This is a genomic window from Micromonospora sp. C97 (assembly GCF_018070385.1).
In the GTDB taxonomy this organism is placed as follows: Bacteria; Actinomycetota; Actinomycetes; order Mycobacteriales; family Micromonosporaceae; genus Micromonospora; species Micromonospora parva.
Genome location: NZ_JAGPXU010000009.1, coordinates 113,303 through 168,099, shown reverse-complemented (window position 1 = coordinate 168,099; position 54,797 = coordinate 113,303). Strand labels below are relative to the sequence as shown.

The following is a 54,797-nucleotide window of genomic DNA, read 5'->3' as shown; positions in this document are numbered from 1 at the left end:
ACCGCCCCCTTCTACGCCATCGTCGGCCCGCACGAGGTCGAGCGGCACTTCCGGTCGCTCGCCGCGTCGGTCGAGCTGCCGCTGCTGGCGTACGACATTCCGGTCTGCGTGCACACCAAGCTGTCGCCGGGTCTGCTGAGCCGGCTCGCCGTGGAGGGCGTCCTCGCGGGCGTCAAGGATTCCAGCGGCGACGACGTCTCCTTCCGCCAGCTGGTGCTGTCCATCGCGGAACACGCGCCGGACGCCGGCTTCAGCCTGTTGACCGGCCACGAGGTGGTGGTCGACGCGATGATGCTCGCCGGTGCCTCCGGTTCCGTCCCCGGCCTGGGCAACGTGGACCCGGAGGGTTACGTGCGACTGCACCGGGCCTGCGTGGCCGCCGACTGGGACACCGCCCGCGCGGAGCAGGACCGACTGACCCGGTTGTTCCGGATCGTCGACGCTGCCGACCCGGCGACGGCGGCGGGGGCGACCCGGGGCGTGGGCGCGTTCAAGACCGCCCTGGCCCTGCTCGGCGTCATCGACAGCAACGCCGTGTCGCTTCCGCTCCGACCGCTCGACGCGGACGAGACGGCGCGGGTGCGGGGCCACCTGGAACTGGCGGGACTGCTCTAACCATGTCCGAGGTACGCACGCCCCCGGTTGTCGCCGCGCTCGACATCGGGGGCACCAAGACGGCCGCCGCCCTGGTGACCCGCCAGGGTGAGGTCGTCGACCGGATCACCGTCCCCACCCCCGGCCGGGCCGGGGCGACCGCCATCATCGACACCGCGGCCGACCTCGTCGCTCGGCTGCGGGCGAGGGCGACGGGAACCCGCGTCAGTGCGCTCGGCGTCGGCAGCGCCGGGGTGATCGACCACCGGACGGGTCGGGTGCTGTCGGCCACCGACGCCCTGGCCGGGTGGGCCGGCACCGACCTGAGCGGCCGGCTGCGGGCCCTGCTCGACCTGCCCGTCACCGCCATCAACGACGTGCACGCGCACGCCCTCGGCGAGGCGCGGCACGGCGCGGCGGCCGGCCACCAGACGCTGCTCCTCATCGCGGTCGGCACCGGTATCGGTGCCTCCTTCGTCGTCGAGGGCAGCGCGCTGACCGGTGCCCACTCCGCCGCCGGCCACGCCGGCCACCAACCCTCGCCGTACGCCGGGCGGTTGCGGTGCACCTGCGGCGGGCAGGGGCACCTGGAGGCGATCGCCTCCGGGCCCGGCCTGGCCGAGGAGTACGCGCGGCGGACCGGCCAGCCGGTCGGTGACCTGCGCGCGGTGGCCGTACGCGCGGCAGACGGCGACCCGATCGCCCGGGAGGTGGTCCTGCTGGGCGGGGCCGCCGTCGGCTCGGCGGTCGGCGGGCTGGTCAACATGCTCGACCCCGCTGTCGTCGTCATCGGCGGCGGTGTCGCCGGCCTCGGCGACGCCTGGTGGCAGGCGCTGCGCGACGCCGTACGGCGGGAGACGTTGCCCGTCCTGGACGACGTGCCCGTCCTGGCCTCGACCCTCGGATCGGACGCCCCACTTCTCGGCGCCGCCGCACTCGCCTGGGAGGGCACCGCATGAACACGCTGATCGCGCAGCTCCGGCACCGCCTCGTCGTCTCCTGCCAGGCGTACCCGGGCGAGCCGATGCGCAGCCCGGACACGATGCGCCGGGTGGCCCTCGCCGCCGCCCACGGGGGCGCCGCCGGCATCCGCGCCCAGGGCCTGGCGGACATCTCGGCCATCCGGGGGGCGGTCGACCTGCCACTGATCGGGCTGTGGAAGGACGGGGACGACGACGTCTTCATCACCCCCACGCTGGAGCACGCGCTGTCGGTGGCGCGGGCCGGCGCGCACATCGTCGCCCTCGACGGCACCGCGCGACCCCGGCCGGACGGCCGCACCCTCGCCGACACCATCGCCGCCGTCCACCAGCTGACCGGGGCTCTGGTGATGGCCGACTGTTCCACCCTCGCCGAGGGGATCGACGCCGCGGCGGCGGGTGCCGACCTGGTCGGCACCACCCTGTCCGGCTACACCGCGTACACCAGCAAGCAGCCCGGCCCGGACCTGGACCTGGTGGCCCGGCTCGCCAGCTCGGTCGACGTGCCGGTGGTCGCGGAGGGCCGGATCCACACACCGGCCCACGCGGCCCAGGCGCTGCGGGCCGGGGCGTGGACGGTGGTGGTGGGTACGGCGATCACCCATCCCAGCACCATCACCGGGTGGTTCGCGGCGGCGATGGCGAGCGTCGCACCCACCCCCACGAACATCTGACAATCCTGCTGCCGTGGAGGCCGAGCTGTGGCTTTGAGCGATCTCACCGTCGCCGACTGCTGGGCGTACCGACCCGACCTGACCGTCCCGGAGGACCTGCACGCGTTCTGGGAGCGGACGCTCGGTGCCGCCCCGGCCGCCGCGGCGACGTACGAGCCGGTCGACACCGGGCTCACCCAGATCCGCACCTTCTCCGTCACCGTTCCCGGCTTCGGCGGCGAGCCGGTGCACGGCTGGCTGCACCTGCCGGCGACCGCCACCGGGCCGCTGGCGTGCGTGGTCGAGTACCTCGGGTACGGCCGGGGCCGGGGCCTGCCGCACGAGAAGCTCTTCTGGGCCTCGGCGGGCTTCGCGCACCTCATCATGGACACCCGGGGGCAGGGCTGGAGTGCCGCGCCCGGCAGCACCGCCGATGCGCACCGGTACCCGGCGGGTACCGTTCCGGGGTTCCTCACCCGTGGGGTCACCAGCCCGGAGGACTTCTACTACCGCAGGCTGATCACCGACGCGGTCCGGTTCGCCCAGGCCGCCCAGGAGCATCCCGCCGTCGACCCCGACCGGGTCGTCGTCACCGGCATCAGCCAGGGAGGGGGCCTGTCGCTGGCGGTGGCCGCGTTGTTCCCGGGCGTGGCGGCGGTCATGCCCGACGTGCCGTTCCTGTGTGACTTCCCGCGCGCCGTGCGGGTCGCCACCGAGGGCCCCTACGGTGAGGTCGCCGAGTATCTCGCGCTGCACCGCGACCAGAGCGGCGAGGTGTTCCGCACGTTGTCGTACGTCGACGCCGCGGTGCTCGCACCCGGCGCGACAGCGCCCGCGCTGTTCTCCGTCGCGATGATGGACCGGATCTGCCCACCCTCGACCTGCTTCGCCGCCTACCACCGCTACGGGGGCGACAAGGACGTGCGCGTGTACGAGTTCAACGACCACGAGGGTGGCGAGGCGCACCAGCAGCTCGAACAGCTCGCCTGGCTGCACAAGCTCTTCGGCCGCTGAGGCGGTGGCCGGCGGCTGGTGTCAGCGCGGCTCCCACGCGTCGGGCAGCGCGGTGAGCTTGCGGACGTGCGCGGGCAGCCGACCGCTGACGATCTCGGCGAGGCTCACCTCGTCGACGACCCGCCGCACCGCCGCCCGGACGGCCACCCACAGGCCGGGCAGGTTCTCCGCCGAGCCTTCGTAGCGGGTCTCCTCCGGGCGCAGCCCGCGTACCCCGGCCAGGGGGCCCTCAACTGCGCGCAGCACCGCGCCGACCGTCACCTCACGGGGCGGGCGGGCGAGGGTGTAGCCGCCCTCGGCGCCGCGTTGGGCGCGGACGATGCCGGCCCGGCGCAGATCAGCCAGGACCGCCTCCAGGAACTTGCGGGGCATGTCCTGCTCCGCGGCGATGGCCTGGGTGGACAGCAGCGAGGGGTACGCGGTGGCGAGGCTCAACGCCGCCCGTACCGCGTAGTCGCCGCGCGCGGAGATCTGCACCCTGTCATCATGCCCGGCCGGTGACGCCCGGCCCTCCGGCGGGCGGCAGTGGTCTCATCGGGTGCTCACCGTTGGCGGAGTCACCGGCGCTGCCGAGGCGGAATCTGCCCCCGTTGGCGGCCGTCGACTCGGCCGGCGGTCGCTGTCGGATCACCCGATTGGCCGCCGGTTGGTCCCGTGCGGCCCGGAACGCGCCGGGGCTGACGCCGATTTCGCGGGTGAAGAAGCGGCCGAAGTTGGTGGGTTCGGAGAAGCCGAGCCGCCGGCCGATCTCGGCGATCGGCAGATCCGTGGTGGCGAGTAACCGGCCGGCCTGCAACGCGACCCGCTCGTCGATGACCTGCTTGGCGCTGCGCCCGGTGACGGCCAGGCAGGCCCGGGTCAGGGTCCGCACGGAGCAGCCCAGCTCGGCCGCGTAGTCCTCGACCCGCCGGGTGTGCGCATAGCCGTGCTCCACCTCGCGGCGGAACCGGTGAAACGTCTCGTCCTCGGGCCGCGACGACGGCCGGTCGGCGTGCGGCAGGGCCAGCCGCAGCAGCAGCACGGCCAGCTGGTGCCGGAGCAGCACGCGGGCGGTGGGACCGTCGGGGTGCCGCCGACAGTCCACCGCCAACTGGCTCACCTCGCTGATCACCGCGTCCTCGTCCTCACCGGCCAACTGCCGCCAGGTCGCGGTGGCGCTCAGGTCGACGTCGAAGTCGCGCAGCGCCTCGGGATCCCAGGCGACCACCGTGGCGTCGAACTGGGGGCCGGCGCAACGCAGCACCTGGCCGGGGCGGACCCGCAGCAGCGTGCCGGGCCGGCACAGCAGCAGGTGAAAGTCGAGCTCGGCGTCGCCGTGCCCGCGGGTGGTGAGAATCAACAGCTCCCGCTCGACGATCACCGGCCGACGCCAGCCCGGGTCGCCGGCAAGGTCGGCCAGCGCGAACGTGGCTATCTCGTCGGGCACGCGAGACGCCGCTCCGATCGATGGCGCGGGAGAGGGATCGGTGGAGACCATCGCCTGCGACGGTAGCCCGAACCGCAGGTCACCGCATCCCGGTCACCGTTCGGAGCGGAATCCGCGGTGTGTCCCGGGCTTGTCCCGGTCCTGGCGGCCGGGCTACGTTACCCGACGGTAGCGCCGCCGGTCCGCGGTCCACCCGGCACTCGCCGGTCACCCCGACCGGCCGGCGGCCCCCGCCGACTCGCGATGGGATGGGCATGACGCAGCTGTTCTCGGTCGAAGGTAAGACGGTCCTGGTCACCGGCGGGTCGCGGGGGATCGGGCTGATGATCGCCCAGGGTTTCGTCCGGGCCGGCGCGCACGTGATCATCTCGTCGCGTAAGGCGGACGTCTGCGAGGCGGTCGCCACCACCCTCTCCGCCGAGGGACGCTGCGAGGCCATCCCCGCCGACCTCAGCGACGACGCCGGCGCCGAGACGCTCGCCGCCGCCGTGCGCGAGCGCTTCGGTCGGCTCGACGTGCTGGTCAACAACGCGGGCGCGACCTGGGGCGCACCGCTGGAGGACTACCCCGAGGCCGCGTTCGACAAGCTCTGGGCGGTCAACGTCAAGGCCGTCTTCCGGCTCACCACCGCGCTGCTGCCGGCGCTGCGCGCCGCCGCCAGCGCCGACGACCCGGCCCGCGTGATCAACATCGGGTCGATCGACGGCATCCGGGTGCCGATGATGGAGGTGTACGCGTACTCGGCCACCAAGGCGGCCGTGCACATGCTCACCCGCAGCCTCGCCCACCAGCTCGCCGGCGAGCAGATCACCGTCAACGCGATAGCGCCCGGCCCGTTCGAGAGCAAGATGATGGCGTTCGCGCTCGACGACCCGGCGAGCCGGGCCGCCATCGAGCAGCAGGTGCCACTGGGCCGCATCGGACGCCCCGACGACATGGCCGGCACGGCCATCTACCTCTCGTCACGCGCCGGCGCGTACCTCACCGGCGCGGTCATCCCCGTCGACGGCGGCATCACCACGCACGGCTGAGCACCGGCCGACCCGGGGCGCGCTGTCCGCGTACCCGATGGGCGTGTGCCGGGGCCGCGCGGACTCGGCAGATCCGCGCGGCCCCGGTGTGGCCGGTGTTGCAGTTTTCGGTTGGTCAGCGACCGGCGAGCAGCCGGTTCACCGCCGTGTCGACGTCCAGGTGCTCGGCCTCACGGCCGCGCGGGACGACGACGTAGGTCCGTCGAAGGAAACGCACCAGGACGCTGCGCGGCACCTCGAAGAGGGCGTTGCCGTCCGGTGACGAGAGGGCCAGCGCGACGAAATCGCCGCGCGGTGTGGCCCAGGGCCAGACCCGCACATCCCCGATGCCGGCCGGCTCGTCCAGGCCGGTGACCAGAAGTTCGCGAGCGAACGACCAACTCACCGCCTCGCCCCCGGCCGATTCGGCATGGAACAGGACATGGACCGCATACGGGTCAGCAGGGTCGTAACGCAGACTGGCACGCACCGGCAAGGCGGTGGCGTCAGGTGCGACGAGCCTTAGCGACGTCTCGACCTCTACGGTCGTCGGTCGGATGACACTCATGGACGTTCTCCCCCCGGCACCGCTGCGGAACGCGCGTGTCCCGCTTTTCCCATACTCAGGTGCTACTCCTGGCTACGCTCCGCCATACGCTGACTTCACCCAGTGGTGGGAAGGGGGACGGAAAGGCCGCGTGAATGTGAGCATTCATGTAGGATTTCCGGTTCTGCCCAGTGCGTGATCCCGCCCGGCATCGGGTGGCTCAGTCGTCGACTTACTCCGGTAACGTCCAGTCGGCCGTTGCAGTGACGGGCCCGAGCGACACTGGGGGGTGAAATGGTGACGAAGCAATCCTCATTGGATGCGGCGGCGGCGCCCGGCCCGCCGAAAGTCGCGGTCCGAGCAGCCGAAAAGCGGGGGTACGGAGTGCCGATGAAGCAGCCCGAACGGGCCGGTCGGCCGGCGTCCGACGCCGGTCGTTCCGGTGGCGATGACGCCGGCGCCGGTCGTCGTGGTGGCGCCGGTGCGGATCGCGGCAGCGATGCCGGTGGCGGCGTCGTCGCCGTGCAGGACCCACCGCGCCGCCCCCGCTGGCGCGAGCGGATCTCACTGACCCTCGACCTCATCCGCGCCAACCCCACCGGCCGGATCGCCCTCAAGATCTTCATCGCGATCGCCGGGGCGCTGGTGGTGACCATCGGCATCGCCCTCATCCCGCTCCCCGGGCCGGGCTGGCTGCTGGTCATCGCCGGCCTGGGCATCTGGGCCGTCGAATACCACTGGGCCCGCCGGCTGCTCGGCTTCACCCGCCGCCACGTCCACGGCTGGACGCGCTGGGTGACGAGACAGTCGCTGGCGGTGCGACTCGTGCTCGGCTCCGTCGGCCTGGTCTTCGTGGCCACGGTGGTCTGGCTGTCCCTCAAGTACAGCCTCGGCATCGACGTGGTCGCCGAAGCGATGCGGTACCTCGCGACGCACTGACCCCGGATTTCCGGTCCGGTTCCACGATCGGGTAGAGTCACAGGCGCTGAGGGCGATTAGCTCAGTGGGAGAGCGCTTCGTTCACACCGAAGAGGTCGCTGGTTCGATACCAGCATCGCCCACTCTCAGTTCTCGCAAGTCAGAGGCCGCTTCCCGGGTTCGGGAGGTGGCCTTTCTGCTGTCGTACAGCAGCTAAGTACAGCAACCGGGGTGTGTGGCGCTGCCGGGAGGGCGGTGAACGTGACGGACGTGCTGAGGGTCCAAGACCTTCGCCGGGTGTGCGGCGTGCTGCTGGACATGGTGGAGGAGCGGTTCGGCGCGGAGATCGATCTTTCGGGGGTCGGTGTCGACCTCTACTGGAACGTCGACCTGGAGACCGCGTTCGAGCTGAGAGGCGATCCGGAATCGGGGATCGATGTCGGACAGAGTAGTGACGACGTGGCAGAGCTACAGGCACTGCTGCGCCGTCCGGCAGACGACGTGCCGGTGCTCTGGCACGACCTGCAACACCTCGCCGGAGTTCTGCGGCTGCTGGCCTACCTCGACCTGCCAGGCGTCAACGCGAGCGAAAGCTGAAGGAGCATCAGGTCACCGCTGCCCGGCCTGGCCGGCTGGTGTGTCAGCAGCCGAGAGAATCGCCGAGCCGCTTGAGTGCGTCGCGGGTCGCCTTCGACGAGACCTGGGTGTAGATCTCCATCGTCACCGAGAAGCGGGCATGCCGAAGCACCTGCATGGCGACTCGGGGGTGGACGTCCAGGTCGGCCAGCAGCGTGGCGCAGGTGCGGCGTGCGTCGTGGACGGTGATCGGGCGGACCTTTGCTCTGTCGCACCGGGCTTGCCAGGAGCGCTGGAAGTTGCGCGGTTCGATGGGTGTGCCATAGCGCGTGGTGAATACCAGGTCGTTCTCGTGCCATGCGTTGCCGGCGGCTGCTTCTGTATCGTTGCGTTGATCGCTCCGCAGCTTGAGGGCGGTCAGGCAGATGTCGGGAAGGGGGAGTGTGGCGTCGGATGCCTGGGTCTTGGTGTCGCGGTGCAGGAGCTGCCCGCGTACGCGTTGCAGTTGACGGCCGATGGTCAGCTCCCCAGCGTCGAGGTCGACGTCCTTCCACGTCAGTCCCAGGGCCTCGCCCTTGCGCAGGCCGGTGACGAGGACCAGGGCGTAGGCGGCGTAGAGGGGGTCCTCGTCTGCGCGGGCCGATTCGAGGAACTTGCGCGCCTCGTCGCTTGACCACGACTTGCCCCGTCGACGGCGGACGGTGGCGAGGGTGACCGGCACGGCGGGGTTCTTGGTGATGAGGTCTTCGGCCTGGGCGTGGGTGAGGGCGGCCCGCAGCGCGGCCCGGATGTCGCTCACCGTGCGCGTCGAGGGAACCGCCTGGCAGCAGCGGCCGACGGCGCAGCAGCGGCGTTTCTCCTTGGGCCGTGCGGCGTCCTTGCCCTGCGCGCAGCACTGGCAGGTGCGGGCCACCTGGTTGATCCAGGTCTGCACGTCTCGCGACTGGAGCCGGCCCAGTCGCTTGCCGCCGAGGCCGGGGGAGATGTAGCGCCGGACGAACGTCTCGTAGGTCGCGTAGGTCAACGGTGCACGGTTCGGCTGGATGATCTCGTTCAGCCAGTAGTTGAGGAAGCTGCCGACCGTCGGGACGCTGGTTGCTACCGGTCCTTGCTTCGCCTGCTGGTGCAACTTGATCCACTTGTCGTGCACTGCTTCGCGGGTCTTGCCGTAGACGTACTTCCGAATGCGCCTGCCGTCCGGCTTGGTGACGTAGGCGGCGAAGCCGTTGCGGTAGGGGAAAATGGAGCCTTCGCCGTTGGCGCGTGTGCGGGCGGGCATCAGGCAGCCTCCTGGCGCTCGACCTGCTCGCGGATGTAGTCATCGACCCACTCCGGAAGGATGCGGCGGTACTTGCCGTCCTTGAGAGAGCGCAGCTCGCCGGTAGCGATCTTCATCTTGACTTTGGAGATGCCGAAGCCGAGCAGGACAGCGACCTCGGCGGGGGAGTACCAGCGGGGGCGGAGGTCGTGGTTCATGCGGCGGCCCCGGTGAGCCAGGCTTCGTGGGCGAGTTCTTCCCGGCCGATGCGTCTGGCCTGGCGGCGCTGCGCGGCGGCGGTGTTGGCCAGGAGTGCGTCGCCTTCGGTGAGCCATCCGGAGCCGGCGTAGGTGAGGGTGCCGATGGTGACGGTGCCGGGGGTGTCGTCGTTCTCTTCACGGCGGTAGGTGGCGCGGGTGTCGCGGAGCAGGCCGAAGGTGACGGAGTAGCGGCGGGCCTTGGTGAGGAAGTGGCCGCCGAAGCCGAGCATGTGCGCCCAGCGGCGAAGTCCGGCGTAGGCGTTCGGTTCCGTGTCAAGGCTGTCTTGACGGCCGTCGGCCGTTGTGGCGCCGCTGGCCGTGTCGGTGTCGGTGGGCCTGCCGAGGTGCCAGCACGCGTCGATGAGGCGGGCGAGGTGATCGCCTTCCGGATCGGCGTAGTCGTCAATGGTGGCCGGGGTGAGCCGGGTAAAGGAGCGCCCGGTGGATTCGGTGGCCTTGGTGGCGTACTTGGCCAGGTAGGCGGCCACCTTGCCGTCGGTCAACTCGCCGTCGGCAATGTTGATCCGTCGCACGTCGAGCTGTTCGCCCCAGGCCACCACCCAGCCCTGCGGCCGGTCGGGATGCGGAGGTGTGATGACGACGATCTGCCGGGTGGCGGCATGGACGGCGGCGTCCAGGTCGTCGAGGGTGATGCCGGCCGGCGGCGGCACGAGTGCATCCGGGTCAGGGCCGACACCGTCGAGGCGCAGCAGGGCGTGGAAGTGCACGGCCGCCCTTCTCTGCATCTCGGCGACCTTGCCGTGCGACACCCGCACCGGCGGCAACCGGCGCACCTTGCCGGAACCGGTGACGACCTGGACGTGGGGGATGCCGCGTCGGCGGCAGAGCGCGGCGAGGTGACGTTCGATGGCCTGTTTGGTGCGCCGCCACAGCTCGCCGGAAAAGTAGTTCCAGACGGCCTGGTGCTCGTGGTCATAGCAGTCCAGGCACAACGGCTGCCCGAGCTGCGGATCGTCGCCGTCGTGGCGGGCGAAGCACGCCGCGGGCTGCGCGTGCTGGCAGGTGCCGGCGGCACTTCGGGCGCGGCAGGGAGCGGGCCGGCAGTCGCAGCGCTGCCGGGTGGCGCAGGTGTGGCGGGCGACGTGCCGGTGATGAACCGCGCCGAAGGACGGGGCAGTGAAGGTGGCGAAGACGGCCGGGTGTCGACCGACCGAGTCAGGTACACCCTTGCCGCCGGTCAGGCCGCAGCGGACGACCTGGTAAGCGTCACCGGCGTAGACCCAGGCGCAGTCCGGGCATTGCGATTCGCGGCGGTTGCCGCACGCCTTGTAGAGCGCTTGGTCGGGCAACTCATCGGTCCGGAGTTGGCCGCTGATGCGACCGGTGGTTGCCTCGACGGCCGCGATGGTGCCAGTGAGTCGGATTGGCCGGGCACAGCCGCCGGCAGCGGCGGTGTGCTCAAGCCAGCCGGAGAACTCCGGGGTGGCGGCGCGGTGCAGGGCTTGGGCGTTCCGGCCAACGGCGGGGCCGGGCTTGTAAAGGGTGAGCGGGGTGGACACGGTCTTCTCCTCAGGGGGGTGGCAGGGACGGGAGACGAAGCACCACCAGCCGTGGACGTTGGTCCGCTGGTGGTGTTCGTCGTGTCTCCTGGCACCGCCGGGAGGGCGGCTGCCGCCGGAGGGCGGGTTCGTGGTGGTGCCACGTCCCGCCGATTGTCGTGTCCTCTCGCGCTCGTCGAGCTGGTGACGAAGGCCGGCACAGGTGGGAAGCCCGGGATGTCGGCACCAGAGCGGTCGCCGCAGGCTGTCCCCACCCGTGGAGGTGTGCGAATCCGGGCAATCGTGGACGGCAGTGAAGCCGTGCTGGGCCGCTCAGTGGATTCGGAGAACCGGCACAGCGGCCGGTGCGATCGAGAGCCGGCGGGACGTGACCCGCATCAGCGGCAGGAAGGCCGCTCGGCATCTCCGAAGTCGAGTCCAGCGATCCGGCAGGAAAGCCGCGCTGGCGTGCTCGACGAGCGCCAGAGTAGCACCGCGTGCCGACACGTCAACCCGCCGTGATGTCGCCAGATGGAGGTGGGACGGCCGGCTGCCGGCGCTCTGGGAGGACTTTCTGTACGTCTATCAAGGCGGCCCTGAACGGGCCGCACGCGCCGCCGCCTGGGCGCGCGTCCGTCGCTCCGCTGGCGCTCCGACTCCGGCCCCGCAACACGCCCGGCGGCTGGCGCGGAAGCGGGAAGCCCAAGGGGCCGCCGCAGAACGACAGGGGGCGTTGACCGGGTGGTGATGGGCCGGCAGCCGGCCGGGCCGCGCGGCCACGAGCCCGCGCGGCGTAGGGGAGCGCACGCCGGCCGCGTCGGCGAGCTGGCGGGGTCGCGGGGTTGCGGTTACTGCGCCTCCGGCGGGGGCGCTCGGGCTCCGAGATGGTTGCAACCCCGTCGGCGGGGTTGCGGTCCGTGGGTGGTTGCGCGAGCCATCCCGCCAGCCGACGACCCGGGCGAGCCGAGCAGTCCACCGCCCGGCCCGCCAGCGTCCGAACGTGCGTCAAGGTCGTCTTGACGTGGCGGACCGGGCGGCGGCCCGCTCCCCAGGAGGGCGGGTCGACGGCAGACGGGATGGCAACACCGCCGAGGGCTGCTGCCGCCGGTTAAAGCAGAGTGGCTGCGCCGTCGTACATGGGGCTGTTCTGGTGGGCGGCGCAGCGACCGCCGCCGGTGGCGTTACCGCAGCGCTGGCCGTTCTTCTTCCGGGCACCGCACTGGACTGCTGGGTCGTGGACGTGGCAGAGGCCCGACGGGCGTGGGTTGATGGGGCAGGGAGCGCCCTTGCGCGTGGTGGCATGGCAGCGGGAAGCCGCGGGTGGTTCGGGTTCTGCCGCAGCAACGGCCACGTCTGTCTCGGCGCGGGAGTAGAGGAGGCGGCCGGCGACGCGGCGTTGGGTGGTGGGGATGTCGACCAGGGCGACTGGATGCGGCACGATCCAGGTTCGAGGGCTACCCCAGCGGACCCAGACTGCGACAGCTCCCGCGTCGGCTTCGCAGAGCAGTTTGCGCGACGACCACTGCTTGTCGGTCCTATCGATCTCGACGGCGATCGGCGGTGCTCCTAGGCGCTCACAAACCACGTCGAGGTAGCCGGGCCGATCCGGATGCGCACCGGGCAGGCCTGCGATGCTCGGGACTTCCCGTCGAACGCGCCAACCATGCGCGACGCCCCAATCCACAACGCCTTGCGTCAGTGCCGTGGTGACCCGTGGTGCTGACCAGTCAGTGAAGGAGAGGGGCGCGAGCCACTTGGTCAGGGACTCAGCTGCCCGCGACGAGCGAAGCGCCAGATCCATAGAAAAAGACTAGCGTCTCTGTGTGACGGATTGACTACCGCCTGATCTACCCTGTGGCGGGTGTATGAGTCTGCGGCAGCGCGAAGGGAGTCTAGGGGTGGGATGGGTGCAGTGGTTGATCGTGGTAGGACTGATCGTCTTCGTGGGGTGGGGCATCGTTTTCTGGTTCATGCAGCGTCGTGCAGGGAGTCACAAGTCGCATTATTCGGATGGCTGTGCGAAGCCCCTGGTTGAGAAGGCGTTCCGCGCTGACGGTTCTCCCAAGAACATCCTTCCGCGACCCGGCGACGGCGAAGTCGACGACTTGGAGCACCTTCTTGAGCACCGGAGGGAGCGTGATTGACGATCAGGTCGGACACCGACGCACGGCCATGGACGCAGCCGCACAGGATCACCAGGTTGCGGCACGATGGCCGGCGGGTCGAAATGCCCTGTTGGTTGCATTGCGAGCAAGGGGTTTCAGATTCTTCAAGCCAGCCCACGACCCCGGATGTCGCGGGTGCTGGTGTCGATTGGATCCGAGCGGGAGCATTGCGTGATGACCTCGCCTCCGAAGCTCCGTTCGGGCAACTCCGCGATGCTTCAACTGGTTCAACTTGTTTCCCTGGCCGGCATCGGCTGGTACGCGATCATCCCGTCGTTCTATGAAACCAACGGCTAAAAGACGCCGTCAGTGATGCCGTCCGAGCCACGCTGGGGCCTCGCTCTCATCCTGCTCGCGGTCGTCGTGACGACCGTCGCTGCTGGCCGTCCCCGGCGTATCGCCCGTGCCAGCGATCCCGCAGTCTCCATGACCGAGGAGTCCGACGTGTCCGACGACAACGAACTAAGAGATGGGCAGTTCCAGAGCGCCGCGCAGCAGCTCGGCGACGCGTTCACACGCCTGGACCAAGAGTTTCTAGCGATGCTCACCCCAGAGGAGCGCGCCGCCCAGGCGAAGGTGCGATTCGACCTATACATGCACGTCGACAACGTCTGGGAGGCACCCAAGCGGCAGGGCGAGAATTCGGTCGAGGTACCGGGCTACGGTGCAGTCGCCGGCATGCGGGACCTGCTAATGACTCTGTTCGTCAACGCCCAGGACGCCCAGCACGCCGCCGACGACGTTCCCGAGCTCTACAGCGTGAAGGTGGTTGTAACAAAGGATGAGGAGGCGTAACCGCCGCAACTGCCTGTCGGCGGGACGCGGCCCAGCCGATGCCCCCCGGCAGGAGCGAGCGGCGAGAGCGATGCGTGAATGACCAACCGGATGGCGATCTTGTTCGACGCGTGGGAAGGATGCAGGCCGTTACCTGACGCGGCTCTGACTCGTTGAGGATGTGTGGTTCTTGAACAGGGCGAGCGATCTCGACCCACTCGGCCGCGACGAAAGGTGGTTGTACCACTTAGGCCAGTCCACGTTAGGCTGCGCAGAGGCATCGGCGACGCTTTAGCCACGCCGTCCCGTGAGGGCGGACCAATAGGGCCAGACGCGTGACGGAGAGGTGTGCGAGTTTGAGGACGTTGGGCGTGAACGTCGCAAGTGACAACGCATACCTGGCCTTCGTGGATGACGGTCGAGTACTGGACGCTCAGCCCTACTATCTGGGCATTCCACAGGGATTGGCGGGCGGCTCAGCCTTGGTGGCGCTGCGCGATGATCTGCGCAAGATTTTAACAACATACGAGATTCAGCGACTGCGCGTATTGGATCCCGAATCCAACTATTCGGGGCCGTACGTCTCGCTTGCGGCACGATACACATTGGAAACGATCATCATTATTGCAGGTGCCGAGCAGGGTATCGATGCAGCACGGATCTCGCGGGCCTCCGTCAGGAGCATTCTAGGCATGCCTAGGCAGGGTTCGTTGCAGTCGCACGTTTCGGGCCTAATCGAGGCGGTAGGTCCACATTGGTCGCGGAAGCGCGACTGTGCGGCACTCGCCGCCCTGGCTGGGTGGCGCAGCTGATATGGTCATTAGAGGTGATCGTCTTGACAAGCCTACCTACAGAATCATCCAGACCATCCTCGAAGGAAACACCGCCGTCTGCTACAAGTGTTGGCACGAGATCTTCGAGTGCCATTGCGTTCAGAAAACGATCAGTCTTCTTGGTGTAACGGATGCCCTGGCGTATCAAGAACCGCAACTGTTGAAGGCGCTCAACCATCCACACTTGACAGAAATTTGGGAGGCCCAGTGGGACCCAGACTTTGGAGATAAAGCGGTAACCTTCACAATGCCATACTATGAAGGTGGCAGTCTTCATTCTGTCTTGATGACGGAGCGACGATTCAGCCTCGGCGAGGCCATCACATTGGCGTGCCACGTTCTTGACGCACTGCACTTCCTCCATGTCGAGCGTAAAATCGTTCATCGCGATATCAAGCCGGGCAACATCTTCCTCTCGGATGGCGCTACCGCCGCCTACTTGGGAGACCTTGGCTGCGCCGCCCCGATTGACGAGGTGGGTGCAACCTTCTCCGGAGGCACTCCGCTTTACAGGGCGCCTGAGGCAAAGTCAGGCAGGTACACGCCGCAGAGTGACTTATACAGCCTTGGGCTGGTTCTACTTGAGATGGTGGGCGGTAGATTCAGATACGAGGATATTAGCCAGGACGACGTTCAGAGAAGGCTTAACGAGAACAGTCGGACGCTTGCGAGCCGGCACCTGAGACCTCCGGTTCACGTTCCTGACGCCCTGGCCCGAATCATCAACAAGCTGCTAGAGCCGAATCCTGAATCGCGGCCGCGGAGTGCTCTAGACGTCCAACGCGACCTGCAGAACGTCGTACATGCTAACTGGCGACGGGCATCGCTTGATGAACCCTGGACCTGGGTTGGCGAGGTTCCTCCAGCGAGACCTAACCAATTGCCCAGAGACGTGGAGGTGGAAGCAAAGCAGATTTCGCGAGGAGCTGACGCGGGTAGAATCAAATTGTCTGCTCGCTGGCGCCACCGTGACGCATATCAGTGGCGACGCCTTGCTTCGCTAGATAAGCGGGTTGACCCCGACGATCAGACGGCCTGGCGTTCGTACTTTAGATCTGTTTCGACTGCTTTGTTCCAAGCTGCAGCGCGCCGATGAATTGCGCTCCATGCGTTTGTCGAAAGGACTTTCTCCGGAGGTGTGCAGGCTTGAAGCGCCAAATGGTCGACCAAGTACTCTGCGCGGCCCTGTGACTGCTCGGCAACAAGGGCTCCCCGCGAGTGGAGTTGCCATATCGCCCGCGTAACCCCGCCAACCCGAAGCTGCACCTCGGGATCTGGAACCGGTTTCGAGATTGGAAGACAAGCTCTATCGGCTGAGCCCAGCTCGCGATCCATCCATAGGGCGATCAGCGCTTCATGCAGCCGACGGTGGTCGCGGGCGTCTAGGCGTGACGGGCCACCAGCTGCCAGCAGGGCAGCCAGTAGCTCCGGCATTGCTAGGCGCGGCACGCCGCCACGGTACAGCCGAGCGGAACCACCGCGCGAACGTCTGTTCGGTTTTTCTCTCTATTTGGTAATGATCGCCGGAGGCCGCGACCGTATGGCGGGCTGGCTCGACGCAGGACGGCACCTCGACGGGGGGGGGGGGGGGGGGGCTTGGGCCGCTGGCGGTATGGCTGTCGACAGCACCCGCGCCGAACGGCGACACACGGACGAGGGTCGGCATGGACGAAACTCCGAGCGCGTGGCCGTTCCCGGGCAAGTGCGGACGCTGTGCGCAGAGCTTGCAGGCGAGGCGGCAGCAGTCGAGCCGAATGCCCGCCCTTCGTTTGACATGCATCGTTACGTTCGTAGCCGAGCGAAGAACGAAGGGCTGGGTGGCGATGAGTCCAGCAGTAACCGCACTAACCACTGTCCTCGCGGTGCTTGCAGGATCAGCGGCTACGTACCTCGTCGGCAAGCTAACAGATCGAGACAGGTTTGCCAGGGAGCTTAAGGTTCGCTGGGATCAGCGCCGGTTAGATGCCTGCCTGTCCTACGTTTCAGCGGCGAAGCTCACCGGCACCGTAGCCATCCAGATTCAGCAAGGCCGCATCGACGGTGCGTCCGAGGCTGATGTAGCCGCATCGCTTCAGCAGCTAGGAGAGGCTGAGGGGCGCCGGGCCGAGGCGTTCGAGGCGTTACCCCTGCTCGCAGACGGCGACACCATCGAGGCCGCCCACGACCTAAACCGCGCTACGTGGCAGCTCACGGAAGCCGCTCGACGAGGCATGGAGCTGGATGAACAGGCTTGGCACGGTAAGGCTGACAATTGGGTAACCGCCCTGAACAACTTCCACTCTGCAGCGCGGGCCGGGCTGAACGTCCCGGGACGCTTTTCCAGACGAGACGTCGCTGCGTTGGTGATATCGCGCCCGGAGCGAGCAGCCGCCTAGGAGGCGACAGACACGATGGTTCGATCCGATTACGAAGTTCTCGTGCGGGAGGACGGTGACCAGGCCGGGTTTGGCACCGCCGATGGCAAGGCAGCGTTGGACGTCTTCAAGACGCCTCAGGGTGGTCGGCTTTCCCGCTTCGTCATTCGAAGCGGCTACGAACGGCAGGGCCGCGGCACTGCCGTCCTAGCAAAGGCTTGTGACTGGGCGGACGAGCGGGGGGAAGTCCTGTACTCGCCGGATGCCATGCCAGAGGCGATCCCGCGTTTGCTTGCGGTCGGGTTCGTGCTAGACGGTGACGTGTACCGACGACATCCCCGCCGACCGTCGGCAACGTGACCCAACAGTTCGGCCATGGGGCACCTGCGGCTGGATCTTGAACAACAGAAGGACCGGACCCGTTTCCGGACCCGGTCCTCGCGGGCTGAACGGGAATCGAACCCGCAACCTCCCCCTTGCGAAAGGGGCGCTCTGTCCGTTGAGCTACCAGCGGGGTAAGAGTACGCGTCGGTAGACCACGATGGCTAGGACCAACAAGATCCGGAACACGCGCGGAATGACAATGGTCGCCGCTGGGAGGATCTTAGGTGTATTTCCTGGTAGGAGGCCCGCGCGGGCTGCAAGCGCAACTGCCTTCCTAAACCGTGTGTCGTAGGCGATCAGCCAACGGAGCAGCCAAGTTGACGACCAGCGGAACCCAGCGCGGGTAGACGAGGACTAGGACCACGCTGGCGGGCAGGCCGCGAGACTCGTAATGCGTAGGTTGGCGGTTGCACGCCGCGAGGTCCGCTTGGCGGCAGCTTCGCCCTCCAGAGTCCTCGAAGTAAGGTGCGTTGTGCGCCAGTTCACCCCTGGATACCCGGATGACCTTCGGTCTGAGCGGAAGCGCCTTCGAGACTGGTCGAGCTATGAAGGCGACTTCGAGGGTGCCGCCGCCCGAGTAGTAGCCCGGCTCACGGGTGAGTACGTGGTGCTTCAAGATGACGGCAGTGCCGACGGTATGCCGGATCTCCGGATCGAGTATCGGGATGGTCGAACCGCGTACGGTGAGATCACTCAGGACCTAGACGAGGCCTACGCCGCTCTCGGCAGCGAAGTGCTCAAGCGTCAGTTCCAAATGGCCGCCCCAACCCTGGGAAGGGTCTGGTGGGTCACCCTGGCGGCAGCGGCCCGAGTCGGCAGGTTGGAACGATCATTACCGCCGCTCCTCGAAAAGCTCGACGCAAGCGGCGACACGTTCGAGATCGCCGTGTTCGACCAGCGCCTCGAACAACACCGCAACGCCGATGTTCGCCTGCTCGCCTCAGCGGGTGTGGTACGGCTGGCGTCGAGGAGGACCCGGGCAGCAGAGACGCCAGTGATCCACATTGCCGCCGAGGGGATAGGTGGTCCGGCGGAGTTGGACTGGGCCCTGTTTGGCGACTACCTTGCCTCGTTCGTGCGCGATGAGCGACGGCTCGATGTCCGGCGCAAGCTGGCGATTACGGGATCCGACGAGCGACACGCCTTCATAGGCTTCTCGTTCAGCACACCATGGCCCGCCTGGCATGCACTGGACGAGGGCTACAGCGAGCTGCCGACGGAGCCTCCGCACCTACCGAGAGAGATCACGCACCTGTGGGTGTGGGCCTACCCGCTCGGGCGCTGCATCGCGTGGTTCCCCGACCTTGGATGGTTCGCCCCACGCAGCCGCTGGGCTACACAGTAATCGCGGCTTATTCTCCCAGCGGCGCTGACTGCGAGGCGGCCCGCCAACAGATGGCAGCGACCGATAGTTCACGTCCGCTGCCTAAAGCGGGGCCCATCTGGGGCGCTGGCGGAACGGCTGTCGACAGCAACGCTGACAGAAACCGCGCCGGACGGCAGCACGCTGAGGCGCGATGGCACGGACTAACCTCCGAGCGTGCAGCCCTTCCTGGACGTGTACGGACGCGCCGCGCAGAGCTTGTAAGCGAGATGTCGTGGGCGTGGCGGCCAGCTCTCCGAGGAGATCTACTCGGCGACGAAGACGCCAACGCCGGGAAGCGTCTCGGTCATCCCTTTGATCCGTAGTACCTGCATGGCACGGTCAATCACCGGCTCGGTGACCCCGTAGTGCTCGATCAACTCTCGCCGGCTGGGCAGCTTGGAGCCGGGCTGGAACTCGCCTGACGCGATGCGTTCGGCGAGGTCGTCGGCAATCTGCTCGTAGCGGTAACGCGGTGGCACCTGGTTCTCCTCGGTTGGCAACACGAGTAGACCACCTACGTCAGCCCTTGACTACCCAACGGGACCTATGGGAAGTTGCCGAGGAGGTCGATTCCCTCGGTTGGCGCTGTGGGCCGCCCTCGCCGGCGTGGATGCTCGGCGCGTCCCCCGCGTTCGGGCATCCACGCCTCCAGATTGCTCCAGTGCAAGGAGACGGCAGTGCTCCCTTCGACAAGGGCGGGGCAGACCCTGGCGCGAGCGGGCGAGGTGAGCCGGTGAAGCGAGTTTCGTACGACGAGTACGTGCTGGCGGTGGCGCTGACTCTCGTTTGCCGTCACCGGCCCGTCTGGTCCTGGCGGTACTGGCGGCGTATTTGCCGCTGCGGAGGCGATCTGCCATGCAGAAGCCGCCACCGCATCCCGATCAACCGCGGCCACTGGCCCAGCCAGGACGGCCCGCAATGACCACCCACCACCCGATCAAGCCGGCCTGGACGTGCGGCGGCTGTGCGGGGGAGTGGCCATGCCCGACCCGGCGCCAAGAGCTGCGAGCCGAGTACGACCGCGCCCCGGTGTCACTGGCCCTCTACCTGGCTGCCCAACTCGTCGACGCCGCCCAGGACCTGGCCCACCTCCCCGCCGGCCACCTGCACTACCGGTTTCTCGGCTGGACCCGATGAGCATCCTGCGACCCGGTGACGAGAAGTTCCACTACAGCGACGGCTCCCACAAGTGGATCCCGCCGGACCCGGACTACGACCAGGAGGTCTGGGACGAGCAAATCCGCCAGCACAAGCACGGCCACCTGAGGAACGAGCGTCCGAAGGTCCGCATCCAACGCCTCGTCTGACGCCAGCAGTACAGCAGCGAAGTACAGCAACCGTGCCAGCAGAACCAGCCCGAGAGGCGCGCCAGCAGCCCGTCTGACCTCGCATCAAGCCCGAGTCGACCGGCTTGCCGAGAGTTCACACCGAAGAGGTCGCTGGTTCGATACCAGCATCGCCCACTCTCAGTTCCCGATCAGCCCTACGGCGACCAGCGCTAGAGAAAACGCAACCGTGGTGAGGCGACGATTTGGTGGGGTGTGGACCGCACCTTGCATCGTGTCGGGGGATGGCACTGACATGGGTGCAAGGTACGCGATCGACGCTTTCAAGGCTGGCCCAGAAGTCCTCCTGCCGCCACCCGCGCTGACGTCGTCGATCAGTTGGCGGACGACTGTCGCACGTCAGCCGACGGAGGACACGGCCGGCTGCTGGCGTGTCGGGCTCCACTCGATGCGTTACGGATCGCTGTCACTTGATCCGTGGCACTTCCGGCTAGACGATCTTGGTTGTGGATGTTAGCCGATGTGGGGTGGTCCGGGCTGGGGAGCCGGCTGCCAGTCGGTTTCCCCGCCTGGGCCGACGGTTATCGGGTCGACTCCCGTGCCGGTGAGGTGCCAGGACTCGTAGTGGTGATCGGGGACGATGTGTAACTCGGCGCCGTTGTCGAAGGTCAGGTGGAGGGCGCCGTTGCCGTGGATCTCAACGCTGCTGACGGTCTGGCCGAACAGGTCCAGGACGGGTGCCAGGCGGGTGCCCGTGTCGGGGTCAAGTTCGTGCCATTGCCCGCTCGGGTCGCGGAGCAGGAACGGAGTTTCGATGGCCAGTTCGGCGTCGACACGGTAGCCCTCGTCGGGGTCGAGCGTGGAGAGGCTGAGCCGGACCTGGTAGTCGAAGGCTGTTCGGTCGACACGGCAGCCGGTCAATGGGGTGGGAGCTCTCATCGCGGGCCTGCCCTGATTCAGTGCCTGTCGGCGTCACGCGCTGGCTTGGTGGTTCGGGCTTGCGGACCTTGAATCTAGCGATCTGCTTGGTCGTGGTGCGGGGGACTTCGGTGAGGAGTTGGTCGCCGTCGTGGACGCGGAAGGTGGTGTCGGCGTCTTCGACAGTGAGCGTTTGACCGGCATGACCGATGCCGACGTGGATGCGTTGGCCGGCGATGACGAGGACGCCGCGGCTGCTGACGCGGCGTTCGACGCGGAGTGGCTGGGTTGCCGGGGTGGGTGGAGGTCCGGCGGGGCGGGCGTCGCGAATACGTGCCTGCTCGGCTGGAGTGAGCGGGTTGGGCAGGCGGACCTCCATAGGAGCATCGGGATGGGAGCACGTCTCTGACATCATTGTGTCGTGGCGCTAACTGAGACATTCGCGGCTACTGCTGCGCAGACGATTCCCGTATTTGCCCTAGCGATTACGATCGAAGCGCGGTTTGTGATTCGCAGCTTTAATCGCATACGTGTGGCGTCGCCCGAAAGGCTCGGGTGGCGCGAGGTGCATCTAGCCTTGCGGCATTTTGTGACTTATGCGTTATGGGTGTTTCTGATGGGCTGGCTCTGTGTCGCAGAATGGTTCTCTTTGTTGCGGCTACGTGGTCTGCCGATTCCGCCAAGTGCGGGTGCAACAGTTGCTAATGCCATGCTATTCTCGTTGATCCTTCTTGCCTTAATGCCAGTTCTTGCTTGGCCGCTTAGTGCTCAGGAGCGCTTCATTGACTGGGCCGTCAGGCGATTGCGGAAAGACTATAGTCGGGAGAACGTTGGGAAGGTTGAACGAACTCCCCCAACGCTCGATGACCACCCCTGCATGTCTGGGGTCGAGGACCACAGCCACCAGTCCGCTCTCGAAAGACTTCCCGGCGCAATCCATGCCTGGATTACTGGCAACCTCTCACTTCGAGAAGCGTATTGGTGGATGACAAAAGGATCGGGTTGACTGAAGGATAAGAGGCAGGGCAAGCGTTGGGCTAGCTCCCGTCCTTGCCTTCGCACGCTCCAGTGGCTCCACATCGGTCCGGACGGGCGATGGACGCAGCCTGCCGCCTTGCACGCTTCAACGTCCCAATGGATGCTGCTCGTCGCCGGGCAGGCTTGTCGGCTGCACTCCGTCGAGTCATCCTCGTGCAGGGTCACCGTTCCGAAACGCGACGGAGCAGGCTCGACGCCATTCGGGAACCGGACCACGGGTACCTTTCGGGTGACTAACTGGGTGGCGACCAAGAAGCGCGATGTCGGACGTGGGCGGACGCTGGCGGACGATCTGGCCCAGCGTAGACGGCAGCCGCCGCAGTCAGGACCTCGGTGATGGTTGCCTGGGGTCAAGGAGTCGCTTCGTCAGCCACGTCGGCACGCGGTGACGCATACCAGACCGGACGAAGGCGGAATCCGTAGCCGACTAGCAGCGCCGAGGTGCTGGCCGCCAGGAGACTGATGATGAACGCGACCACGGCACCGAGTCGGAAACCGATGGACACGAGTCCGCCAACTGCTGCAAGCAGCCCGGGAACCACAATCAGCACTGTGGAAGCGGCGGCTCGAACGGCTGCAGATTTGGCCAGGCCAGCGCGGGCGTGAGACACGTCCCAATGGCGAAGGGCTTGCTCCGGCGCCATGACACGGGAAACCTCTTCCTGGAACTCCGTCGCGAGATACGTCCATAAAGCCCGTGTTGCCGTGGTGTGTTGTATATAGACGCAGGAAGCCCCGAGTCCCAGTATCGGAATGAAGAACAGGAGCCATCGCCGGGCGTCTGTGCCGGTCAAGGAGACTCCTGCCAGGGTCGCGGATGCGCCGAGGAACAAGGTAAGCGTGGATTCCCTGATAGTCTGGCGCTGGAGGATCTCGGAACGCGTGGCGTTGTAAAAAGCCGTCAGAAGCCCGAGAGTGTCGCGACGGGTATCCGGAGTCTCTGCCATGTGGCCTCCATCTGCTGGACGATCCCAAGCCCAGTACAGCACCTATGACCAACACCAGTACGAACCAAGGTGCGTGTGACACAAAATTACGTATTCGTCCGTATCCCGGGTGACGTTGGAGTGCTAATCCGCGTCGAAGTGCTCGGGCCCACAGGCCGCCTACCGACTGGCTCGACGGGCACCGCCCACCCGCGCCACCACAATCGCCGGCAGCCTGACCTGGTGTCCCACGGGCAACAGATAGAGCAGCAGCGCCCCACTCATCGCGAGACCGAAGGTGACCAGCTCCAGGACGACCGCGATACCGACGTGGAACACCAGCCCGGCGACCAGGAGCAGGCGGCGCAGCTCGGCGGGCATCAGCCGGGCGAGGGCCAGGGCGAACTCCAGCACGAGCACCGACCAGGTGAACAGCGTCACCCCCACTGCGGAACCGGTGACCGCCTCGATGAGCGGACGCAGGAAGTCGGGTGGCTCGTACCCGGGTGTGCGTAGCCAGTAGAACATCGCCGTACCGTCGGCCCACTCGGTGACGCCGAGCTTCGCGATGCAGGCGTGCAGATACACGACGGCGACCTGGAGCCAGACGAGGACCAGAGCGGCGTACGCGACCACCCGGCCGGCGCTGATCGCGGTGCCCGGCGGGGGCGGTTGCCAGTGCCACCGTCGGGGGTCGGTGAGGGCAATCGGAAGTAGCAACAGGCTGAGGGTCGCGGTGATGTGGTCACCGCCGTCCAACGCGGACAGGTTCGCGATCACGCTCCACGAGATGTACCAGTGCGGCAGTGCCGTCCAGCGGGGCCGCCAGCCGCTGGCCACCACTACCAGCACGGCGATCGCCGCCCACGCGGCGTGCTGCCCCTGCTGGGCGGGCAGCACGCACCAGATGCCGGCGGCGGCCGGCCCGGTGCAGTCCTCGGCGCTGTCCATCGACAGCAGGACCGCCGGCGGGTTGACCAGTAGGGTGGCGCAGGCGCCGGTGGCCAGCAGCGTACGGGCCAGCCCGAATCCGCTCGACCAGGGCGCGACGGCCAGGGCGGGTCGGCAGCGCCGGCCGAGCCGGGCCGGCCACCGGTCTAGCAGGTCACCGTGAGCCGGGCCAGCCGGGACGGGAGCACGGTCGGCAGGTCGTTCCAGGCCCATGGCAGTACCTCCTGAAGGACGATCCCGATGTCGCCGCAGAGCGTGCGTACGGTGGCGGTGTTGGTCACCGCGGTGGCCGGGGCGGCGGCCAGGCAGGTGGAGGGTGCCCCGTCACACCGGGTCCACGAGGTTCCGTCGAGTCGGCGGGTCAGCAGCGAGATCTCGGCGCTGCGGGCACGGTCCCGCTTGTCCAGGCCGGCCGGGCCGCGGCTGCTGCTCGATGCGGGCCGCCACCGGCCGTCCCGGTCCGTCGTGTAGGCCACCGGGCTGGGCCGGCGGGGGTCGCGGGTGAAGAACGCCCAGCCTTCCGGCACGAGTGCGCGGGCCACCGTCCGGCCGGGCGGGGCCGGCATCGCAGCCACCGGCAGCACCGCCCTGGTGAGGTAGCCCACGAGGAGCATGGCGACCACCGCGATCCCGGCGATCCACCGGCCCAACCGGGTGTCGTCCACAGTCGACTACCCGGCTCGCAGGTCGCGGGCGATGGTCGCGATGAACTGGTCCTGCACCAGTTTGGCCCGTGGCGCTGGGTTGCCGGCCATGTCCCAGGACCAGTCGGCGAAGCCACCGGCGAAGACGGCCCGGATGGTGCCGACCTCCAGCGGGGTGCGGTTGTTGTTGTCCATGTCGATGTAGGAGTCTGCCCGGACGACCTCGTACGCGTTCTCCAACAGGGCGTCGTTGACCAGGAGTACGGCGGAGTCCACGGTCTCCTTACCGAATGTCCGGTTGAACACCTCGCGGGCCAGTGCGACGAGGGTGACGAGCCCGTCGCGCACCACGACCGGGTTGCCGCTCTGTACCCGTTGCCCGATCATCACGTCGGACCAGGTGCCGCGGCGGGTCAGCTCGGCGTTGAGCGCGCTCTGGGCGTACCGCAGCGCCGATGTCCACCGGGTCGGCGGGCGCTGCAGGTACACCAGTCGGAAGGCAGCCGGCCCGTCGTTGAACAGGATCGCGTCGGAGAGTTCCGTGGCCCGGTGTCGTGGTGGTGGGCCCGGCCAGCCGGGGTCGGCCTGACCGCGCGCCCCGAAGCCGAGGGAGACCGTTGCCAGGGCCAGCACGAGCAGGCCGAACCAGATCTTGCGATGCATCATGACTTCCTCCCGCACAGCAGTGACTCTTCCGGAGCACCCTGCGCCCGGCCGTCCCCGATCGATCCCCGGCTCGTCCCCGGCGGCGCCGAGACACCACGGAACAGAGCCATCGACAGTTGGCTGTGCAATAGCTCGTAGCGGTGGGAAAATCCGCGGTGGCAGGGCTCATTCGGCGGTCCCACGCGGTTCACGGAGAACAGGTCGTGCGGCGCGGACGAGGGCGGGAGGTACGTGAGGTTCGAGGCGCTGGGCCCGCTCCGAGTACGACTCGACGCTGGCCAGATCTCCCTGGGCGCAGCACGGGAGCAACGGATCCTGGCCGCCCTGTTGCTCGACGCGAACCACGTGGTGCCGCTGTCGCGGCTGGTCGACGTGATCTGGGACGAGCATCCGCCCACCAGCTCGGTCAAGGTGGTCCGCAACTGCGTGTCGACCTTGCGGAGGCAGTTGGCGCGGGCTGGCGAGATCGTCACCGACTCCGGCGGTTACCTGCTTCGCGTCCCGGACGACGAGATCGACCTGCGGGTCTTCGTCGAGCGCGCACGGCAGGGCCGCCGGCTCGCTGCGGCCGGTGACCTGACCGGCGCGATCGTCCACCTGCGGGAGGCGCTGGCGCTGTGGCGCGGATCCGCCTTCACCGGAGTGACCGGCCGGCTGGTCGAGGCGGCGGCGGCCCAGCTCAACGACCAACGCCGCAGCCTCCAGGAAGAACGCCTGTCGCTTGAACTCACGCTGGGCGGCGGAGCCGAACTCGTGGACGAGATCGCCGACCTGGTCGCCGCGGAACCACTGCGCGAACGGGCCCACGGGCAGCTCATGCTCGCCCTGTACCGGGCAGGCCGCCGGACCGAGGCGCTCCGGACGTATCACCAGGTACGCCGACTGCTGGTGGGTGAACTAGGGATCGAGCCGGGACCGGAACTGACCGAGCTGCACCGGGCAATCCTCAACGCCGACCCGCGACTGGCACCGGTCACGGCGCCCGCGGCAATCTCCCGGCCGGAGCCCAGCCAGCCGGAGGCATCGACCACGACCAAGCCGGTTCCGGCGCAGCTACCCGCGTCGCCGTACGCCTTTACCGGACGCACCGCCGAGCTTGACGAGTTGTCCGGGCTGCTGGACGCGGGGGCTCGGACCCGCACGGCCATGGTGGCAGTCCTCTCCGGCATCGCGGGGGTGGGGAAGACGGCCCTGGCGGTCCACTTCGCCCGCCTCGTGGCCGACCGGTTTCCGGACGGCCACCTTCACGTCGATCTGCGCGGCTTCCATCCAACCGGTCCGCCGCTTGACCCCGGTGAGGCGGTTCGTGGCTTCCTGGACGCGTTCGAGGTGCCGGCACAGCAGCTGCCCGAAGGGCTCGCCGCCCAGTCGGCGTTGCTGCGCACGCTGCTGGCCGGTCGTCGGGTCCTGCTGGTGTTGGACAACGCCCGCGACAGCGAGCACGTCCGCCCGCTGCTGCCGGGTGGACCCGGCTGCCTCACCCTGGTCACCAGCCGCAGCAGGCTGACCGGCCTGGTGATGACCGAGGGGGCCCATCCGATCACCGTCGACCCGCTGCCGCTCGGCGACGCGCACAGTATGTTGATCCGCCGCCTCGGAGCGACCCGGCTCACCGCCGAGCCGGCAGCCGTCGCGACGATCGCGGCCCGGTCGGCGGGGCTGCCCCTGGCACTGGCCATCGTTGCGTCCCGGCTGGTCGACCACCCCCGCTTCTCGCTGCGGGCCATCGCCGAGGAACTGGACCTGGCCCACGGAGGTCTGGAGGGGTTCACCGACGCCGAAACCGATGTCCGCTCGGTCTTCTCCTGGTCGTACCGCGCCCTGAGTGGTCCGGCCGCGCGCCTGTTCCGACTGCTCGGCATCCATCCCGGCCCGGAACTGGGTGTGGTGGCCGCGGCCAGCCTCGCCGGTGTTCCACCCGCGCGGGTACGCCCGCTGTTGGCTGAGCTGGCGCACGCGCACATGGTCACCGAGCACACGCCCGGCAGGTACACGATGCACGACCTGCTCCGCGCGTACGCCATGGAGCGGACGGACACCGAGGAGGACGGCGCCGAGCGGCTCGCGGTGACCAACCGGATGTTCGACCACTACCTGGCCGGCGCCCACCTCGCCGACCTGCGACTGCATCCGCATCGGGATCCGATCGGGCTACCACCGGCGGTGGCGGGCGTGACTGTGGCGGCCATCGGCGACCGCGAGGTCGCCCGGACCTGGTTCAGCCAGGAGTACCCGGTGCTGCTCGATCTTCTGCGGCGGGCCGGCGGCGACGGCTACGACGTCCACGCGTGGCAGCTCGGCTGGGCCCTGACCACGTTCCTGGACCGGTGTGGCCGCTGGCATGACCAGGCAATCGTTCAACAGCTCGCGCTGGAGGCGGCCCGCCGCGTCGGGGACCGGGACGGGCAGGCCCGCGCACACCGCAACATCTCCATCGCGCATCTGCGTCGGGGTCTGCACGGCGAGGCGCGCGACCACCTGTGGCACGCGGTGCGGCTCTACCGCGGGCTCGGCGACCAGGTCGGGCAGGCCCGCACCCTGCTCAACCTGGGTACGGTCGCCGAGCATCGCGGTCAGCCCCGGCTCGCCCTGCGCTACGCCGAACTGGCGCAGCGGCTGTTCCGGGCGGTTGGGCACCGAGCCGGGCAGGCGAACGCCCTGAACAACGCGGGTTGGTACCACAGTCAGCTCGGTGACCACGAGCTTGCGCTACACCACTGCCAGCGGGCGCTGTTGCTGCAACAGGAGGCCGGTGACCGCTACTGGCAGGCTCACACCTGGGACAGCCTCGGGTGCGTGCACCACCATCTGGGCCAGTATTCCGAGGCCACCGAGTGCTACCGACAGGCCCTGTCGCTCTGGCGCGAGGCGGGCGAACGCTACTACGAGTCAACCACGCTTACGCACCTCGGCGACACCCATCTCGCTGTGGGCGAACGGTCGGCGGCGCGTGGGGTGTGGCGGGAAGCGCTGAACATCGTCGTGGAGTTGGGCCAGGACGCCGACCGCATTCTGGAGAAGATCCGTACGGTGACGACTGGGTGAGGCTGGCCAGGACGCGTCGTCTGTGGCGGTCGTCTGGCCGCTGGCTCCCGTTCCCACCCGCGTCCTGACCTTGGAGATGCCGAAGCCGAGCAGGACGGCGGCCTCGGCGGGGGAGTGCCAGCGGGGGCGGAGGTCGACACGGTGCAGGGTTCGAGGGGCCCGATCTACGCTTCGGCCGTCAGTCCGAGGTCCGGATCTGCTCCAGGCGCGTCAGAGGCTCCTGGAGGTACTCCATGAGCTCCCGCAGCGCGTCCTTCTCCGCCATGGTGATCACAACGCCCTCCTCCCACACGGCGCCGACGAGCGTCGTGATCGCCAGGTCCCAGGCCCCGGCGCCGGCGGCGTCCCGGACGATCGGCAGGTACTTCGGGCTGATCTTGGGTGCGAGCTGGTCGATGATCCGGAGGGTGCGCCGGATGTAATCGTTGACTTCCATGGGTCTCCCGTGGGTGCGGTGGTTAGGGCAGCGGGTTGGTGGTGACGCCCTCGCCGCTGACGGGGTGGCCGCCGGAGATGCTGCCGTCCTTGTCCAGGGTAACTTTGCAGGTGATGCCGTCGCGAGTGCCGATGACGACCCAGCCGTCGCCGCCGGGACGCGCCTGAGGGCGGCTGTCGGGGTTGGCGGCGATGCTCTTGAACCAGCCCTCGACCTGCTCCCTGGTGGTGCCGGGCGGGAAGCGCGTCTTGCCGGGCTCGGTGGAGGAGGGCTTGTGGTCGCCATTGCCCTTGCCGTCGCCGTCCCAGATCTTGTCCATCGCCCCGTCGCCCATCTGACCGAAGCGGTCCATGTCGTACAGGGCGTCGGCGAACTCGGGGTCGTCCCAGGGGTTGGTCCTCTTGGGTACCTCGGGCTCGGATGTGTCGGCGTCCTTCGGGCGGCCCTCCCCGGCGCGCTTGAGGCCGTGCTGCTGGGCCGCTCCCACGCGCTTGGGCATCATTGCCGGGTTGAACTTTTTAGGCTTGGCGCCATCGTCGCCACCGCCGTGCGGTGGGGTGGGGCCCGGGGGCCGCTTGTGGATACCCGCCACAGCGAACAGGACCACCACGACGGCGGTGGTCCGCAGAGCCGCCATGAGTTGTCGCATCGAGGGCCGCCTAGACGTCGAGGAGTGCGCGAAGGGCGGAGAGGCTGCTGATCAGGCCCATCAGCCAGCCGAAGATGCGGCCGGTCCAGCGGACGACGGCGACCGCGAGCTGGGAGGCGACCAGCGGTGTGGCGAAGCCGACAGAGAAGACCACCTCGGCCAGCCACACCACGACCTTGGCGATGCAGTCGGCGATGAAGGCGCGCACCACCTCCCGCACCGTCTGCACCAGGACTCCCGCGCCACGGGTCGCGGCACCCATGCCGGCGGCCGTGCCCGCGAAGATCCCGGCGACGTCGATGTTGATGGTCAGGATGTCGCGGTAGGCGTCGGCGGCCGTGCCCTGCCATCCGTCGAGGTCGCCGACCAGCCGCGCCTTGAGGTCCTCGGCGATGGAGAACAACTCACTGGCCATGTTGTCCCAGGTCAAGGCGTGCGTCTCGATGGTCTCGGGGTCGCCGGCCAGCCAGTCGAGTGCCTGCTTCAGTGGCTCGACCTGCTCGATGGCCCACTCGATGCCCATCGACAGGAGCGTGCTGAACGGGTCGATGACGATGGACGCCCCGTCGAGAGCGGCGCCCAAGCCCGCCACTGAGCCGTCGATCCAGCTGCCGGAGTCGATGGCGGCCTTGATGCCCATGTAGTCGTCGGCGAGCGGCAGGCCGGTCCAGCCGTCGCGGTGCGCGGCGCTTGTCGAAGCGATGTCGGAGGTCGTGGCGACCAGTGGGTTGCTCATGAGAGGGCGCCGGGCCGGCTCAGGTCGCGGAGTGGAAGGAGTTGAAGCCGTCGGTGTTCGACTCCTCGGCCCGCTCGTAGGCGTCGGCGTTTCTCTTGATTCCCGCGGCGAGCAGCGCGATGTTCTCGGCGAGCATCCCCACGCCCTTGTCCTGGTCCCGGTGGCGTCCCTCCAGGATGGGCGGTAAGAACTGGCAGAGCTGCCCGTACGCCTCGTCGGCCTGGAAGATGGTGGCGCTCGCTGACTTGACGGCGGCGAAGCGGTCGTGAATGGCCAACATGGCCGTGGCGTGCGCGCGCAGGGCCTCGACGTCGACCTCGAACCCCCCGTGCATTAGTAACGCCCCTCCTCGTCATCGGTGTCGGCGGTCCGGAATCCGGCCAGCAGGGCCCGGCCGGTCGCCGAGTCGGCGCCGACCGTCTCCCGCACGACTTCGGCGGCGGCCTCGGCGAGCTTGACCCGCGCGTTGCGATAGGCGCCCATGATCGCCTGCTGCGTCTGCTCCAGGCTCACGCGCTGCACCCGCGCGGAGAGCCGGACGTCGGCCATCGCCCCCGTGGAGTCGACGGTGACCTCGACGATCCCGTGGGCGTCGCTGGCCGTGACCCGCAGCGCGCGCAAGCCGGCACTGGCGGCCTGCGTGTCGGCGGCCCGGCGCACGGCATTGGCCTGCCATGCCTCCAGGCGTTCCCTCGCATCCTCGGCGTCCAACAGCGGATTAGCCATCGCGCCTCCGTTTCCGTTGCCGAGCAGGGGCATTCGAGGCGTCAGTGTAACCGCGGCCCGCCACACCAGGTTGCCCAGCGAATGCGGCATGATCTGGTTCGGCGTTGTGCGGGATTGATTGATTGGCGCCACCATCAGCGGCGATCAACTTTTCTGTTCCGTAGAAGTGGACGGCGGGACGGCTCTCAACCAACCTCGTCCCGGAGGAGTGGAAGTCATGATGCTGCGCAAGGTGTTCGGAGCGCTGGTGGCGTTGCTGACCTTCGGCACGGTGCTGGTCGTCACGGCGGCCCCGTCGCAGGCGGCGGTGGCCTGCTCGGGCACTGTCACCTACAGCTACGCGTACCCGCCGAGCAAGCCCGTTGCCGAGCTGGTCATCTACTACAACAGCACCAACGGCGGCACGAACAGCGCCTGCATGTACCACCGCGGCGCGGCGTACGGCTCCTCGGCGCGGACCTCCGTGCAGATCGCCCGGTGCGCGGAGACCTCCGGAAGCGGCTCGTGCACCGCCACCGCGGTCTCCACCAAGGACAACGCCGACTACCTGTACTACGCCGGGCCGCGCGGAGTGACCGGCACGGCGAACAACTGCGTCGACGCGTACGGCGAGATGGACTGGGCCGGCACCACCTACTGGATCCACTCCGGTCGCCAGGGCTGTTGAGTTCGGTGACGCCTGACCGGTGGTCCGGTGGGATCCGTCCCGCCGGGCCACCGGTGGTGGCCGTCGGCGTACGCCCCCATTAGGGGTAGAGGCAGGCGGTACGGCGGGCCGCGAGCCGCTGGTCGGCGGCGAGGGGCAGGGCCTCGGCGGTGCTGGAGCCGTCGGGTCGGGCCGCCCGCACGTCGAGTACGTCGGTCGGCGCGCCACCGCCGAGACAGGCGACAGCGGCCACCGGGATCTCGGCAGTGGGTCCGGGTTGCACGGACGGGCGGTCGAGCTTCCAGACGAGGTCGAACGGCGGGGCGGCCATCCCGGTCAATCCGATCTGGTGCCAGCGGCGCTCCGCCGGCAGCGCGGGGTCGTCCGCGTAGTAGGCGGCAAAGCCGACGATCTCCAGGTGCGTGCCGGTCGCGCTCAGCCGCCACCCACCCGGGCCGGTCAGATCGGGGGCGATCGCGAGGGCGATCGCGGTCGGCCCGGGTCGGTCGCCCGTGCAGCGGGACGGTTCCAGGCCCGTGGGCGGGTTGCCGTGCACCACCCCGGAGGCGATCAGCCCACCGTCGGCGAGGCTGAACCAGCGGATGTCGGGGGTTTGGGAGGTGGAGTCGGTGATCCGCTCACCCAGGCAGTAGCCGGTGAGCCCGACCACGCAGCCGGGCGGAATGGTGTAGAGGATGCCCTGGTCGCGGCGGGGCTCGCTCCGGACGTGCACACCACCGCCGTACGTGACGGCGGTGAAGGCGGCGTCCGTGGTGGTCGCCGGGCAGGCTGTGGTGGTCGTCGTGCCGGCGGCTGCCGTCGCCCCGCTGGCCGGCCACTTCAGCTGGGTCATCGGCACCACGGCGGCGGTACCGGCGAGGCCGGCGACCGCCACCGCCGCCAGCGCCAGTCGCCGTCGGAGTTTCCGGTGCCGCGGGGGGCTCGCGGGCCGATCGTGGGCCGGTCCGGCCGCGCCGTCGGTTGGCTCGTCAGTGGCCGGGGCGGGTGAATCTCCGGCAGTCACAGTGGATGGTGACTCGGCGAGGGGTGTGGCGAGCGGTTCGGCCGGCGTCGGGTCGGGTGTTTCTGCCCTTGCCGGGTCGGCTGGTGCGCTGGCCGAACTGGCGGGCCGCAGTTCCTCGTCCAGTTCGAGCCAACGCTGCCTCCACTGGGCGGTGTCCCCGCCGCAGGCCCCGACGTACGCGAGCAGCACGTCGAGGCTGGGTTGCCGGATTCCGCTGGCAGCGGCGGAGAGGGTCGAGGCGCTGTAGCCGGCCACCTCGGCCAATCGCCGGTAGGTGGGGTTGCCCGCTTCGACACGTAACTTCCGTAGCTCATGGGCGAAGGACGACAACGGTCCAGCCGTCGGATCTACGGGCCGCTCGTGCCGAGCCATGCCGCTCCCTTGTCCCGGTAGCGCCCTGGAGCGGGGGTGCCGCAGCACAGGGCTCATGTTTCCTGGTAAGTCGTCCAAAGTAGAAAAATTATATTGATTTCCTGGAACGGCAGACGACGGCTACCAGTGTGCGGGGGTGGCGTGGGACCGGCGGTGCGCGCTCCACCGTTGAACGTCGCCGGGTGCGGCCCGACAGGCGGGTCCCGCTCCGGCGAGCTGCAACATCCTCCATCGCGGATGCGTCTTTTGTCCGTGATCGCTCCGGCAACGTGGTACGACTGCTTCAGCGACTAGCCGACGAAGCGAGCGGGCCGGGTGACGAGTAACAGAGTGGCCAATCTGCTGCGCAGGCGTGAGAGTCCGCAGCGGCCGACGTTCCTGGAACTGTTCTTCGATCTCGTTTACGTCTTCGCGCTCACCCGAATTGTGCACGAGTTGGTGTTGGACTACACCAGGGGGCACGTCGCGGAGCGGTTGACCACCTCCCTCGCGGAGAACGGCGAGACTCTGCTGCTGCTGTTGGCCCTGTGGTGGATCTGGACCCAGACGGCATGGGTGACCAGCAGATTCGATCCGTTCCAGCCGCCGATCCAGTTCGTTGTCGTCGCGACGATGTACGGAAGCCTGCTCATGGCGGTCGCGATTGCGGGGGCTCTCGCCGACACTGGCATGCTGTTCGCGAGCACCTATGTCGCGATTCAGGTGGGCCGCACCCTCTTCTTCGTGGGCATCGTGCGCGGTCACAATTTGCGCCGCGTCAATATGTTGGCGCTCATCTGGTTCAGTGCGTCGGCCGTACCGTGGCTCGCCGGAGCCTTCGCTCCCGAGGTGACGCGCAATTCGCTGTGGACGGTGGCCCTGGCAATCGACTACCTGGGGGCCAGGCTCGGCTGGCCGATACCGGGGCTGGGCCGCTCGCGGGTGTCCCCGTGGGCCGTCGCGGGCGAGCACCTGGCCGAGCGCTACTGGCAGCTTGTCATTGTCGCGCTTGGCGAGACGATCCTGACCTCCGGGTCGAGTCTTCTCCGCGGCTCGATCGTGGCCGAACGAATGATGGCCCTTACCTTGTCGTTCCTCACCACGGTGTTGCTGTGGCGGATCTACTTCTATCGAGCCGGCCAGATCCTGGGCGAGGCCATCGCGGCATCCGCCGACCCGGGCCGGCTCGGTCGGTGGGCCGAGTTCGCCCACCTGCTCATGGTGTCCGGCATCCTCGCCACCTCGGCCGGCTCCGAACTCGTCCTCATAGATCCATCCGGAGAGGCCAAACCCGCCTGGGTCGGAGCCATCCTCGGAGGGCCCGCGCTCTACCTCGCCGGGCGCTCAGTGTTCGAGTACGTGGCCTTCGCCCGAGTGTCCTGGCCACGGCCGATCGGGATCCTCGTCCTCGCGGCCATGGCACCGATCATGGTCGGCCTACCGCCCCTCGGGGTCGCCGCGGCGGCGGCTGCCGTCCTGCTCGGCATTGCCGTCTCCGACACGACCCGAGCCCACGGACGTCCACTGGAGGAGGCCTCGCCGCCACGCTGACGCGTATCCGTCACCCATTGAACGAGGTCGACTCGCCGGGCAACCTGCGAGACGGCGATCACGGGCTTACACGCCCAGGCCTCCCACCACTGTTACCTCTTGGCTGGTGAACTCGCCCGTAAGCATCGGCATGGCCTTGCCGATCGCCGCCCTGGTCTCGGGAAGCTGCAACGAGGCGTCGTGCTTCTCCTTGCTCTGCCACACCTCACTCACCCAGATCGTGTCGTCGTCGGTGTCCGAGACGCTCACGACGTACAGGTCGCATCCGACCGTGCGCAGGCCATCAGCGCCGCTCAGCAGGATGTCCACGACGTCATCCCGGTAACCAGGCTTGGCCTTCATCGATCCGATGTAGCCGTACGACACAGCAACTCCTTAAGCGGCGGCGAGCTGATCGGGTTCATGCGACGAGCGCAGAAAGCGCCTCGCAACGGAAACGATTTCTGCGGCCTCGAGCATACTGATCTATCGCTGACAAGGCGCGGCGATCGTGAGCGTGCCCCGATCGACTGCCGAGATGATGGAGGCGTTCGCGTGGTGAGTCAGCGCAGTGCTGTTGCGAGTTCGGTGGCGTTGTCGAACGCGGCTGCCGCCCTTTCTGACTCGTCGTCGGTGAGCGTGACGGACTGGGCGCGGGCCAGCAGTTCGGCCGCGGTGTCCGGGTCGTGCAGCACCATCGCGAGTTCGGCGCGGTAGACCAGGACCTCTACCTGCTCGACCGGGTCGTCGTCGGCCTGCGGGCGGGCCAACGCGCTGTCGAGGATCCGAACGGCCTGGCTGACGCTTCCCCTGGAGTCGGCCTGTACGACGGCATTCGCCAGGGCTTTGGCCAGCCGCCCGGCAGACGTGGCGTCCGGCATGGGGGCGGCGGTGGGGTCCCGGAACACGCGGATCCAGTTGCCGCCCGGGTCGATGACGCTGAATCCGCCCAACCCGTCGGCGTTCTTTCGCGCCCTGGGCCGGGTCATCCGCGGCGTTCCGGACACCAGTACCTTGCCGTACGCGGCGCGCATGCCGGCTGCGAATGCTCGGTGCAGTCCCTCGATGTCCGGGGTGATTACGAGACAGGAGCCGTAGGACTGCTCCGGGTCGAATCCGGCGATCTCGAAGAACTGCAGGTCGATGTCCTCGCGCTGCACCCCCACGCACGGGTTGGGCTTGCGTTGTTTGTACGTGGTGTGGAAACCGAGAACTCCGTAGAAGGTTTCGATGTCGTCGATGGATGCGCACGGCAGCAGGGGAACGGTCCGCTCGTTGGCCATGCCTCCTTCCTAGGCGTCGCGGGGTGTCCGTCGCACATGGAAATAGCTGACCATCGCCTCCGGCCATCCGTTCGGCTGATGACCCCGAACGCAACGACGGTGGCGAGCTGGACACGCCGTCAGACCGGGTCGGCGGCGCGGAGCTGTGGCCACCGCTGCTCGGTCCAGGCCCGCAACAGCCACTCCATCGGTCCGTACCGGAACCGTGCCATCCACGCCGCGCTGGCGGCGAGCTGCGCACCGTAGATGGCGACCGCGATGACGAGGACGACCGCGGGTGCGACGGTGCCGGCGAGGCCCAGTCCGACGCCGGTGAAGACCAGCACACAGAGCAGCGATTGACCCAGGTAGTTCGACAGGGACATCCGTCCGGCCGGTGCGAGTACGGCGACCACCCGCCGGCCCCGGTTGGTCTGGAAGAAGCGGAGAAGGGTGGCGGCGTACGCGGCGGCGAGCAGCGGCGCGGTGAGTACGCCCGCCGTCAGTCCGGTCAGGTTGGCGGTGCCGCCGCCGGAGGCGAAGATCACCGCACCCGCCAGGCCGATCGGATAGCCCACTTGCTGCACCCGGCGCAGGAACTGCCGGTTTCCGACGACGTCGGTGAGCAGCCGGCGCCGCCCGGCCGCGTAACCGAAGAGGAAGGCCGAGAGCGCGAGCGGCCCCTGCACGAGGAGGGTGCCGAACATCGCCGGCAGTTGCCGTACGTGCTCGGTGATCACCGACCCGATTCCGCCCTGTAGTGCCTCGGTGGATCGCTGCCCCGCCGCCAGTGCCGTCGCCGGATCGGTGACCAGCTGGGTTCCGCCGACGGCGGCGAGCGCGAGGACGAAACCGATCCCGCCGGTCAGCAGTACGGCGGCGCGCAGCGCGGTCCCGACGCGGACTCCCCGCATGGCGAGCAGGATCAGGCCGAGCAATGCGTACGTGGTCAGGATGTCGCCCTGGAACAGCAGCACCGCGTGCAGGATGCCGAGCACGAAGAGCCCGGCCAGCCGTCGCCGGAACCGGGGGGCGAAGTCGACGCCGCGCCGCGCGGCGGAGTCGAGTTGGAGCGTGAAGCTGTAGCCGAACAGGAAGGAGAAGAGCAGGTACGCCTTCATCGTGAAGAGCAGCTCGACCAACCACAGGACCGCCTGGTCGCCCCACGAGTCGTGCGCGGGATCCGGCACCAGATGGAAGGGATAGCCGGAGGCGAAGAAGGCGATGTTGACAATCAGGATGAGGAGCAACGCCACGGCGCGCAACGCGTCGACGGCAGCGATCCGGGAGAACGGCCCGGGCGGCCCTTCATTAACGACTGACGGGTCTTTGACGGAGAACTTCACGCGGCTACCCCCGTATCGAACAGTAAATCGAATTCGATGGCTCCCTCCGACCCTACGAAGCGGCAAATCCAGGTGACAGCCGGTGAGCGGGAACGTCGCCGGTGGGGTAGGCCCTACCCCCGCCCCATCAGTGCCGGATGCTACGAAGGGACGTGCCTGACATGACCAGATCCCTTGATGCCACGTCCCTGGAAACTCCACGGTTGCTGTTGCGCCGCTGGCGAAGCAACGATCTGGACGGCTTCGCCGCGGTAAACGCAGAGCCCGAGGTAATGCGCTACATCCATGACGGCCGCACCCTGGACCGGGCCGCGACCGCAGAGCGCCTGGCCATCTATCAGCGGCACTGGGATGAGCACGGCTTTGGCCTGTACGCGGTGGAGATCAAGGAAACCGGAGAACTGGCCGGCTTCACCGGGCTGGCGGTGCCGACCTTCCTGCCCGAGATCTTGCCGGCCGTGGAGATCGGCTGGCGGCTCGGCCGCGCGCACTGGGGCCGGGGTCTGGCCACCGAGGCGGCCCAGTCCGTGGTCGCCCACGCTCGTGCCGAGCTCGGACTGCGGCGGCTGGTCAGCATCCACGTTGTCGGCAACGAGGCGTCGGCGCGGGTGATGGTCAAGCTGGGCATGACGCTGGAACGCGAGGCCGTACAGCCGGACACCGGCCGCCAGGTCCGGGTCTACGCGATGGATCTTTAGGCGGTACACACAGCGACCGTCCAACAGCTCGTTGACGAGCGGAGACGGTCACACCCCGCACGAGTCACCAGCTCGCCAGATTCGACGATGGCTTGTCGGGCCGCTAGGCCGTTGGCTCTTCTGCTGTTCAGCGGTGGCTGACGACGTCACCAGCGGCTTTTCACACCTAAGGTGGTCCGATGCCCCAACGCTCGGTACCCGCTGAAAAGGTTGACTGGTCGTCGGTGAGCCATGCCTACGGCCCTGCCGTCGAGATCCCGGCCCTCCTCCGTGCTGTCAGGTCAGACATCCAGGAGGTCCGCCAAGGTGCATACGGCGATCTCGTCGACCTGCTCGTGCATCAGGGCTCCCGGTTCGAGGCCAGTGCTGCGGTGGCTCCTTACCTGATCGATATTGTCGCTGATCCGGCGGCCCCGGACCGCTTTGCTGCCTGCCAGGTGTTGGCGGCGATCGCGGTGGGCGATGAGAGTTCATGGCTCAGCGATCGTCCTGATCCATCAGACATGAGGGCTGAGGCCCAACGCCGCGCGTCATTGAGCCGAGAGGAGTTGGAGGCGGAGCATCGAGATTGGATGGCAGCGGCACCGAATGAAGAGGAGCGCAGCGCACGGGAACGGCGAGCCGAATGGGGCGACGTCGAGGCAGACCGTGACGAGCAGCGGTGGACGATAGAGGCGTACGACGCGGTGCGGGTCGGGGTGCCTGTCTACGTGGCAGCGCTGGAAGCCTCGGAAGCTGCGGTCCGGCTGTACGCCGCTCACCTGCTCGCCTGGTTTCCTGAGGAAGAGGGCTTGGTCGGCCCAGTGTTGGCCGGTCTCATCCGGCGGGAGCCGGATCCGGTCGTCGCGGCAGCTGCCTGTGTCGCGGCGAGCCTCGGGTGTCCTCACGGCGGCGAAGCATTAATCGACGCGCTGTCTAATCGGCGAGGCAGCGTAAACCGTGCCGAGCGCTGGTCGGCGGTGTTGGGCCTGTCGAGAATCTTGAGTCATCCGGATCGATCCTTGGTCAGAGAACTCTATGAATGCCTCTTCGGGGCCACTGAACCCGTACCCTATTGGCCGTTCCTCGAAGGTGACATGGCCGGCATGGCGGCCCTCACGATCGCAGAATTAACTCCCGGAGTCGCCGGGGATCGGATCGACGTGCTGGCCGAAACGGCCGCCTCCGCTGATCACACCGCAGATGCCTTCACCCTGCTCACCGCTCTGTTGGACGCAGCCTTCCCCGACGGGCCGATACCCGACGGTGTGGGATTCACGGACCTCACCCCAACCCGGCAGAGAGCCCTCTGGACGGTGTTGAGCAGCGGCGTCATGTCAGCCGCGCCCAGGCTGCTCAGCCGCTACAACCTGCCTGACAGCGAGCAACAACTTCGGACCTGGTGCCGAGCGTGAGGTCCATGGGTAACCGTTCCACCAACGGCTGAGTGACCAACTGGGTGACCGTCGGGCGCGCAACCAGGTCGCCGCAGGTCATGCGGAGAGGCGGTGTACGTTCCGCTTGAACGGCCGGTGCCAGTAGGTCAATTCCGAGCCCGACGCCGACTTCTCGACCGCCGGCAGCCTCGTCGTCGACCAGCCGCTTGTCCCGCCGTGCTAACCCAGGAGGCGTAGGCTGCTTGCCCGGAACGCTTCGGGTACCGCGGCTGGCCTACCGTCCCCAAGGGTTGCGGACCCTCGGCTCGGACATCGCCGGATGGGTCGAGGCGGTGGGTTCCGCCGTCACTCGGTTCCGACCTGGTGACGAGGTGTACGGCGACAATCTCATGCTTCGGTGGCCGATCTCTGCGTCGCGGGTGACCTCCGCATCCACATCGACCGGGCCTTCACCCTCGACGAGACCCCTGAGGCGTTGGCCTACGTGGGCGAGGGACGCGCCCTCGGAAAGGTCGTCGTGAGCGTCACCTGACAGGAGTCCCGCCTCAGCAAGAGACACGACACGCCTCCCACATCGCGCGGGTCATCTCGTACTCGACCTCCGCTCCCGACAGCGGGTCATCACCGAACGGTCGGTAGGTGCGCACGTACCTCATGCCGATGGCTTCCATCACGCCGCGAGAGCCGGTGTTCACGGCCATGGTCTGCGCGATCACCCGGCTCTGCCCGACGGTGTCGAAGGCGTGCCGCAGCAGGGCGCGGGATGCCTCACTGGCCAAGCCTTTCCGCCAGTACCGACGCACAAGGCGGTAACCCAGGTCTGTGACTGTCGGGTCGTCAGGTTGGTCGGGGCCGTGCGCCGGCGGAAGCATCATGAGCCCGATGAACTCGCCCTCGTCCTCGCGTGCCGGCGGCGTCGAGCCGCGCGCGCCGCCATCGGAGCCGAACGCCATCCAGAAGCCCAAGCCGTCCACCGTGCCTGCCAAGGCCATCCTCTGCCCGTGGGCTGCGACCACCTCGTCCCTGGATCGCGCCCGGCCGCCGTTGATGTAGCGGAGGACCTCCGGATCGGAGTCAAGCTGGAGTTCCAGATCGAGGTGCCGGTCGGCAAGCGGGACCAGCAGCAGACGGGCGGTGTTTAAGGTCGGTTGGGGCATGAGGCAGAGGATCACACGATCGTGCCAGTTGCGGGATCCGATTTTCGGAGGTCACAGCGCTCATCTGCCGCGTCTCGAATCCACTGACAAACTCTGCGACACCAGGGTGACAGTGCCGCCTCAGCGATGTCTGCGGAGGCGGCACTGTCACCGACATTTGAGCCGCGAGGCCTACTCCTTCACACCGATGTTGTCGATCGGAGGGGCGCTGAGCAGCCGTCGGACGGGCCACACAGTGGTTGCCAACGCCAGCAGCGTCGTGCCGCCGAGCACCGCCACCCCACCGAGCGGCGGGACGTACGGGATCGGGCTGCCGGTCAGTCCGTTGACGATCGCGCTCAGGGTCAGCGCCGCTATCGTCGCGCCGATCAGCACCGCGGTGCCGAGCAACCCGGCCTGTTCGGCCTGGACCATCGCGCGAATCTGCCGGCGGGTGACCCCGACCAGTTGCAGCAACGCCAACTCGCGGCGGCGGGCCAGCGCGGCCATCACCATCGTGGTGGCCGCCGCCAGCGCCGCGTACCCCACCATCACGCCGATCAGCAGCCGGTTCAGCCAGGCACCCAGAGCCAGATCGGTGCTGATCAGGCGGGTACGGGTGGCGGCGTCGAGAACCTCGGTGCCCGGTCTCCCAGCCGACCACGTGGCCAACGCGGTGTCGGCCTCCGGGCCGGCGCTGACCAGGACCTCGTCGGTGGTGTTCGCGGCCGTGTGCCCGGCGACCGTCTCGGCAGCCAGTGTGACGTCGCCGAAGCCGAGGCCACGGCCGTAGATCGCGATGACGTCCAACGTGACCGGGGTGCCGTCGCCCAGCCAGAGTTCCGCCCTGTCGCCGACGTCCCAGCCGGACGAGGACGCCTGCGTCGCGGACACGGCGACGGTGCCCGCGCGCAGGTCGGTCAGATTGCCCGCGCGCACAGCGAGGTCCATTGTCGACGTGACGCCCGCCGGGTCGACCGACTGCGCGCCGACCGGCTCGATGCCGCCCAACGCCCGCACCACCACCTGGGTACGACGCACACCGGTGGCCGCCCGTACCCCGGTCAACTCGCGGATCTCCCGCGCCGCGTCCGCCGGCAGCCCACCCGGGGCGACAACGACCCGCTCGGCGAGGGTTCCCGCGCTGCTCTGCGTGGTGGTCTGCCGTTCCAGGTTGGTCTGCAGGAACCAGACCGAGCCGCCGAACCCCACCGACAGCACGAGGGCGGTCAGGACCGTCGCCATGCCCTGCGCGTTGGCCCGCAGGTTGGCCGCGGCCAGGTAGCCGCTGACCCGCCACACCCGCGGCAACAACGGTGTGAGCAGCCGTGCCGCGTACGCGTTGATCCTCGGTGCGAGCAGCGCCACGGCGATGACGAACAGGTACAACATGCCGGCCGCGCCGGCCAGTGCCCCGGTCGACCCGCCCGCACCGAGGGTGAACGCCCCGGAGGTGCCGGCCGCCGCCAGCGTCAGCACGCCGGCGATCAGCCGCACCCGGCCGCTCCGCCGGGGCTCGACGGCGATTTCGCCGAGCGCCTCGATCGGCTTGATCCCGGTGACCCGGCGGGCGGCGACCAACGCGGCCAGCACCGCCACGAGGACCGCCGTACCGACAGCGGCCGGCACCGCGAACAGACCGCCGGCCATCGGGAAGCTGGCCGGCACGAACCCCCGCTCGACCAGCTCGCCGTGCACCCAGCGGGCCGCCAGCAGGCCCGCCGGGCCGCCGACCGCAGAGCCGACCAGGGCGAGCAGCGCCGCCTCGGCGATCAGCATGCGGCGCACCTGCCCCGGCGTGGCCGCGACCGCGCGCAGCAACGCCAGGTCACGTCGACGGTGCCGGACGGACAGCCCGATGGTGCCGGCCACCACGAAGACGATCAGCAGGACGACGTACCCCCCGAAAGCCGATCCGGCCGTGACCAGCAACGTCTGAGCGGCCTGGTTCTCCGACTGCTCGACGTTGCCGCGGTCGTTCCCGGCGTACGTCGTGGCGCCGGCCGCCGACGCGATCTCGCGCACCGCGCCGACGTCGGCGCCGGGCACCATCCGCACGCCGATCGCATCAACCCGGCCCGGGTGGGCGGACAACCGGGCGGCCTGCGCGTCGGTGAAGAACACCGCCGCCGTACCGGTCTCGGCGGTTCCGCTCACCAGGTACGACCGCCCGACCCCGCCGACGACCAGGTCGATGCGGTCGCCGGGTGCCACGCCGAACCGGGTGTCGAGCAGCACCTCGTCGTCGGCCCGTGGCGCGGCACCCGCGACGATCCGACGACCGGTGAAGGCGTACGTGTCCCAGCCGTGGCCCAGGGCGGCGGGGGTGCCGATCACCACCGCGTCGTCGCCGGTGACGGCCGCAACACCCGGCACCTGGCGGATCCGGTCCACCACTGCCGCGTCCACAGTGCCGCCCTCGGGCAGCGCGACGGTGCTCGTGGTGGTGTCGCCGAACTCCTTGAACGTGTGGCTGACGGTGCGGTTGGCGACGACCACGTCGGCCGCCGCCCAGAGCCGTGGCTCCGCGCGGAAACGCAGCCCTGACTCGACGAGGGTGCCCATCGCCACCAGGATCAGCACACCGGCGACCAGGGCCAGCAGGGTGGCGGCGGCGGGGCCGGCGCGGTGCCGCAGCAGGCGGGCGGCGAGCCCGGTCATCGGAGGACCCGCCGATCCAGCGACGCCAGGTGCTCGGCGATACCGGCGGCGCCGAGCTGCGGAAGGTCGGCGACGATCGCACCGTCGGCCAACACGAGCACGCGGTCCGCGTACGACGCGGCGATCGGGTCGTGGGTCACCATCACCACTGTCAGGCCGTGCTCGTCCACGACCGCGCGCAGCAGCGTCAGCACCTCCGCCGCGCTGCGGGAGTCGAGAGCGCCGGTCGGCTCATCGCAGAAGATGACCTCGGGGCGGGTGGCCAGCGCGCGGGCGATCGCCACCCGCTGCTGCTGGCCGCCGGAGAGCGCGGCCGGCCGGTGGTGCAGTCGGTCGGTGAGGCCGACCCGCTCGACCACCTGGGTCAGCCAGACCCGGTCCGGACGGACGCCGGCCAGGCGCAGAGGCAGCACGATGTTCTCCTCGACGGTGAGCGCGCCGATCAGGTTGAACGCCTGGAAGACGAACCCGATCCGGGTACGACGCAGCTCGGTCAGGCGGGTCTCGGACAGCCCGGACAGGTCGGTGCCTCCGATCACCACCCGGCCGGAGGTGGGCCGGTCGAGCCCGGCCGCGGTCTGCAGCAGCGTGCTCTTGCCGGAGCCCGAGGGCCCCATCACCGCCGTGAAGGTGCCCCTGTCGAAACGGACGTCGAGGCCCGCGAGCGCAGTCACCTGGTTACGGCCGGCGTCGTACACGCGGGTGAGGTGTTCGACGCGTACCGCCGCTTCGGTTGTCTGTCCCGGATAGTCCGGCATTCTGGTGGCCTCTCTCCGTGTCATCGGCAAGAACTGCGCGCACCAGAAACGCTATTGACGTGGGAGAACGGCAACCATCCCGCGGGCTGCCAGGTCCGGGTACAGCAGGCGCTACCGCCGATCGCCGTCCAGGTAGCGCAGCACGGCGGTGACCCGGCGGTCGGCAGTGTCGTCCGGTGGCAGCTGAAGCTTCGAGAAGATGCTGCGGATGTGCTTGTGCACCGCGCCGTCGGTGACGAACAGTCGCTCGGCGATCGCGCTGTTGCCAAGCCCTTCGGCCATCAGCCCCAGCACCTCACGCTCACGTGGCGACAGCTCGCTCAGCGCCGTGTCCGTCCGGCGGTTGCGGGCGAGCAACTGCGCCACCACCTCCGGGTCGATCACGCTGCCGCCGCCCGCGACCCGGTGCAGCGCGGCGAGGAACTCCTCGACCCGGCCCACCCGCTCCTTCAGCAGGTAACCGAGCCCGACGGCGCCGACCGAGAACAGGTCGGTGGCGAACGCCTGCTCCACGTACGCCGACAGGACCAGCACCGCGAGGCCGGGTCGCCGCCGCCGGGCCTCCACCGCCGCCACGATGCCCTCGTCGGTGTGGGTCGGGGGCATCCGTACGTCGACGATCGCGACGTCCGGCGCATGTTCGTCCACGGCGACCAGGAATTCGCCCGGAGTGCCGGCCGTGGCGACCACGTCCAGGTCCTCCGCCCGCAGCAGCAGCGCCAAACCCTCACGCAGCAGCGGGTCGTCCTCGGCGATCACGATCCGCATGGCAGCTCCACGTCCATTCTCGTCGGCCCTCCCGGTGGGCTCGTCAGCGTCATCCGGCCGTCGTACGCCTCGACCCGCCGCCGGATACCGGTGAGCCCTGAGCCACGTGTCTCGTCCGCGTCGCCGTGCCCGTCGTCCTCGATGCTCACCAGCAGCCGGCCGTGCTCGCGGCGCACGGCCACGTCCACGCGGCTCGCACCGCTGTGCCGGACGACGTTGGTCAGCGCCTCGGCCACCACGAAGTAGGCGGTGGCCTCGACCGAGGCCGCGCACCGCACGGCCACGTCCACCTCCAGTCGACAGGGCACCGCGCAGCTGCCGGCCAGGCCCGCCAGCGCGCCGGCGAGACCCCGGTCGTCCAGCACCGGCGGCAGGATCCCGCGCACCACCGTACGCAGCTCGCCGAGTGCCTGTTCGGCGGCGTCCTGCGCCTGCCCGAGGATTTCGTCGGCGCGGTCCGGATTGCGGCGCACGGCCCGCCGCGCGGCACCCAGCAACACGTTGACCGCCACCAACCGGTTCTGCGTGCCGTCGTGCAGCGACCGCTCGATCCGGCGCAGTTCGACAGCGTGGGCGTCCAGCGCCGCAGCGCGGGTGGCGGTCAGCTCGGCCACCCGCAACGACAGGTCGACACCTGGCGGTGGAGGCAGCAGCCACCGGCCCGGCCACGCCTGGAGACGGGCCAGGGCCGGGCTGAACCAGATCGCGGCGGCCAGCCAACCCACCCCGAGCACCCCGACCCAGAGCGCGTCGGACAGGTCGTCGACGCGCCACCAGACGATCCCCGGCGCGGCGTCGGGGGGAACCAGCCGGTACCACAGCGGGAAGGTGGTGTCCTGCACCGCATAGAGCGGCAGCGCGACGCCGACCAGCCCGGTCACCAGGCCGATGAGTGAGTACAGCCCGACCCAGCCGAGCTCCCGGCGCACGAACGGATCGTGCACAGCCGTCCGCAACCCGTCCGGCACCGGACCGGGGGTGGGGATCCGGTCGCCCCAGCGGGACAGCCGGGCGCGCTCACGGTCGGCCACCGACCGCACCACCCGCAACGCACCGGGCACCGCCAGCAGCCCCACCCCGCCCACGCAGGCCACCGCCACGATCGCCGCCCAGAGCAGCGCGCCCAGCGCCAGCGTGGCGGTGCCCAGCCCTCCGACGAGGTGCTCCAAGGCGTTGACCGAGGCGCGAACCCGCCCCCGCACGTACGCCATCGACCCACCTCCCCCGCCAACATAGGCCACCGCAGGCCCCGCCCAGCAACGTCCGGCGCGGAAGGTACAGCCTGCTGTACCACTGTCGTCGAGCTGGCGGGATCGTCTCCGCCGCGCCGCCTACCTAGCGTTGACGGCGTCGAGGAACATTCGCCGAATGGAGGCAGTCATGACCGATCCGTACCGCATCACCGAGGCCCCGGTCGCCGCGACGAAGAAGCCGGGCGGCCCGCTACGCCCGCTGCTGTGGCTGGTGCTCTTCGTCAGCGCGGCGGCCAACGTGGTGCTGTCAACCGCGGCGGACAACCAGTGGATCAGCTCCGGGTTCGGGCTGGTGGCGCTGCTCTGCGCGGTCGCGCTGATCGTCCACCACCGCCGTAACCGGGTGCGCGAGTCGTAGGGGCCCGACCGTCACGCCCGATCACCCATGCCGGTCGACGTTCCACCACTCACGGGCCAGTGCCGGCCAGTGCTTCCCCCATGCGGTGGGCGCGAACCGTACGAGCTCGGGGAGGAGGAGTGAACGGCGGTCAGGAGCAGGCGATCCTCGCGGTGTACGTCCGAGGGCTGGACGGCATGTGTGTTGGTTGCCGGGCACAGCGGCTCGCAACGCGAACGAATTCTGCGGCCTCGAGATACTGATCTGCCGGTGACCAGGCGCGGCGATGGTGAGCGTAAATGGAGCGGTCGTCGGCGTCCGCACACGATGAGCGTTCACTCGATCATCAAGCTAACCGTGATCGGACACCGTCCGGTCACGCTCTCAGTCTTGGGACGGCGGAGTGACTCGTCCAGCCACTAGCATCGCGCTGATTCCCGCCCCCCATTACGGAGACCTCCATGCGCAAACTTGCCGCCGCCCTCGTGGGCGTGCTCGTGGCCGCACTTCCGGCAACGGCCGCCCTGGCCGCCGCCCCCAAGCCGGATATCGCGGTGACCTCCGCCGCCGACAAGGCCAGCTACGCCGAGGGTGAGACCTTCACCATCACGGTCACGGTGGAGAACAAGAGCTCCGTCGACGCCAAGCACGTGCACTACACCGGCGGCGACAGCGAGGGCGTCGACGATGTCGCCTATGGTGAGCTGTCGAGCGGCTTCGACCTCGCCGCCGGTGCCACCAAGACCGTAAAGCTCACCGGCAAGACCAACCGCGTGGCGTGGCAGGTCGGCCGGGGATACGTCGCCTTCGAGCTTCGCGCCGACAATGGCGAGGCCAACGCCGCCGACAACATCACCAGCGTGCGGCTGCTGGTGCCGGGCGCCTTTGACGATCTCGGCGGATACGTCTTCCAGGGTGAGTCCTATGACGCCGAGTGGACGCCCCAGACCGCCGGCGTGCCGGGTGTGAAGGTCGTCGCCACCACTGCCGACGGCAAGACGAGGTACGCCGAGGCCATCACGGACGCCAAGGGCCTGTTCCGTCTCGCCCACCTCCCAGCCGGCGACGTCCTGCTGACCTTCACCGCCCCGGCGGGCTGGAAGGTCATGGCCGGCGAGAACGGCGAGTACGACCACACCTTGGCGCAGGTCAGCGCCGACGACAGCGACGAGCCGCGCATCTTCGTGCCGGCGAAGAAGGTTCCCGTGAGCTCTCCGAGCGCCTCGCCGTCGCCGTCCTCGCCGTCGCCGTCTTCCTCGCCGTCTTCGTCTTCGCCGCCGTTGTCGCCGTCGTCGTCGCCGACGAGCGCCGGTCCGGGCCTGCCGGTCACCGGCGACAAGACCATGCTGCTCGTCGGCGCGGCTGCGGTCGCCCTCGCGGTCGGCATCGCGCTGGTGCTCGTCGCACGACGCCGTCGCGTACGCCTGCAGGCCTGATCGACCGACGTCGCTTCGGCGGCCGGACACCGCGGGCGGTAGCTGCCGCCGCTGTGTCGAGCAGAGCGAAGGGCGCCGAGGCTCCAGTACCCGCTGGAGCCTCGGCGCCGCCGCTCCGACCGCGACGACGCCCTCAACGCGCGCTCCGTCGGGTGTTCACGCGGTTGGGACATGAGAAGACTGATGTGAATCCTCTGTGAAATGCCGGTGATCGGTCGGCGGCATGTGTCGACGGCCCGACGACGTCTATACAATGCACCTCATCTATATCGAGCTGTAACCATGGCTGAGGTGAATCTGCTGCGTATTCAGGTAGCGCTCATCGGCATTTCCCGGTTGGCGGGCGGGCCAGCCACAGGTGCGACGGCCCCGACCGTAACTGCTCTCGGTGACCTGGGCGCGTGCCGTTGAGCGGCCATGTGGCTGGTGGTCGGTTGGACGTCTCCATACTGGGTCCCATTCAGCTGTGCCGGGACGGCGTCCCGGTCCCGCTGGGTCCACAGCTCACCACGCTGTTCGCCATCCTGCTGTTGGAGCTCGGTAAGCCGGTGCCGAGCCGGCGACTGGCGACACTGCTCACCGGCGACGACGCGTCGGACGCCGCGCGGGCCACCCTCCGCAGCCATGTCGCCCACCTGCGGCGTGCCCTCGAACCCGGTGAGCGCGGGCGGCGTGGCAACTGGCTCATCGCCACGGTCGGCCGCGGAGCCGCAGCGGGATACCGGCTGGACCTGGACCCGGCGTGCGTCGACGCTGTCCGGTTCGAGGATGCGCTCCGGGAGAGCCGTCGACTGTTCGCGCTCGGCGATGCCGAGCACGCCGACCGGGCCGCCGCGATGCTGCGTTCCGCGCTCGATCAGTGGCACGGCGAGCCCTACGCTGACCTCGCGGACAAACCCTTTGCCCTGGCCGAAGTCGCACGACTTCGAGCAGTTCACCGTGCGGCACTGCTCCTCTACGCGGAGGCGGTCAACGGGTTGGGGCGGCACGCCGAGGCGATGGGCGACCTGACCGGCGCGGTGGCCGCTGACCCGTACGACGAGGGCCTGCGCTGCATGCTCGCTCTCACCCTCTACCGGGACGGCCGCACTGACGAGGCGGCGGAGGTGTGCCGGGACGGCTTGGCGTTGCTGGGCCGCCGGGGCATCGACGCACCGGAGCTGCATGACTTGCAGCGCGACATCCTGCGGCGGGAGGTGCGACAACCGGCCGGCGGTTCGGCCGGTCGGCCCACGGTGCCCCGGATGCTGCCTCCGGACCTGCCGTTCTTCGTCGGCCGTGCGCAGGAGCTGTCCACGGCGGAGGCCCGGCTGATCGAGCGTGACGAGCAGCGGCCGGCGATTCTGCTTGTCCTGGGTCCGGCAGGGGTCGGCAAGACCAGTTCGAGTGTGCATCTGGCCCACCGGCTGGCCCCTCGATTCTCCGACGGGCAGCTCTACGCCAACCTCCGGGGCTTCGACGCGACTGCCGCGGCGCTGGCGCCGACCGAGGTGCTGCGCGCCTTTCTCGAGGCGCTCGGTGTGGCACCGGAGCAGATTCCGACCAACCTCAACGCACAGGTCGCCAGATACCAGGCCCAGTTGCGGGACCGACGGATCCTGATCATGCTCGACAACGCGCACAGCGCCGACCAGGTCCGGCCGCTACTTCCCGGCTCGGCCACGTGCGTGACAGTGGTGACCAGCCGGAATCGGATGTCATCCCTGATCGCCGTCGACGGTGCCCACCCGCTCACCCTCGGCCTGCTCGATGAGGGGGAAGCGGCCCAACTCGTCAGGGACCGAATCGGCATCGACCGCGCCGGGCAGGAACCCGAGGCCGTCTTCGAGATTGCCCGGCTCTGTGCGGGCCTCCCGCTGGCGTTGTCCATCGCCGCCGCCCGGGCCGCTGCCAACCCCCAGTTCGACCTCCGGTCCCTCGCCGGTGATCTGGCCAGCGCCGGGGTGCTGGACAGACTCACCGACAGCGACTCTTCGGTGGACGTACGCGCGGTGTTCTCCTGGTCCTATCGCGCCTTGACCCCGGCGGCCGCTCGGCTGTTCCGGCTGCTCGGCCTGCATCCCGGCCCGGATTTCACCGCCGCCGCGGCGGCCAGCCTGGCCGGCCTGAGCCGGCGCACGGCCAACGCCCTGCTCGTCGAACTGACCGGTGCCCACCTGACGGGGGAGCGGGTCCCGGGCCGGTACGTCCTGCATGATCTGCTCCGCGCCTACGCGGGTGAACTGTGCGAGGACGAACCCGAACGGCAGGCCGCGCGACGCCGGTTGCTGGACCACTACCTGCATTCGGCCGTCGCGGCGGACAAGGTGCTGATGCCGTACCGGCAACCGGTCGCGGTGGTCGCACCGGAGGAGGGCGTGACGCCCGAAGACCCGGCGGAGGTCGACCCCCTCGCCTGGTTCACCGTGGAACACCAGACGCTCATCGCCGTGGTCGGTTGCGCCGCCCACGCCGGTCTCGACCGGCACGCCGCGCAGCTGGCCTGGGCGATGGCGACCTATCTCGGCCGGGGCAGCTACTGGCACGACGTTCTGGCCACCCAGTCCCTGGCCCTGTCGGCGGCGGTCCGCCTCGACGACCGGTCGGCGCAGGCCCAGTGCCGCAGGGAACTTTCCCACGCGCTCGCCGGGCTCGGGCGACTGGAGCAGGCGCGGGACCAGCTGCACCGGGCGCTGATCGACCTCTCCGACGTCGCGGATCCCATCGGTCAGGCGTACAACCACCTGAGCCTGGGTTGGCTGTACGAGTTGCAGGGTGATCAACGATCGGCGACTCACCACGATCAGGTCGCGCTCGACCTGTTCAGACGAGGTGGCGACCGCAGCGGGCAGGCCCGGGCACTGAACGCGGTGGGCTGGGACTACGCGCAGGTCGGCAACTATCGGCAGGCCATCGGTTACTGCCGGCAGGCGCTGTCGCTGCACGCCGAACTGGGCGACGACGCCGGGGCCGTGAACACCTGGGACACCCTCGGCTACGCCTATCACCACCTGGGTGAGTACAGCATCGCCATCGAGTGCTACGAGCAGGCACTGTGCCTGAACGTCGGGCATCGCTTCAAGGAAGCCGAGGCCCTGGCCCACCTGGGCGACTGCCACCACGCCCTGGGTGACATGGCGGCCGCCGCGAACAGTTGGGGCCGGGCGTACGCGATCATGACCGAGCTGCGCACCGGCGACGCCGACGCGGTACGGGCCAAGCTGGAACTCACCCGGGCGAGGGTGCCGGCCGTGGGTCATGGTGAGGGCGAGCGAGGGGCGTTGAGAACCGCGCCCAGTATCCGCTCCCCGGAGAAGTAGCCGATTCGCCGTGAGTCGAAGCTTGATCCCGGATTGTCGCCCAGGAGTACGACCATGCCTGGTGGGACTCGCTCCTCAGCCAACGCCGGCACCCGGTCACGGGGTACCGGATCGCCCGGCGCCGCCGCCACCCTCTTGATCAACCATCGGCGTCGGCCCACCTCGGCTGCCGAGGCGCCGTCGCGCAGTGGCGGCAGTGGCCACTTGCCGTCGACTGACGGATACTCCACGACCACCACATGCCCGGTGGCCGGCAGGCGGCCCCGCCGCACCAGCACCCGGTCGCCGTCCCGGTAGGTCGGCTCCATGCTGGCGCCGTCCACTGTCACCGCGACGAGACGACGTGTCAGAAGGCGCCATCCGAGCAGGGCCGCGCCGGCCAGGGCAGCCAACGACCCGACGATCAGCAACAGCTCGTACGCCCTCGACGCCTCAGCGAGCGGGGTCCCGAACGTGGCAGCCTGGATCATCGTGCCTCCGTCGTCAGCGCGCTCCCGGCGGTTCCGCCGTAGCCGGACGCTTGAAGATCGAACAACCGGCGGTAGGTGCCGTCGGCCGCGATCAGGGAATCGTGCGTGCCGCGTTCCGTCACCCGACCGTCGGCGATGACGACAATCAGGTCGGCGTCGCGGAGGGTGCCCAGACGGTGGGAGATCAGCACACTGGTCCGGCCCGTGCGGTACCGCAGCAGGCGGTGGTGGATCTCGTCCTCGGCTGCGGCGTCGAGCCCGGCCGAGGGCTCGTCGAGGATCAGCAGGTCCGGCCGGTCACGCAGGAAGGCGCGGGCAAGCGCCAGCCGTTGCCACTGGCCACCCGAGAGAACCACACCGGTGCTCGGGTCCTGCTTGTCGGACTCCTGGTAGAAGATCCGGGACAACAGGGTGTCGTAACCGTGCGGCAGGGCGGTCAGCACGTCATGGATGCCGGCGGTACGCGCGGCGGCGGTGATCCGTCCTCGCTCCGACAGGGCGGTGAGATCACCCAGAGCGATGTTCTCGGCGGCGGTCAGGTCGTAGTGCATGTAGTCCTGAAAGACAGCGCCGATACGGCGCCGCAACTGGGCGGGGTCGACCTCGCGGATGTCCACCCCGTCCCAGAGAACCTGCCCACGGGTGGGGTCGTGGAACCTGCACAACAACTTCACCAGCGTCGACTTGCCGGCACCGTTGAGCCCGACGACCGCGAGGGTGGCACCGGCCGGGATCCGAAGGTTCACCCCACGCAGGACCCACGGCGACCCGGGGGAGTACCGGAACCACACGTCCCGCAGCTCGACGCCCCGCCTGAGCTGATCGACCGGCCGCGCGACCGGGGCGATGGGCAGATCCGGGGGACTGGTCGTCACCGCCACGTAGTGGTCGAACATCAGCAACGCGTGGTGCGCGCGGGCGATCTCCGCCGCCAGCGTGGCCAACGCGCTCTGTACGCCGGCGACCGCCGCGACGAAGACGGTGACCTCACCTACCGTGATCCGACCGGCCGCAGCGGACCGGACCGCCCAGAGCAGACCGATGCCGGCGACGACCGCGGACACGAGCGCCAGGCCGACCTGTGCCAACAGCTCGCGGCGGTCGTTGAGGTGCTTGGCCCGGTTGACCGTCCGGCGGTCGGCCAACATCCGGCCCCGCAGATGGCCGCCTGTGCCGAACAGTCGCACCTCCTTCGCCGCCGCGGAGGTGGAGAGCAACTGGCTGTAGAAGAACTCGCGGCGCTCCGCCGGCCCGATCCGCCACTGCATCCCGGCCCGATAGCGGGCCAACAGCATCTCGGTCGCGAGCATCGGCACCGCCGACGCCAGCACCAGGACGGCCAGCATCGGACTGAACAGGTAGAGCGACCCGAGGAAGCCGGTGACGGTGATCGCCGTACGGGCGGTGCCGAGGACCCCGTCCATGACCTGGCTCGGGGTGCTGCCACCGGTCTGCTGGGCGAGCCGGAGTCGGTCCAGGAACTGAGGGTCCTCGAACCGGTCGAGACCGACGAAGCGGTCCACTGCCGTGAACAACCGATCCTGTGCGAGCAGGCCGACCGACCTGTCCAACTCCGCCCGCAGGTACCGGGTGAGCTGCGGCGCCGACCCCGCCACCATGCCGGCGACGGCGAGCGCCACACCGATCTGGGTCAGCGTCTTCGGCGCCGCGTCGCCGGCGATCCCGTCCAGAATCCCCTTGGTCAACCATGCGATCAGTACCGGCAGCGCACCGGCGCCGAGCATGAGCACCACGTACCCGAGCAGGGTCACCGGGGCGGCCCGGCCGACGAGCAGGCACGCCGTACGGATGCGGCGTGCCGACCGCGCCGGTGGTGCCGACGCCCGCAACCCGCGGGCGTCATCCGCCGCGATGTCGCCGCGCCGCGTCCGCCACCCGATCATGCCGGGGCCGGCGCCGTTTGCTTGATCCGAACCAGCCGGCCGGCGTCATCCGGACCGACCCACATCATCGTGGGATAGGTGAAGGCGCGGAAGGCGTTGCTGAGCGGCCCGCCCTTCGGCTCGACGACCACCCGCGCCACCGGGGCGAGCCGCTCGGTGAACGCATCGGCGTCGTCGGCACCGGCGGCGACGACAGCGAGCACCTGCTCCCGGCCGCCGGGCACCCGCCGGGCGTGCTCGATGAGTTCGGGCAGTTTCTCTCGGCACGAGTCGCAGGAGGTGGAGACGAAGGCCACGAAGGTCTCCGCCCGCAGCAGCTCGCGGCGCACCGGGACGCCATCGACGTCGACGGCGGCGAAATCGCCCACCGGGTCGGCGATGCCCAGTTCGGCGGAGACCCCGGCCTCGTTCGAGAGCAGCGCCGTGTGCTCACGCAGACGCTTCAGGACGCCGAAGGTGAGGAGGAAGTTCACCGTACCGAGCAGGCCCACGACCAGAACGGCCGAAGCAAGGAGGGTCATCTGTTGCTCCCGAAAGTAGTCAACGACTGTGGGTGGTAAGTCGCGGATCGTGGTCGACCCCGCGGAACAGGGCCACCAGGTCGTCGGATCTGATGGCCAGGAAGCCCAGCAGCAGGCCGACGAAGCCGGCGAGCACCAGCCCCGCCGGCCGGAGCGAGCTGGGTGGTGACGCGGCCGAAGCGACAGCCACGACGGCGCCGCCCGCCGCCAGGCCGGTCAGCAGTACGTTGCGGACGACGTGCCGGCGGCCGAGTCTCTGGGCGTTGGCACCAAAGCAGCGGCAGGTACTCGCGGTCCCCCGTCGCACCGCGATTCCCACGCCCACCGTGAAGATGCCCAGCAGCACCGCCGCACCGACCAGCGCAATGCGGGGGACGACACCCGTGGGCACCGCCAACGCCGCACACAGCGCGCCCTCCACCACCACCAGGACGATCGCGGCCGGACGGACCAGGCGCCTCGGCAGCAGTCCGACTCCGCGCAGGGAGGCGACGAACGCGGGGAACGCATCCCGTCCCCACACCTTGCTCACCGAGGACGCCAGGAATACCAGGCCGATCGCGCACCGCACGGTGATGGTCAGATAGTGCATCGGTGTTCCCCTCGCTTCGACTCGTTGACGCCCGGCCACCCCGGCCGAGGATCGACCACCCGATCCCGACGGGTTCCCCATCGGAGAATCGGCTTCGCGACCTCGGCCGGAGGCGGAAAGCCGCATGGTGACAGCGGTCAGTCGCCCTGCGGCCTCAGTTGTCAGCAGCCCTTGCAGTAGATCCACTCACCGGGCTGATCGATTTCCCCGACGGTGCAGGCGTCGCAGGGCAGCGCCCGTCCGCACCGGCTGATGCACTGCCAGCACGAAGGCCAGCTGCCACAGCCCGCCGACGCACTGATCTTGGGTACGAACATGGCCAGCAACCGGCCGCCCATGCCCTCGATGATTCCCCTCATCCGAGCCTCCCGAGATACCCGAGGAGCACCGTGCTTCCTCTGTGGAACACCCTGCCGACGCCTGGTGCAAGGCTGGTGCAAGCACCGTGGAAGAGGTGTGGAAGCACGGCCGGCGTGCGCTCGGCCTCGCTTGACACGACACGGGGCCAAGCGTTGACTCGCGGATATGGGACGGGCCTGCCGCAGCAGGTCGCAGGCATCTTTCTCGTCGCCGCAGCCCTCGTTGTGGGGGTGACCAGTCGTGTCGCGGCGAAGTCCTCAGGAACTCGTCTGCCTGTTCCGGCAGGCGCCGCAGGCATCGGTTATCTGGTGGCCCTGGCGGTAGTGGTGATCGGGTCCCTGATCGTTGCCCGGACCGTCATTCGTCCTGACGGACCGGATTGGCTCGCGTGGGTGCTCGCCGCTGTCGCTTTTGTGGTCACGCTCGGCGGGGCGTGG

At 69.0% G+C, this 54,797-nt stretch carries 61 protein-coding genes, 2 tRNA genes and 2 pseudogenes (2 of these 65 running past the window's edge); 31 read left to right on the top strand and 34 right to left on the bottom strand.

The features are described 5' to 3' along the window. The 4 genes in view from KBX26_RS15420 to KBX26_RS15405 are tightly spaced (at most 27 nt apart) and all read left to right on the top strand, a layout consistent with a single transcriptional unit that may run on beyond the window. Positions 1-615, top strand: partial view of a dihydrodipicolinate synthase family protein gene (locus KBX26_RS15420; RefSeq protein ID WP_210863453.1) — the 3' portion only. 324 nt of this gene lie to the left of the window's left edge; the window shows 615 of its 939 coding nt (coding positions 325-939); the start codon falls outside the window, past its left edge; the stop codon is at positions 613-615. A gap of 2 nt (positions 616-617) precedes the next feature. Then, the gene (locus tag KBX26_RS15415; RefSeq protein ID WP_210865725.1) at positions 618-1,553 is read left to right on the top strand and encodes an ROK family protein; all 936 of its coding nucleotides are present in this window, start codon (positions 618-620) and stop codon (positions 1,551-1,553) included. After that, complete coding sequence (locus KBX26_RS15410; protein ID WP_030333671.1) at positions 1,550-2,248, top strand: N-acetylmannosamine-6-phosphate 2-epimerase; 699 nt, start codon at positions 1,550-1,552, stop codon at positions 2,246-2,248. Before KBX26_RS15415 ends, KBX26_RS15410 begins: the two co-directional genes overlap by 4 nt. Before the next feature lie 27 nt (positions 2,249-2,275). Beyond that, positions 2,276-3,241 (top strand): acetylxylan esterase, encoded by a 966-nt coding sequence (locus KBX26_RS15405; protein ID WP_210865724.1) that lies wholly within the window; start codon positions 2,276-2,278, stop codon positions 3,239-3,241. Between the two features lie 21 nt (positions 3,242-3,262). Here the strand turns inward: KBX26_RS15405 and KBX26_RS15400 are convergent, their stop codons facing one another. Both KBX26_RS15400 and KBX26_RS15395 read right to left on the bottom strand, forming a co-directional pair. Further along, on the bottom strand, positions 3,263-3,718 hold the full coding sequence (locus KBX26_RS15400; RefSeq protein WP_030333674.1) for an Rrf2 family transcriptional regulator: 456 nt from the start codon (positions 3,716-3,718) through the stop codon (positions 3,263-3,265). Positions 3,719-3,725: 7 nt separating this feature from the next. Then, positions 3,726-4,718, bottom strand: a complete 993-nt coding sequence (locus KBX26_RS15395; RefSeq protein ID WP_210865723.1) for a helix-turn-helix transcriptional regulator — start codon at positions 4,716-4,718, stop codon at positions 3,726-3,728. Between the two features lie 203 nt (positions 4,719-4,921). Between KBX26_RS15395 and KBX26_RS15390 the strand changes: the two genes are divergently transcribed. Continuing rightward, on the top strand, positions 4,922-5,698 hold the full coding sequence (locus KBX26_RS15390) for a glucose 1-dehydrogenase (RefSeq protein WP_210865722.1): 777 nt from the start codon (positions 4,922-4,924) through the stop codon (positions 5,696-5,698). Between the two features lie 115 nt (positions 5,699-5,813). Here the strand turns inward: KBX26_RS15390 and KBX26_RS15385 are convergent, their stop codons facing one another. Next, a complete protein-coding gene (locus KBX26_RS15385; RefSeq protein WP_007457244.1) occupies positions 5,814-6,245 on the bottom strand; it encodes an SsgA family sporulation/cell division regulator in 432 nt (143 codons plus the stop codon). Positions 6,246-6,539: 294 nt separating this feature from the next. On the opposite strand from KBX26_RS15385, the gene KBX26_RS15380 reads away from it, so the two are divergent. From KBX26_RS15380 to KBX26_RS15370, 3 genes are all read left to right on the top strand, one after another. After that, a complete protein-coding gene (locus tag KBX26_RS15380; RefSeq protein WP_374224296.1) occupies positions 6,540-7,163 on the top strand; it encodes a TIGR02611 family protein in 624 nt (207 codons plus the stop codon). A gap of 50 nt (positions 7,164-7,213) precedes the next feature. Continuing rightward, a tRNA-Val gene (locus KBX26_RS15375) sits at positions 7,214-7,285 on the top strand. 118 nt (positions 7,286-7,403) lie between these two features. Next, positions 7,404-7,739 (top strand): hypothetical protein, encoded by a 336-nt coding sequence (locus KBX26_RS15370; protein WP_210865721.1) that lies wholly within the window; start codon positions 7,404-7,406, stop codon positions 7,737-7,739. A gap of 43 nt (positions 7,740-7,782) precedes the next feature. Here KBX26_RS15370 and KBX26_RS15365 read toward each other — a convergent pair whose 3' ends face one another. The 4 genes from KBX26_RS15365 to KBX26_RS15350 all read right to left on the bottom strand — a co-directional run bounded on the left by KBX26_RS15365 (position 7,783) and on the right by KBX26_RS15350 (position 12,536). Continuing rightward, positions 7,783-8,997 carry a site-specific integrase gene (locus tag KBX26_RS15365; protein ID WP_210865720.1) on the bottom strand — a complete coding sequence of 405 codons (1,215 nt, stop codon included), beginning with the start codon at positions 8,995-8,997 and terminating at the stop codon, positions 7,783-7,785. Then, entirely contained in the window at positions 8,997-9,194 is a 198-nt protein-coding gene (locus tag KBX26_RS15360; RefSeq protein ID WP_210865719.1) for an excisionase family DNA-binding protein, read from the bottom strand. The genes KBX26_RS15365 and KBX26_RS15360 overlap by 1 nt, the downstream gene beginning before the upstream one ends. Beyond that, positions 9,191-10,756 carry a replication initiator gene (locus KBX26_RS15355; protein ID WP_210865718.1) on the bottom strand — a complete coding sequence of 522 codons (1,566 nt, stop codon included), beginning with the start codon at positions 10,754-10,756 and terminating at the stop codon, positions 9,191-9,193. The genes KBX26_RS15360 and KBX26_RS15355 overlap by 4 nt, the downstream gene beginning before the upstream one ends. Before the next feature lie 1,087 nt (positions 10,757-11,843). Further along, positions 11,844-12,536, bottom strand: a complete 693-nt coding sequence (locus KBX26_RS15350; protein WP_210865717.1) for a hypothetical protein — start codon at positions 12,534-12,536, stop codon at positions 11,844-11,846. A 106-nt stretch (positions 12,537-12,642) separates the two neighbouring features. Between KBX26_RS15350 and KBX26_RS15345 the strand changes: the two genes are divergently transcribed. The 7 genes from KBX26_RS15345 (at position 12,643) to KBX26_RS33225 (ending at position 17,221) form a co-directional block, all read left to right on the top strand. Next, on the top strand, positions 12,643-12,879 hold the full coding sequence (locus tag KBX26_RS15345; protein ID WP_210865716.1) for a hypothetical protein: 237 nt from the start codon (positions 12,643-12,645) through the stop codon (positions 12,877-12,879). A 147-nt stretch (positions 12,880-13,026) separates the two neighbouring features. After that, the gene (locus KBX26_RS15340; protein ID WP_210865715.1) at positions 13,027-13,197 is read left to right on the top strand and encodes a hypothetical protein; all 171 of its coding nucleotides are present in this window, start codon (positions 13,027-13,029) and stop codon (positions 13,195-13,197) included. A gap of 147 nt (positions 13,198-13,344) precedes the next feature. Further along, positions 13,345-13,695, top strand: coding sequence for a hypothetical protein (locus tag KBX26_RS15335; RefSeq protein WP_210865714.1), 351 nt, complete (start codon positions 13,345-13,347; stop codon positions 13,693-13,695). A gap of 350 nt (positions 13,696-14,045) precedes the next feature. Continuing rightward, positions 14,046-14,486 carry a hypothetical protein gene (locus KBX26_RS15330; protein WP_210865713.1) on the top strand — a complete coding sequence of 147 codons (441 nt, stop codon included), beginning with the start codon at positions 14,046-14,048 and terminating at the stop codon, positions 14,484-14,486. Position 14,487: 1 nt separating this feature from the next. Further along, positions 14,488-15,603 (top strand): serine/threonine-protein kinase, encoded by a 1,116-nt coding sequence (locus tag KBX26_RS33230; RefSeq protein ID WP_210865712.1) that lies wholly within the window; start codon positions 14,488-14,490, stop codon positions 15,601-15,603. 721 nt (positions 15,604-16,324) lie between these two features. Beyond that, positions 16,325-16,882, top strand: a complete 558-nt coding sequence (locus tag KBX26_RS15320; protein WP_210865711.1) for a hypothetical protein — start codon at positions 16,325-16,327, stop codon at positions 16,880-16,882. 15 nt (positions 16,883-16,897) lie between these two features. After that, on the top strand, positions 16,898-17,221 hold the full coding sequence (locus tag KBX26_RS33225) for a GNAT family N-acetyltransferase (RefSeq protein ID WP_374224294.1): 324 nt from the start codon (positions 16,898-16,900) through the stop codon (positions 17,219-17,221). A gap of 81 nt (positions 17,222-17,302) precedes the next feature. On the opposite strand, the gene KBX26_RS15310 is transcribed toward KBX26_RS33225, so the two are convergent. Continuing rightward, positions 17,303-17,373, bottom strand: a tRNA-Ala gene (locus KBX26_RS15310). 476 nt (positions 17,374-17,849) lie between these two features. Between KBX26_RS15310 and KBX26_RS15305 the strand changes: the two genes are divergently transcribed. Next, entirely contained in the window at positions 17,850-18,590 is a 741-nt protein-coding gene (locus KBX26_RS15305; RefSeq protein ID WP_210865709.1) for a hypothetical protein, read from the top strand. A gap of 284 nt (positions 18,591-18,874) precedes the next feature. On the opposite strand, the gene KBX26_RS15300 is transcribed toward KBX26_RS15305, so the two are convergent. Further along, a complete protein-coding gene (locus KBX26_RS15300; protein ID WP_210865708.1) occupies positions 18,875-19,114 on the bottom strand; it encodes a GntR family transcriptional regulator in 240 nt (79 codons plus the stop codon). 415 nt (positions 19,115-19,529) lie between these two features. Between KBX26_RS15300 and KBX26_RS15295 the strand changes: the two genes are divergently transcribed. Further along, entirely contained in the window at positions 19,530-19,748 is a 219-nt protein-coding gene (locus tag KBX26_RS15295) for a flavin reductase (RefSeq protein ID WP_210865707.1), read from the top strand. Beyond that, positions 19,745-19,918 (top strand): hypothetical protein, encoded by a 174-nt coding sequence (locus KBX26_RS15290; protein WP_210865706.1) that lies wholly within the window; start codon positions 19,745-19,747, stop codon positions 19,916-19,918. The genes KBX26_RS15295 and KBX26_RS15290 overlap by 4 nt, the downstream gene beginning before the upstream one ends. A 492-nt stretch (positions 19,919-20,410) precedes the next feature. Here the strand turns inward: KBX26_RS15290 and KBX26_RS15285 are convergent, their stop codons facing one another. Beyond that, entirely contained in the window at positions 20,411-20,836 is a 426-nt protein-coding gene (locus tag KBX26_RS15285) for a DUF6188 family protein (RefSeq protein WP_210865705.1), read from the bottom strand. Between the two features lie 118 nt (positions 20,837-20,954). On the opposite strand from KBX26_RS15285, the gene KBX26_RS15280 reads away from it, so the two are divergent. Then, a complete protein-coding gene (locus KBX26_RS15280) occupies positions 20,955-21,224 on the top strand; it encodes a hypothetical protein (protein WP_210865746.1) in 270 nt (89 codons plus the stop codon). Between the two features lie 12 nt (positions 21,225-21,236). Further along, positions 21,237-21,821 carry a hypothetical protein gene (locus KBX26_RS15275; protein WP_210865704.1) on the top strand — a complete coding sequence of 195 codons (585 nt, stop codon included), beginning with the start codon at positions 21,237-21,239 and terminating at the stop codon, positions 21,819-21,821. A 382-nt stretch (positions 21,822-22,203) separates the two neighbouring features. Here KBX26_RS15275 and KBX26_RS15270 read toward each other — a convergent pair whose 3' ends face one another. The 4 genes from KBX26_RS15270 to KBX26_RS15255 form a co-directional block, all read right to left on the bottom strand. Continuing rightward, positions 22,204-22,800: a hypothetical protein gene (locus KBX26_RS15270; protein WP_210865703.1), complete on the bottom strand. Its 597-nt coding sequence runs from the start codon at positions 22,798-22,800 to the stop codon at positions 22,204-22,206. 159 nt (positions 22,801-22,959) lie between these two features. Then, the gene (locus KBX26_RS15265) at positions 22,960-23,943 is read right to left on the bottom strand and encodes a sporulation-delaying protein SdpB family protein (RefSeq protein ID WP_210865702.1); all 984 of its coding nucleotides are present in this window, start codon (positions 23,941-23,943) and stop codon (positions 22,960-22,962) included. Then, positions 23,877-24,395 (bottom strand): SdpA family antimicrobial peptide system protein, encoded by a 519-nt coding sequence (locus KBX26_RS15260; RefSeq protein WP_210865701.1) that lies wholly within the window; start codon positions 24,393-24,395, stop codon positions 23,877-23,879. The genes KBX26_RS15265 and KBX26_RS15260 overlap by 67 nt, the downstream gene beginning before the upstream one ends. Positions 24,396-24,401: 6 nt before the next feature. Next, complete coding sequence (locus tag KBX26_RS15255; RefSeq protein WP_130399913.1) at positions 24,402-25,040, bottom strand: hypothetical protein; 639 nt, start codon at positions 25,038-25,040, stop codon at positions 24,402-24,404. Between the two features lie 231 nt (positions 25,041-25,271). Between KBX26_RS15255 and KBX26_RS15250 the strand changes: the two genes are divergently transcribed. Then, on the top strand, positions 25,272-28,085 hold the full coding sequence (locus tag KBX26_RS15250; protein WP_210865700.1) for a BTAD domain-containing putative transcriptional regulator: 2,814 nt from the start codon (positions 25,272-25,274) through the stop codon (positions 28,083-28,085). Positions 28,086-28,130: 45 nt separating this feature from the next. Here the strand turns inward: KBX26_RS15250 and KBX26_RS33220 are convergent. The 6 genes and pseudogenes from KBX26_RS33220 to KBX26_RS15225 all read right to left on the bottom strand — a co-directional run. After that, positions 28,131-28,232 (bottom strand): annotated as a pseudogene (locus tag KBX26_RS33220) (DNA-binding protein); the annotation flags it as partial. Between the two features lie 31 nt (positions 28,233-28,263). Further along, the gene (locus KBX26_RS15245; protein WP_210865699.1) at positions 28,264-28,521 is read right to left on the bottom strand and encodes a hypothetical protein; all 258 of its coding nucleotides are present in this window, start codon (positions 28,519-28,521) and stop codon (positions 28,264-28,266) included. 22 nt (positions 28,522-28,543) lie between these two features. After that, on the bottom strand, positions 28,544-29,170 hold the full coding sequence (locus tag KBX26_RS15240) for an EndoU domain-containing protein (protein WP_081883897.1): 627 nt from the start codon (positions 29,168-29,170) through the stop codon (positions 28,544-28,546). A 10-nt stretch (positions 29,171-29,180) separates the two neighbouring features. Beyond that, positions 29,181-29,906: a WXG100 family type VII secretion target gene (locus tag KBX26_RS15235; protein ID WP_030333699.1), complete on the bottom strand. Its 726-nt coding sequence runs from the start codon at positions 29,904-29,906 to the stop codon at positions 29,181-29,183. A gap of 19 nt (positions 29,907-29,925) precedes the next feature. Next, positions 29,926-30,240, bottom strand: coding sequence for a hypothetical protein (locus tag KBX26_RS15230; RefSeq protein ID WP_030333701.1), 315 nt, complete (start codon positions 30,238-30,240; stop codon positions 29,926-29,928). Next, entirely contained in the window at positions 30,240-30,767 is a 528-nt protein-coding gene (locus KBX26_RS15225) for a YbaB/EbfC family nucleoid-associated protein (RefSeq protein ID WP_210865698.1), read from the bottom strand. Before KBX26_RS15225 ends, KBX26_RS15230 begins: the two co-directional genes overlap by 1 nt. Positions 30,768-30,849: 82 nt before the next feature. Here KBX26_RS15225 and KBX26_RS15220 point away from each other — a divergent pair, with 82 nt between their 5' ends. Then, entirely contained in the window at positions 30,850-31,299 is a 450-nt protein-coding gene (locus tag KBX26_RS15220) for a hypothetical protein (protein ID WP_156057646.1), read from the top strand. A 79-nt stretch (positions 31,300-31,378) separates the two neighbouring features. Here KBX26_RS15220 and KBX26_RS15215 read toward each other — a convergent pair whose 3' ends face one another. Beyond that, on the bottom strand, positions 31,379-32,674 hold the full coding sequence (locus KBX26_RS15215; RefSeq protein ID WP_210865697.1) for a helix-turn-helix domain-containing protein: 1,296 nt from the start codon (positions 32,672-32,674) through the stop codon (positions 31,379-31,381). 330 nt (positions 32,675-33,004) lie between these two features. Here KBX26_RS15215 and KBX26_RS15210 point away from each other — a divergent pair, with 330 nt between their 5' ends. After that, positions 33,005-34,204 (top strand): low temperature requirement protein A, encoded by a 1,200-nt coding sequence (locus tag KBX26_RS15210; protein ID WP_210865696.1) that lies wholly within the window; start codon positions 33,005-33,007, stop codon positions 34,202-34,204. A 66-nt stretch (positions 34,205-34,270) separates the two neighbouring features. Here the strand turns inward: KBX26_RS15210 and KBX26_RS15205 are convergent, their stop codons facing one another. The 3 genes from KBX26_RS15205 to KBX26_RS33015 form a co-directional block, all read right to left on the bottom strand. After that, positions 34,271-34,570 (bottom strand): putative quinol monooxygenase, encoded by a 300-nt coding sequence (locus KBX26_RS15205; RefSeq protein WP_210862688.1) that lies wholly within the window; start codon positions 34,568-34,570, stop codon positions 34,271-34,273. A 176-nt stretch (positions 34,571-34,746) separates the two neighbouring features. After that, positions 34,747-35,466: a VOC family protein gene (locus KBX26_RS15200; protein WP_210862686.1), complete on the bottom strand. Its 720-nt coding sequence runs from the start codon at positions 35,464-35,466 to the stop codon at positions 34,747-34,749. A 119-nt stretch (positions 35,467-35,585) separates the two neighbouring features. Next, positions 35,586-36,791: a DUF418 domain-containing protein gene (locus KBX26_RS33015; RefSeq protein ID WP_210862684.1), complete on the bottom strand. Its 1,206-nt coding sequence runs from the start codon at positions 36,789-36,791 to the stop codon at positions 35,586-35,588. 161 nt (positions 36,792-36,952) lie between these two features. Here KBX26_RS33015 and KBX26_RS15190 point away from each other — a divergent pair, with 161 nt between their 5' ends. The 4 genes and pseudogenes from KBX26_RS15190 to KBX26_RS33010 all read left to right on the top strand — a co-directional run bounded on the left by KBX26_RS15190 (position 36,953) and on the right by KBX26_RS33010 (position 39,397). Continuing rightward, on the top strand, positions 36,953-37,489 hold the full coding sequence (locus KBX26_RS15190) for a GNAT family N-acetyltransferase (RefSeq protein ID WP_247680642.1): 537 nt from the start codon (positions 36,953-36,955) through the stop codon (positions 37,487-37,489). A gap of 179 nt (positions 37,490-37,668) precedes the next feature. Next, complete coding sequence (locus KBX26_RS15185) at positions 37,669-38,883, top strand: hypothetical protein (RefSeq protein WP_210865694.1); 1,215 nt, start codon at positions 37,669-37,671, stop codon at positions 38,881-38,883. Positions 38,884-39,071: 188 nt separating this feature from the next. Then, positions 39,072-39,230: pseudogene (locus tag KBX26_RS33215) on the top strand (hypothetical protein); the annotation flags it as partial. A gap of 32 nt (positions 39,231-39,262) precedes the next feature. Continuing rightward, positions 39,263-39,397, top strand: a complete 135-nt coding sequence (locus KBX26_RS33010) for a zinc-binding dehydrogenase (protein ID WP_307857819.1) — start codon at positions 39,263-39,265, stop codon at positions 39,395-39,397. 13 nt (positions 39,398-39,410) lie between these two features. On the opposite strand, the gene KBX26_RS15175 is transcribed toward KBX26_RS33010, so the two are convergent. The 5 genes from KBX26_RS15175 to KBX26_RS15155 form a co-directional block, all read right to left on the bottom strand. Next, positions 39,411-40,022: a GNAT family N-acetyltransferase gene (locus tag KBX26_RS15175; RefSeq protein ID WP_210861221.1), complete on the bottom strand. Its 612-nt coding sequence runs from the start codon at positions 40,020-40,022 to the stop codon at positions 39,411-39,413. 171 nt (positions 40,023-40,193) lie between these two features. Further along, the gene (locus KBX26_RS15170) at positions 40,194-42,662 is read right to left on the bottom strand and encodes an ABC transporter permease (protein WP_210865693.1); all 2,469 of its coding nucleotides are present in this window, start codon (positions 42,660-42,662) and stop codon (positions 40,194-40,196) included. Then, positions 42,659-43,420 carry an ABC transporter ATP-binding protein gene (locus KBX26_RS15165; RefSeq protein WP_210865692.1) on the bottom strand — a complete coding sequence of 254 codons (762 nt, stop codon included), beginning with the start codon at positions 43,418-43,420 and terminating at the stop codon, positions 42,659-42,661. Before KBX26_RS15165 ends, KBX26_RS15170 begins: the two co-directional genes overlap by 4 nt. Positions 43,421-43,531: 111 nt before the next feature. Next, a complete protein-coding gene (locus KBX26_RS15160) occupies positions 43,532-44,188 on the bottom strand; it encodes a response regulator transcription factor (RefSeq protein ID WP_210865691.1) in 657 nt (218 codons plus the stop codon). Next, the gene (locus tag KBX26_RS15155) at positions 44,176-45,399 is read right to left on the bottom strand and encodes a sensor histidine kinase (RefSeq protein WP_210865690.1); all 1,224 of its coding nucleotides are present in this window, start codon (positions 45,397-45,399) and stop codon (positions 44,176-44,178) included. Before KBX26_RS15155 ends, KBX26_RS15160 begins: the two co-directional genes overlap by 13 nt. 169 nt (positions 45,400-45,568) lie before the next feature. Between KBX26_RS15155 and KBX26_RS15150 the strand changes: the two genes are divergently transcribed. The 3 genes from KBX26_RS15150 to KBX26_RS15140 all read left to right on the top strand — a co-directional run bounded on the left by KBX26_RS15150 (position 45,569) and on the right by KBX26_RS15140 (position 50,513). Next, on the top strand, positions 45,569-45,799 hold the full coding sequence (locus KBX26_RS15150; protein WP_210865689.1) for a hypothetical protein: 231 nt from the start codon (positions 45,569-45,571) through the stop codon (positions 45,797-45,799). A gap of 440 nt (positions 45,800-46,239) precedes the next feature. Then, entirely contained in the window at positions 46,240-47,214 is a 975-nt protein-coding gene (locus KBX26_RS15145; protein ID WP_210865688.1) for an SdrD B-like domain-containing protein, read from the top strand. 434 nt (positions 47,215-47,648) lie between these two features. Further along, on the top strand, positions 47,649-50,513 hold the full coding sequence (locus KBX26_RS15140; protein WP_210865687.1) for a BTAD domain-containing putative transcriptional regulator: 2,865 nt from the start codon (positions 47,649-47,651) through the stop codon (positions 50,511-50,513). Here KBX26_RS15140 and KBX26_RS15135 read toward each other — a convergent pair. The 5 genes from KBX26_RS15135 to KBX26_RS15115 all read right to left on the bottom strand — a co-directional run bounded on the left by KBX26_RS15135 (position 50,450) and on the right by KBX26_RS15115 (position 54,359). Further along, on the bottom strand, positions 50,450-50,983 hold the full coding sequence (locus KBX26_RS15135; protein ID WP_081883903.1) for a S26 family signal peptidase: 534 nt from the start codon (positions 50,981-50,983) through the stop codon (positions 50,450-50,452). The genes KBX26_RS15140 and KBX26_RS15135 overlap by 64 nt on opposite strands. Beyond that, positions 50,980-52,887, bottom strand: a complete 1,908-nt coding sequence (locus KBX26_RS15130; RefSeq protein WP_081883904.1) for an ABC transporter ATP-binding protein — start codon at positions 52,885-52,887, stop codon at positions 50,980-50,982. Before KBX26_RS15130 ends, KBX26_RS15135 begins: the two co-directional genes overlap by 4 nt. Beyond that, positions 52,884-53,408: a hypothetical protein gene (locus KBX26_RS15125; RefSeq protein WP_051708614.1), complete on the bottom strand. Its 525-nt coding sequence runs from the start codon at positions 53,406-53,408 to the stop codon at positions 52,884-52,886. The genes KBX26_RS15130 and KBX26_RS15125 overlap by 4 nt, the downstream gene beginning before the upstream one ends. A gap of 19 nt (positions 53,409-53,427) precedes the next feature. Beyond that, positions 53,428-54,000, bottom strand: coding sequence for a MauE/DoxX family redox-associated membrane protein (locus KBX26_RS15120; protein ID WP_051708615.1), 573 nt, complete (start codon positions 53,998-54,000; stop codon positions 53,428-53,430). Between the two features lie 161 nt (positions 54,001-54,161). After that, a complete protein-coding gene (locus KBX26_RS15115; RefSeq protein ID WP_156057661.1) occupies positions 54,162-54,359 on the bottom strand; it encodes a hypothetical protein in 198 nt (65 codons plus the stop codon). A gap of 231 nt (positions 54,360-54,590) precedes the next feature. Here KBX26_RS15115 and KBX26_RS15110 point away from each other — a divergent pair, with 231 nt between their 5' ends. Next, on the top strand, positions 54,591-54,797 hold the 5' portion of the coding sequence (locus KBX26_RS15110; protein WP_156057664.1) for a hypothetical protein. Its footprint extends 27 nt past the window's final position; 207 of the gene's 234 nt are visible here — the first part of the coding sequence; it begins with the start codon at positions 54,591-54,593; its stop codon lies beyond the right edge, outside the window.

Bases quoted from the DNA above. Each gene is read 5' to 3' on its own strand.
- KBX26_RS33225 (WP_374224294.1), top strand. From the start codon at position 16,898: ATGGTTCGATCCGATTACGAAGTTCTCGTGCGGGAGGACGGTGACCAG.
- KBX26_RS15285 (WP_210865705.1), bottom strand. From the start codon at position 20,836: ATGAGAGCTCCCACCCCATTGACCGGCTGCCGTGTCGACCGAACAGCC.
- KBX26_RS15395 (WP_210865723.1), bottom strand. From the start codon at position 4,718: ATGGTCTCCACCGATCCCTCTCCCGCGCCATCGATCGGAGCGGCGTCT.
- KBX26_RS15365 (WP_210865720.1), bottom strand. From the start codon at position 8,997: ATGCCCGCCCGCACACGCGCCAACGGCGAAGGCTCCATTTTCCCCTAC.
- KBX26_RS15125 (WP_051708614.1), bottom strand. From the start codon at position 53,408: ATGACCCTCCTTGCTTCGGCCGTTCTGGTCGTGGGCCTGCTCGGTACG.
- KBX26_RS15175 (WP_210861221.1), bottom strand. From the start codon at position 40,022: ATGCCCCAACCGACCTTAAACACCGCCCGTCTGCTGCTGGTCCCGCTT.
- KBX26_RS15255 (WP_130399913.1), bottom strand. From the start codon at position 25,040: ATGATGCATCGCAAGATCTGGTTCGGCCTGCTCGTGCTGGCCCTGGCA.
- KBX26_RS15340 (WP_210865715.1), top strand. From the start codon at position 13,027: ATGTCGCGGGTGCTGGTGTCGATTGGATCCGAGCGGGAGCATTGCGTG.
- KBX26_RS15150 (WP_210865689.1), top strand. From the start codon at position 45,569: ATGACCGATCCGTACCGCATCACCGAGGCCCCGGTCGCCGCGACGAAG.
- KBX26_RS15200 (WP_210862686.1), bottom strand. From the start codon at position 35,466: ATGGCCAACGAGCGGACCGTTCCCCTGCTGCCGTGCGCATCCATCGAC.
- KBX26_RS15290 (WP_210865706.1), top strand. From the start codon at position 19,745: ATGAGCATCCTGCGACCCGGTGACGAGAAGTTCCACTACAGCGACGGC.
- KBX26_RS15220 (WP_156057646.1), top strand. From the start codon at position 30,850: ATGATGCTGCGCAAGGTGTTCGGAGCGCTGGTGGCGTTGCTGACCTTC.
- KBX26_RS15155 (WP_210865690.1), bottom strand. From the start codon at position 45,399: ATGGCGTACGTGCGGGGGCGGGTTCGCGCCTCGGTCAACGCCTTGGAG.
- KBX26_RS15270 (WP_210865703.1), bottom strand. From the start codon at position 22,800: ATGGCAGAGACTCCGGATACCCGTCGCGACACTCTCGGGCTTCTGACG.
- KBX26_RS15135 (WP_081883903.1), bottom strand. From the start codon at position 50,983: ATGATCCAGGCTGCCACGTTCGGGACCCCGCTCGCTGAGGCGTCGAGG.
- KBX26_RS15385 (WP_007457244.1), bottom strand. From the start codon at position 6,245: ATGAGTGTCATCCGACCGACGACCGTAGAGGTCGAGACGTCGCTAAGG.
- KBX26_RS15115 (WP_156057661.1), bottom strand. From the start codon at position 54,359: ATGAGGGGAATCATCGAGGGCATGGGCGGCCGGTTGCTGGCCATGTTC.
- KBX26_RS15190 (WP_247680642.1), top strand. From the start codon at position 36,953: ATGACCAGATCCCTTGATGCCACGTCCCTGGAAACTCCACGGTTGCTG.
- KBX26_RS15215 (WP_210865697.1), bottom strand. From the start codon at position 32,674: ATGGCTCGGCACGAGCGGCCCGTAGATCCGACGGCTGGACCGTTGTCG.
- KBX26_RS15120 (WP_051708615.1), bottom strand. From the start codon at position 54,000: ATGCACTATCTGACCATCACCGTGCGGTGCGCGATCGGCCTGGTATTC.
- KBX26_RS15415 (WP_210865725.1), top strand. From the start codon at position 618: ATGTCCGAGGTACGCACGCCCCCGGTTGTCGCCGCGCTCGACATCGGG.
- KBX26_RS15240 (WP_081883897.1), bottom strand. From the start codon at position 29,170: ATGCGACAACTCATGGCGGCTCTGCGGACCACCGCCGTCGTGGTGGTC.
- KBX26_RS15245 (WP_210865699.1), bottom strand. From the start codon at position 28,521: ATGGAAGTCAACGATTACATCCGGCGCACCCTCCGGATCATCGACCAG.
- KBX26_RS15145 (WP_210865688.1), top strand. From the start codon at position 46,240: ATGCGCAAACTTGCCGCCGCCCTCGTGGGCGTGCTCGTGGCCGCACTT.
- KBX26_RS15130 (WP_081883904.1), bottom strand. From the start codon at position 52,887: ATGATCGGGTGGCGGACGCGGCGCGGCGACATCGCGGCGGATGACGCC.
- KBX26_RS15390 (WP_210865722.1), top strand. From the start codon at position 4,922: ATGACGCAGCTGTTCTCGGTCGAAGGTAAGACGGTCCTGGTCACCGGC.
- KBX26_RS15350 (WP_210865717.1), bottom strand. From the start codon at position 12,536: ATGGATCTGGCGCTTCGCTCGTCGCGGGCAGCTGAGTCCCTGACCAAG.
- KBX26_RS15295 (WP_210865707.1), top strand. From the start codon at position 19,530: ATGACCACCCACCACCCGATCAAGCCGGCCTGGACGTGCGGCGGCTGT.
- KBX26_RS15170 (WP_210865693.1), bottom strand. From the start codon at position 42,662: ATGACCGGGCTCGCCGCCCGCCTGCTGCGGCACCGCGCCGGCCCCGCC.
- KBX26_RS15185 (WP_210865694.1), top strand. From the start codon at position 37,669: ATGCCCCAACGCTCGGTACCCGCTGAAAAGGTTGACTGGTCGTCGGTG.
- KBX26_RS15230 (WP_030333701.1), bottom strand. From the start codon at position 30,240: ATGCACGGGGGGTTCGAGGTCGACGTCGAGGCCCTGCGCGCGCACGCC.
- KBX26_RS15410 (WP_030333671.1), top strand. From the start codon at position 1,550: ATGAACACGCTGATCGCGCAGCTCCGGCACCGCCTCGTCGTCTCCTGC.
- KBX26_RS33230 (WP_210865712.1), top strand. From the start codon at position 14,488: ATGGTCATTAGAGGTGATCGTCTTGACAAGCCTACCTACAGAATCATC.
- KBX26_RS15235 (WP_030333699.1), bottom strand. From the start codon at position 29,906: ATGAGCAACCCACTGGTCGCCACGACCTCCGACATCGCTTCGACAAGC.
- KBX26_RS15265 (WP_210865702.1), bottom strand. From the start codon at position 23,943: ATGGGCCTGGAACGACCTGCCGACCGTGCTCCCGTCCCGGCTGGCCCG.
- KBX26_RS15160 (WP_210865691.1), bottom strand. From the start codon at position 44,188: ATGCGGATCGTGATCGCCGAGGACGACCCGCTGCTGCGTGAGGGTTTG.
- KBX26_RS15165 (WP_210865692.1), bottom strand. From the start codon at position 43,420: ATGCCGGACTATCCGGGACAGACAACCGAAGCGGCGGTACGCGTCGAA.
- KBX26_RS15360 (WP_210865719.1), bottom strand. From the start codon at position 9,194: ATGAACCACGACCTCCGCCCCCGCTGGTACTCCCCCGCCGAGGTCGCT.
- KBX26_RS15225 (WP_210865698.1), bottom strand. From the start codon at position 30,767: ATGGTGGCGCCAATCAATCAATCCCGCACAACGCCGAACCAGATCATG.